At 68.4% G+C, this 54,472-nt stretch carries 57 protein-coding genes (2 of these 57 only partly in view); 18 read left to right on the top strand and 39 right to left on the bottom strand.

What is annotated here, in order from left to right; translation table 11 throughout:
- On the top strand, nt 1–993 hold the 3' portion of the coding sequence (locus ACTIEW_RS07855; RefSeq protein ID WP_439477355.1) for an acyl-CoA dehydrogenase. It extends 792 nt beyond the left edge of the window; 993 of the gene's 1,785 nt are visible here — the last part of the coding sequence; its start codon lies beyond the left edge, outside the window; it ends in the stop codon at nt 991–993.
- Between the two features lie 241 nt (nt 994–1,234).
- Here ACTIEW_RS07855 and lpdA read toward each other — a convergent pair whose 3' ends face one another.
- From lpdA to lipA, 16 genes are all read right to left on the bottom strand, one after another.
- Nucleotides 1,235–2,641: a dihydrolipoyl dehydrogenase gene (gene lpdA / locus ACTIEW_RS07860; RefSeq protein WP_439477356.1), complete on the bottom strand. Its 1,407-nt coding sequence runs from the start codon at nt 2,639–2,641 to the stop codon at nt 1,235–1,237.
- Between the two features lies 1 nt (nt 2,642).
- Nucleotides 2,643–3,122 carry a glutathione peroxidase gene (locus tag ACTIEW_RS07865; RefSeq protein ID WP_439477357.1) on the bottom strand — a complete coding sequence of 160 codons (480 nt, stop codon included), beginning with the start codon at nt 3,120–3,122 and terminating at the stop codon, nt 2,643–2,645.
- Nucleotides 3,123–3,135: 13 nt separating this feature from the next.
- Nucleotides 3,136–4,437 carry a pyruvate dehydrogenase complex dihydrolipoamide acetyltransferase gene (locus tag ACTIEW_RS07870; protein WP_439477358.1) on the bottom strand — a complete coding sequence of 434 codons (1,302 nt, stop codon included), beginning with the start codon at nt 4,435–4,437 and terminating at the stop codon, nt 3,136–3,138.
- Nucleotides 4,434–4,745 carry a DUF5076 domain-containing protein gene (locus ACTIEW_RS07875; protein WP_439477359.1) on the bottom strand — a complete coding sequence of 104 codons (312 nt, stop codon included), beginning with the start codon at nt 4,743–4,745 and terminating at the stop codon, nt 4,434–4,436. The genes ACTIEW_RS07870 and ACTIEW_RS07875 overlap by 4 nt, the downstream gene beginning before the upstream one ends.
- A complete protein-coding gene (locus ACTIEW_RS07880) occupies nt 4,742–6,163 on the bottom strand; it encodes a pyruvate dehydrogenase complex E1 component subunit beta (protein WP_439477360.1) in 1,422 nt (473 codons plus the stop codon). Before ACTIEW_RS07880 ends, ACTIEW_RS07875 begins: the two co-directional genes overlap by 4 nt.
- Nucleotides 6,160–7,185, bottom strand: a complete 1,026-nt coding sequence (pdhA, locus tag ACTIEW_RS07885) for a pyruvate dehydrogenase (acetyl-transferring) E1 component subunit alpha (RefSeq protein ID WP_439477361.1) — start codon at nt 7,183–7,185, stop codon at nt 6,160–6,162. Before pdhA ends, ACTIEW_RS07880 begins: the two co-directional genes overlap by 4 nt.
- A gap of 111 nt (nt 7,186–7,296) precedes the next feature.
- A complete protein-coding gene (locus ACTIEW_RS07890) occupies nt 7,297–7,614 on the bottom strand; it encodes an FtsB family cell division protein (protein WP_439477489.1) in 318 nt (105 codons plus the stop codon).
- 122 nt (nt 7,615–7,736) lie between these two features.
- Entirely contained in the window at nt 7,737–9,017 is a 1,281-nt protein-coding gene (gene eno, locus ACTIEW_RS07895) for a phosphopyruvate hydratase (RefSeq protein ID WP_439477362.1), read from the bottom strand.
- A gap of 415 nt (nt 9,018–9,432) precedes the next feature.
- The gene (locus tag ACTIEW_RS07900; RefSeq protein ID WP_439477363.1) at nt 9,433–10,029 is read right to left on the bottom strand and encodes a hypothetical protein; all 597 of its coding nucleotides are present in this window, start codon (nt 10,027–10,029) and stop codon (nt 9,433–9,435) included.
- A gap of 93 nt (nt 10,030–10,122) precedes the next feature.
- On the bottom strand, nt 10,123–10,305 hold the full coding sequence (gene rpmF / locus ACTIEW_RS07905) for a 50S ribosomal protein L32 (protein WP_123286562.1): 183 nt from the start codon (nt 10,303–10,305) through the stop codon (nt 10,123–10,125).
- 110 nt (nt 10,306–10,415) lie between these two features.
- Nucleotides 10,416–10,943, bottom strand: coding sequence for a GNAT family N-acetyltransferase (locus tag ACTIEW_RS07910; protein WP_439477364.1), 528 nt, complete (start codon nt 10,941–10,943; stop codon nt 10,416–10,418).
- Between the two features lie 3 nt (nt 10,944–10,946).
- Nucleotides 10,947–11,477, bottom strand: coding sequence for a GNAT family N-acetyltransferase (locus tag ACTIEW_RS07915; protein WP_439477365.1), 531 nt, complete (start codon nt 11,475–11,477; stop codon nt 10,947–10,949).
- Entirely contained in the window at nt 11,470–12,582 is a 1,113-nt protein-coding gene (locus ACTIEW_RS07920) for an NAD(P)/FAD-dependent oxidoreductase (RefSeq protein ID WP_439477366.1), read from the bottom strand. The genes ACTIEW_RS07915 and ACTIEW_RS07920 overlap by 8 nt, the downstream gene beginning before the upstream one ends.
- Nucleotides 12,579–13,049 carry a type II toxin-antitoxin system RatA family toxin gene (locus tag ACTIEW_RS07925; protein ID WP_439477490.1) on the bottom strand — a complete coding sequence of 157 codons (471 nt, stop codon included), beginning with the start codon at nt 13,047–13,049 and terminating at the stop codon, nt 12,579–12,581. Before ACTIEW_RS07925 ends, ACTIEW_RS07920 begins: the two co-directional genes overlap by 4 nt.
- Before the next feature lie 2 nt (nt 13,050–13,051).
- Complete coding sequence (locus tag ACTIEW_RS07930; RefSeq protein ID WP_439477367.1) at nt 13,052–13,363, bottom strand: hypothetical protein; 312 nt, start codon at nt 13,361–13,363, stop codon at nt 13,052–13,054.
- Nucleotides 13,360–14,322 carry a lipoyl synthase gene (lipA, locus tag ACTIEW_RS07935; protein WP_439477368.1) on the bottom strand — a complete coding sequence of 321 codons (963 nt, stop codon included), beginning with the start codon at nt 14,320–14,322 and terminating at the stop codon, nt 13,360–13,362. Before lipA ends, ACTIEW_RS07930 begins: the two co-directional genes overlap by 4 nt.
- Before the next feature lie 170 nt (nt 14,323–14,492).
- Here lipA and ACTIEW_RS07940 point away from each other — a divergent pair, with 170 nt between their 5' ends.
- Nucleotides 14,493–16,052 carry an AMP-binding protein gene (locus tag ACTIEW_RS07940; protein WP_439477369.1) on the top strand — a complete coding sequence of 520 codons (1,560 nt, stop codon included), beginning with the start codon at nt 14,493–14,495 and terminating at the stop codon, nt 16,050–16,052.
- A gap of 45 nt (nt 16,053–16,097) precedes the next feature.
- On the top strand, nt 16,098–16,343 hold the full coding sequence (locus tag ACTIEW_RS07945) for a DoxX family protein (RefSeq protein WP_439477491.1): 246 nt from the start codon (nt 16,098–16,100) through the stop codon (nt 16,341–16,343).
- A 1-nt stretch (nt 16,344) separates the two neighbouring features.
- Here ACTIEW_RS07945 and ACTIEW_RS07950 read toward each other — a convergent pair whose 3' ends face one another.
- The 4 genes from ACTIEW_RS07950 to ACTIEW_RS07965 all read right to left on the bottom strand — a co-directional run bounded on the left by ACTIEW_RS07950 (nt 16,345) and on the right by ACTIEW_RS07965 (nt 18,552).
- On the bottom strand, nt 16,345–16,479 hold the full coding sequence (locus ACTIEW_RS07950; protein ID WP_439477370.1) for a hypothetical protein: 135 nt from the start codon (nt 16,477–16,479) through the stop codon (nt 16,345–16,347).
- On the bottom strand, nt 16,479–17,081 hold the full coding sequence (gene wrbA, locus ACTIEW_RS07955; RefSeq protein WP_439477371.1) for an NAD(P)H:quinone oxidoreductase: 603 nt from the start codon (nt 17,079–17,081) through the stop codon (nt 16,479–16,481). The genes ACTIEW_RS07950 and wrbA overlap by 1 nt, the downstream gene beginning before the upstream one ends.
- Nucleotides 17,082–17,176: 95 nt before the next feature.
- Nucleotides 17,177–17,671, bottom strand: a complete 495-nt coding sequence (locus ACTIEW_RS07960; protein WP_439477372.1) for a hypothetical protein — start codon at nt 17,669–17,671, stop codon at nt 17,177–17,179.
- Nucleotides 17,668–18,552, bottom strand: coding sequence for a D-alanyl-D-alanine carboxypeptidase family protein (locus tag ACTIEW_RS07965; protein ID WP_439477373.1), 885 nt, complete (start codon nt 18,550–18,552; stop codon nt 17,668–17,670). The genes ACTIEW_RS07960 and ACTIEW_RS07965 overlap by 4 nt, the downstream gene beginning before the upstream one ends.
- A 218-nt stretch (nt 18,553–18,770) precedes the next feature.
- On the opposite strand from ACTIEW_RS07965, the gene ACTIEW_RS07970 reads away from it, so the two are divergent.
- The 3 genes from ACTIEW_RS07970 to ACTIEW_RS07980 all read left to right on the top strand — a co-directional run bounded on the left by ACTIEW_RS07970 (nt 18,771) and on the right by ACTIEW_RS07980 (nt 21,444).
- Nucleotides 18,771–20,150 (top strand): MFS transporter, encoded by a 1,380-nt coding sequence (locus tag ACTIEW_RS07970; protein ID WP_439477374.1) that lies wholly within the window; start codon nt 18,771–18,773, stop codon nt 20,148–20,150.
- Nucleotides 20,147–20,932 carry a nucleoside triphosphate pyrophosphohydrolase gene (gene mazG, locus ACTIEW_RS07975; RefSeq protein ID WP_439477375.1) on the top strand — a complete coding sequence of 262 codons (786 nt, stop codon included), beginning with the start codon at nt 20,147–20,149 and terminating at the stop codon, nt 20,930–20,932. Before ACTIEW_RS07970 ends, mazG begins: the two co-directional genes overlap by 4 nt.
- A gap of 152 nt (nt 20,933–21,084) precedes the next feature.
- A complete protein-coding gene (locus tag ACTIEW_RS07980; protein WP_439477376.1) occupies nt 21,085–21,444 on the top strand; it encodes an endonuclease domain-containing protein in 360 nt (119 codons plus the stop codon).
- 66 nt (nt 21,445–21,510) lie between these two features.
- Here the strand turns inward: ACTIEW_RS07980 and ACTIEW_RS07985 are convergent, their stop codons facing one another.
- The 7 genes from ACTIEW_RS07985 to dusB form a co-directional block, all read right to left on the bottom strand.
- The gene (locus ACTIEW_RS07985) at nt 21,511–22,512 is read right to left on the bottom strand and encodes a sensor histidine kinase (protein WP_439477377.1); all 1,002 of its coding nucleotides are present in this window, start codon (nt 22,510–22,512) and stop codon (nt 21,511–21,513) included.
- An 84-nt stretch (nt 22,513–22,596) separates the two neighbouring features.
- Complete coding sequence (gene hflX / locus ACTIEW_RS07990; RefSeq protein WP_439477378.1) at nt 22,597–23,919, bottom strand: GTPase HflX; 1,323 nt, start codon at nt 23,917–23,919, stop codon at nt 22,597–22,599.
- 190 nt (nt 23,920–24,109) lie between these two features.
- Entirely contained in the window at nt 24,110–24,355 is a 246-nt protein-coding gene (gene hfq / locus ACTIEW_RS07995) for an RNA chaperone Hfq (RefSeq protein WP_055830158.1), read from the bottom strand.
- Nucleotides 24,356–24,465: 110 nt separating this feature from the next.
- Entirely contained in the window at nt 24,466–25,329 is an 864-nt protein-coding gene (locus tag ACTIEW_RS08000) for a D-amino-acid transaminase (RefSeq protein WP_439477379.1), read from the bottom strand.
- Complete coding sequence (gene ntrX, locus ACTIEW_RS08005; protein ID WP_439477380.1) at nt 25,326–26,741, bottom strand: nitrogen assimilation response regulator NtrX; 1,416 nt, start codon at nt 26,739–26,741, stop codon at nt 25,326–25,328. The genes ACTIEW_RS08000 and ntrX overlap by 4 nt, the downstream gene beginning before the upstream one ends.
- Nucleotides 26,742–26,750: 9 nt before the next feature.
- On the bottom strand, nt 26,751–29,051 hold the full coding sequence (locus ACTIEW_RS08010; protein WP_439477381.1) for an ATP-binding protein: 2,301 nt from the start codon (nt 29,049–29,051) through the stop codon (nt 26,751–26,753).
- Entirely contained in the window at nt 29,048–30,100 is a 1,053-nt protein-coding gene (gene dusB, locus ACTIEW_RS08015; RefSeq protein ID WP_439477382.1) for a tRNA dihydrouridine synthase DusB, read from the bottom strand. Before dusB ends, ACTIEW_RS08010 begins: the two co-directional genes overlap by 4 nt.
- Nucleotides 30,101–30,164: 64 nt before the next feature.
- Between dusB and ACTIEW_RS08020 the strand changes: the two genes are divergently transcribed.
- A complete protein-coding gene (locus tag ACTIEW_RS08020; protein ID WP_439477383.1) occupies nt 30,165–31,319 on the top strand; it encodes a bifunctional 2-C-methyl-D-erythritol 4-phosphate cytidylyltransferase/2-C-methyl-D-erythritol 2,4-cyclodiphosphate synthase in 1,155 nt (384 codons plus the stop codon).
- On the opposite strand, the gene ACTIEW_RS08025 is transcribed toward ACTIEW_RS08020, so the two are convergent.
- Nucleotides 31,306–33,636, bottom strand: coding sequence for a spermidine synthase (locus tag ACTIEW_RS08025; RefSeq protein ID WP_439477384.1), 2,331 nt, complete (start codon nt 33,634–33,636; stop codon nt 31,306–31,308). The two genes, ACTIEW_RS08020 and ACTIEW_RS08025, sit on opposite strands and share 14 nt — an antisense overlap.
- 85 nt (nt 33,637–33,721) lie before the next feature.
- On the opposite strand from ACTIEW_RS08025, the gene ACTIEW_RS08030 reads away from it, so the two are divergent.
- Together ACTIEW_RS08030 and ACTIEW_RS08035 are read left to right on the top strand one after the other, a co-directional pair.
- Nucleotides 33,722–34,213: a CinA family protein gene (locus tag ACTIEW_RS08030; RefSeq protein WP_439477385.1), complete on the top strand. Its 492-nt coding sequence runs from the start codon at nt 33,722–33,724 to the stop codon at nt 34,211–34,213.
- A complete protein-coding gene (locus ACTIEW_RS08035; protein ID WP_439477386.1) occupies nt 34,210–34,440 on the top strand; it encodes a sulfurtransferase TusA family protein in 231 nt (76 codons plus the stop codon). Before ACTIEW_RS08030 ends, ACTIEW_RS08035 begins: the two co-directional genes overlap by 4 nt.
- On the opposite strand, the gene ACTIEW_RS08040 is transcribed toward ACTIEW_RS08035, so the two are convergent.
- Entirely contained in the window at nt 34,403–35,311 is a 909-nt protein-coding gene (locus tag ACTIEW_RS08040) for a YihY/virulence factor BrkB family protein (RefSeq protein ID WP_439477492.1), read from the bottom strand. The genes ACTIEW_RS08035 and ACTIEW_RS08040 overlap by 38 nt on opposite strands.
- A gap of 213 nt (nt 35,312–35,524) precedes the next feature.
- Between ACTIEW_RS08040 and ACTIEW_RS08045 the strand changes: the two genes are divergently transcribed.
- From ACTIEW_RS08045 to ACTIEW_RS08070, 6 genes are all read left to right on the top strand, one after another.
- Nucleotides 35,525–36,838: a diguanylate cyclase domain-containing protein gene (locus ACTIEW_RS08045; RefSeq protein WP_439477387.1), complete on the top strand. Its 1,314-nt coding sequence runs from the start codon at nt 35,525–35,527 to the stop codon at nt 36,836–36,838.
- A 43-nt stretch (nt 36,839–36,881) separates the two neighbouring features.
- Entirely contained in the window at nt 36,882–37,478 is a 597-nt protein-coding gene (locus ACTIEW_RS08050) for an ArsR/SmtB family transcription factor (RefSeq protein ID WP_439477388.1), read from the top strand.
- A gap of 5 nt (nt 37,479–37,483) precedes the next feature.
- Nucleotides 37,484–38,227 (top strand): SRPBCC family protein, encoded by a 744-nt coding sequence (locus tag ACTIEW_RS08055; RefSeq protein ID WP_439477389.1) that lies wholly within the window; start codon nt 37,484–37,486, stop codon nt 38,225–38,227.
- A gap of 17 nt (nt 38,228–38,244) precedes the next feature.
- A complete protein-coding gene (locus ACTIEW_RS08060; protein ID WP_439477390.1) occupies nt 38,245–38,841 on the top strand; it encodes an SOS response-associated peptidase family protein in 597 nt (198 codons plus the stop codon).
- A gap of 125 nt (nt 38,842–38,966) precedes the next feature.
- Nucleotides 38,967–39,374, top strand: a complete 408-nt coding sequence (locus tag ACTIEW_RS08065) for a ribonucleotide reductase subunit alpha (RefSeq protein WP_439477391.1) — start codon at nt 38,967–38,969, stop codon at nt 39,372–39,374.
- A gap of 22 nt (nt 39,375–39,396) precedes the next feature.
- The gene (locus ACTIEW_RS08070; RefSeq protein ID WP_439477392.1) at nt 39,397–40,521 is read left to right on the top strand and encodes an NAD(P)/FAD-dependent oxidoreductase; all 1,125 of its coding nucleotides are present in this window, start codon (nt 39,397–39,399) and stop codon (nt 40,519–40,521) included.
- A gap of 9 nt (nt 40,522–40,530) precedes the next feature.
- Here ACTIEW_RS08070 and ACTIEW_RS08075 read toward each other — a convergent pair whose 3' ends face one another.
- Both ACTIEW_RS08075 and ACTIEW_RS08080 read right to left on the bottom strand, forming a co-directional pair.
- Entirely contained in the window at nt 40,531–41,928 is a 1,398-nt protein-coding gene (locus ACTIEW_RS08075) for an FAD-binding oxidoreductase (RefSeq protein WP_439477393.1), read from the bottom strand.
- A complete protein-coding gene (locus tag ACTIEW_RS08080) occupies nt 41,925–43,481 on the bottom strand; it encodes an acetolactate synthase large subunit (protein WP_439477394.1) in 1,557 nt (518 codons plus the stop codon). The genes ACTIEW_RS08075 and ACTIEW_RS08080 overlap by 4 nt, the downstream gene beginning before the upstream one ends.
- 119 nt (nt 43,482–43,600) lie before the next feature.
- On the opposite strand from ACTIEW_RS08080, the gene ACTIEW_RS08085 reads away from it, so the two are divergent.
- Complete coding sequence (locus ACTIEW_RS08085) at nt 43,601–44,302, top strand: Crp/Fnr family transcriptional regulator (protein WP_439477395.1); 702 nt, start codon at nt 43,601–43,603, stop codon at nt 44,300–44,302.
- Here the strand turns inward: ACTIEW_RS08085 and ACTIEW_RS08090 are convergent.
- A complete protein-coding gene (locus ACTIEW_RS08090) occupies nt 44,299–45,687 on the bottom strand; it encodes an aldehyde dehydrogenase family protein (protein WP_439477396.1) in 1,389 nt (462 codons plus the stop codon). The genes ACTIEW_RS08085 and ACTIEW_RS08090 overlap by 4 nt on opposite strands.
- Nucleotides 45,688–45,901: 214 nt before the next feature.
- On the opposite strand from ACTIEW_RS08090, the gene ACTIEW_RS08095 reads away from it, so the two are divergent.
- Nucleotides 45,902–46,432 carry a 6-pyruvoyl trahydropterin synthase family protein gene (locus tag ACTIEW_RS08095; RefSeq protein ID WP_439477397.1) on the top strand — a complete coding sequence of 177 codons (531 nt, stop codon included), beginning with the start codon at nt 45,902–45,904 and terminating at the stop codon, nt 46,430–46,432.
- A gap of 257 nt (nt 46,433–46,689) precedes the next feature.
- On the opposite strand, the gene ACTIEW_RS08100 is transcribed toward ACTIEW_RS08095, so the two are convergent.
- The 7 genes from ACTIEW_RS08100 to ACTIEW_RS08130 all read right to left on the bottom strand — a co-directional run bounded on the left by ACTIEW_RS08100 (nt 46,690) and on the right by ACTIEW_RS08130 (nt 52,084).
- Nucleotides 46,690–47,487, bottom strand: coding sequence for a YkgJ family cysteine cluster protein (locus ACTIEW_RS08100; protein WP_439477398.1), 798 nt, complete (start codon nt 47,485–47,487; stop codon nt 46,690–46,692).
- A gap of 11 nt (nt 47,488–47,498) precedes the next feature.
- Entirely contained in the window at nt 47,499–48,143 is a 645-nt protein-coding gene (locus tag ACTIEW_RS08105) for a hypothetical protein (protein WP_439477399.1), read from the bottom strand.
- Entirely contained in the window at nt 48,143–48,586 is a 444-nt protein-coding gene (locus ACTIEW_RS08110; RefSeq protein ID WP_439477400.1) for a hypothetical protein, read from the bottom strand. The genes ACTIEW_RS08105 and ACTIEW_RS08110 overlap by 1 nt, the downstream gene beginning before the upstream one ends.
- A 56-nt stretch (nt 48,587–48,642) precedes the next feature.
- Complete coding sequence (locus ACTIEW_RS08115) at nt 48,643–49,188, bottom strand: hypothetical protein (RefSeq protein WP_439477401.1); 546 nt, start codon at nt 49,186–49,188, stop codon at nt 48,643–48,645.
- Nucleotides 49,189–49,227: 39 nt separating this feature from the next.
- The gene (locus tag ACTIEW_RS08120; RefSeq protein WP_439477402.1) at nt 49,228–50,112 is read right to left on the bottom strand and encodes a CsgG/HfaB family protein; all 885 of its coding nucleotides are present in this window, start codon (nt 50,110–50,112) and stop codon (nt 49,228–49,230) included.
- On the bottom strand, nt 50,109–50,843 hold the full coding sequence (locus ACTIEW_RS08125; RefSeq protein ID WP_439477403.1) for a hypothetical protein: 735 nt from the start codon (nt 50,841–50,843) through the stop codon (nt 50,109–50,111). Before ACTIEW_RS08125 ends, ACTIEW_RS08120 begins: the two co-directional genes overlap by 4 nt.
- A gap of 122 nt (nt 50,844–50,965) precedes the next feature.
- On the bottom strand, nt 50,966–52,084 hold the full coding sequence (locus ACTIEW_RS08130; protein WP_439477404.1) for a helix-turn-helix transcriptional regulator: 1,119 nt from the start codon (nt 52,082–52,084) through the stop codon (nt 50,966–50,968).
- 174 nt (nt 52,085–52,258) lie between these two features.
- Here ACTIEW_RS08130 and ACTIEW_RS08135 point away from each other — a divergent pair, with 174 nt between their 5' ends.
- Nucleotides 52,259–54,472: the 5' portion of a TonB-dependent receptor gene (locus ACTIEW_RS08135; protein ID WP_439477405.1), read on the top strand. The gene runs 36 nt beyond the window's last position; only the first 2,214 of its 2,250 coding nucleotides appear in the window; it begins with the start codon at nt 52,259–52,261; its stop codon lies off the right edge, out of view.

The raw sequence follows: 54,472 nt of genomic DNA on the forward strand, positions 1-54,472 counted from the left end.
GTCATGGCCTATGAGGGCGCGGTCGCCGAACTGGTCGGCCAGCCCAATCAGGGCCTAGCCCATATGTTCGTGATGATGAACGCCGCCCGCCTGGCCGTCGGAGTCGAGGGCGTCGGCATCGCCGAGCGGGCGTATCAGCATGCCCTCGCCTATGCGGGCGAGCGGCGGCAGGGCCGGTCGGTCTGGAGCGGCGAGGCCAACGCCCCGATCGTCGACCATCCGGATGTCCGCCGGATGCTGGCGGTGATGAAGGCCAGGATCGCCGCCGCCCGCGCCATCTGCCTGTCGACCGGCGTCGCGGCCGATCTGGCGAAGCACGCGGCGGCGGAAGAAGACCGCCGCCGCTGGAAGGGCCGCGAGGACCTGTTCACCCCCATCGCCAAGGCGTGGTCGACGGATGTCGGCTGCGACGTCGCCTCCATGGGGGTGCAGATCCACGGCGGCATGGGCTTCATCGAGGAGACCGGCGCGGCCCAATACTATCGCGACGCCCGCATCACCCCGATCTATGAAGGCACCAACGGCATCCAGGCCATGGACCTGGTCGGCCGCAAGCTGTCGCAGGACGGCGGCCAGTCGGCGCGCGACCTGATCGCCGACATGAAGGCGACCCTGGCGGTGCTGCCGCGCCTGTATTCCGGCAAGCCAATTGACGCCTTCGCCGAAGGCGTCGCGGCCGTTGAGCAGGCCACCGCCTGGCTGCTGGAGCGCAAGGGCGCGGCGGACGGTGCGGCGGATGTGCTTGCGGCCGCGGACGCCTATCTCAAACTGGTCGGCGATGTGGTGGGCGGCTGGATGCTGGCCCTGGGCGCCGTTTACGCCCGTGACCAGCTGGACGGCGGCCAGGGCGACCCGGCCTGGCTGGAAGGCAAGATCACACTGTACGAGGTCTATGCCGCCAATGTGCTGGGCGGCGCGGCGAGCCGGATGGCCGCCGTGCGTCAGGGTGGGGCCCTGCTGGAGCGGATGAGCGCGGACGTGCTGGCGGGGTAGGACAGCGCGCTTGTCATCCCGGCCGAAGCGAAGCGGAGAGCCGGGACGATGTGCGCAGTCGGTTTGGGCCTCCCGGAAATCGCGACAGCGATTGTCCGGGAGACAGGCAGCCGTCGCACCATGTCCTGACCTGTCTCCCGGATAGCTGCTGACGCAGCTTCCGGGAGCATGAAACGGGCACGCTTAAGCGTCCCGGATCACCGCTTCGCGGCGTCCGGGATGACAAGGCGTCCAGTCCCGATCAGATGTGGATCACCCGTCCCCAGGCGTCCAGCGCCGCCTCGTGCATGGCCTCTGACATGGTCGGGTGCGGATAGACGATGCCGTGGATGTCTTCTTCGGTCGCTTCCATGGCGATGGCGGTGACGAAGCCCTGGATCATCTCGGTGACCTCGGCGCCGATCAGATGGGCGCCGATCAGCGCTCCGGTCTTCGCGTCGAAAATGGTCTTGACGAAGCCGTCGGTGTCGCCCGAGGCGATGGCCTTGCCGTTTACCTTGAACGGGAAGCGACCGATCCTGACATCCAGCTTCGCCTCGCGCGCGCCCTGTTCGGTGATCCCGACCGAGGCGACCTGCGGCTGGGCGTAGGTGCAGCCGGCGATGAGCGAGGTGACGTTCGGCGTCTTGTATCCGGCGATGTATTCGGCGGCATGGATGCCTTCATGGCTGGCCTTGTGCGCCAGCCAGGGCGCGCCGGCGCAGTCGCCGATGGCATAAAGGCCGGGCAGATTGGTCTGGCAGTGGCCGTCGATGGTGATGTGGCCGCGGTCCATGTTGACGCCCAGCGCCTCCAGCCCGATGCCGTCGGTGTTGGCGGTGATGCCGACCGCCGAGATGCAGACCTCGGCGTCGAGGATCTCGGCCTTGCCGGCGGTTTCGATGGCCACCTGGACGCCTTTGCCACCCCTGGACACCTTGGTGACCTTGCAGCCGGTGCGGAATTTCAGGCCGCGCTTCTCGAACGACTTCTGCGCCGCCCTGGACACCTCCTCGTCCTCGACGGGCATGATGCGGTCGACCATCTCGACCACCGTCACCTCGGCCCCGAGGGCGCGGTAGAAGCTGCCGAACTCGATGCCGATGGCGCCCGAGCCGATGACGACGATGGAGGCGGGCATGGCCTTCGGGGCCATGGCCTCGCGATAGGCCCAGATCCGGTCGCCGTCGGCCTCAAGTCCGATCTGCGGAATGGCCTTGGCGCGGGCGCCGACGGCCAGCATGACCGCCTTCGCCTCGACCGTGCGCGAGCCGCCGGCCTTGAGGGCGATGACCACCTTCGGCGCAGCGGCGCCCTTCTCCAGCTTGGCCGAGCCCTCAATGACCTCGATCTTGTTCTTCTTCATCAGAAAGCCGACGCCGGCGTTCAGCTGTTTGGCCACGCCGCGCGAACGGGCGATGATGGCGGCGAAGTCAAAACCAACCTTCTCTGCCGACAGGCCGTAGTCCTTCAGATGCGACAGGCTCTCGTATTTCTCGCCCGACTTGAGCAGGGCCTTGGTCGGGATACAGCCCCAGTTCAGGCAGACGCCGCCCAGGTTCTCGCGTTCGACGATGGCGACCTTCTGGCCCAGCTGGCTGGCGCGGATCGCGGCGACATAGCCGCCGGGGCCCGAACCGATGACGATGAGGTCGAATTCAGCAGCCATGTCAGATCAGCTTTTCGATGTCGGCCGCGATGGCCGAGGGTTCGACCTGCGGGGCGTAGCGGGCGATCACCTGCCCCTCCCGGTTCGTCAGGAATTTGGTGAAATTCCACTTGATGTCGCGGCTGCCGAGGAAGCCCTTTTTCTGGCTGGTCAGCCAGGCGTAGAGCGGGTGGCGGTCGGGGCCGTTGACCTCGACCTTGTCGAACATCGGGAAGTCGACGCCATAGGCGGTGGAGCAGAAGCTGGCGATCTCGGCGGCCTTGCCGGGCTCCTGGGCGCCGAACTGGTTGCACGGGAAACCCAGCACCTGGAACGGTTTGTCCGTATACTGACGATGTAGCGCCTGCAACCCCGTATACTGGCCGGTGAAGCCGCATTTCGAGGCCGTGTTGACGATCAGCAGCGCCTGACCGCGATACTGCTCCAGCGCTGCCTTGGCGCCGTCGATGGCCGTGGCGCTGAAATCGTAGACTGAAGTCACACCACGTCTCCGATCAGGCCAGCATGGTCACGGGATCTTCGATCATCGCCTTGAAGACCTGCAGGAATTTGGCCCCGATGGCGCCGTCCACCACGCGGTGGTCGCAGGTCAACGTGACTGTCATCACCGTGGCGACAGCCAACTGGCCATTGACCACGACGGGCCGCGGCTCACCGGCGCCGACGCTCATGATGGCGCCCTGCGGCTCGTTGATGATCGAGGCGAACGACTGGATGCCGAACATGCCGAGATTGGAGACCGAGAAGGTGCCGCCCTGGAACTCATCAGGCTTCAGCTTGCGGTCGCGGGCGCGTTTGGCGAGGTCCTTGGACTCCGTCGCGATCTGCGACAGGGACTTGGTCTCGGCCGCGCGGATGATCGGGGTGATCAGGCCGCCGTCGATGGCCACAGCCATCGCCACATCGGCGTGGTGGTGCATGGCGATGCCCTCGGGCGAATAGCTGGCGTTGGCCTCGGGCACGGCCTTCAGGGCCATGGCGCTGGCCTTGATGACGAAGTCATTGACCGAGACCTTGACCCCGTCCTTCTCAAGCAGGGCGTTGACCTTGACCCGGGCGGCCAGCAGGCCGTCGATGCGGCAGTCGATGGTCAGGGGGAAATGCGGCACATCGCGGAAGCTGTCGGTCAGGCGCCGCGCGATGGCCTTGCGCATGCCATCCAGCGGGACGAGGTCGTAGCTGCCGTCGGCAATGCCCATCTGGGCCAGTGACTGGACCTTGCGGGGCTCGCCAGAGGCGGCCGGGGCCGATGCGGCGGCGGGTCTGGCCGCGCCGGTCGGGGCGCCTTCGAGGTCGCGTTTGACGATCCGGCCGTGCGGGCCGGTGCCCTTGACCACGGACAGGTCGATATTGCCCTGGGCCGCGAGGCGGCGCGCCAGCGGCGAGGCGAAGACGCGGGCGCCGTCAGCTTTCGCGGCAGGTACGGGAGCCTTGCCCCCCTCCCCCGCTTCGCGGGTACTCCCCCCGGCGGGGGGAGACGGCGCGGGTGATTGTCCCCCCGCCGGGGGGACCGAAGCCTGCGGAGCAGGGTTCGAGGAGGGCTTGGCAGCCGCCCCGCCCTCGTCCTTCAACCGCGCGATCGGCGTATTGACCTTCACGCCTTCGGAGCCTTCGGCCACGAGGATTTCGGTGATCTCGCCCTCGTCGACAGCTTCGACCTCCATGGTCGCCTTGTCGGTCTCGATCTCGGCGATCACGTCGCCCGCCTTGACCGTGTCGCCGACCTTGACGTGCCATTTGGCCAGCACGCCCTCTTCCATGGTGGGCGACAGGGCGGGCATCAGGATGTCGGTCATTGCACGCTCCCGGTCGGTTCCTCGGCCACGGTCGCCACCTCCGGGCCGTTCAGTACGTCGGAAATGCCGGCGAGAATCTTGTTGTAGGCCTGCTTCTCGTCATGGCCGTGCCGGACGTTATAGCCGTGGGCCATATGTTTGGCGGCCAGGGCCAGCACCTGACCGAACTGGCGCGGATCATTGAAGGCCGGCTTGACCGACATGACCGGCTCGCCCTTCGACCACCAGATGCGCAGGATCTCGACCGCCTGGGCGTCGGCGGCGACGCTGTCGGGGGTCTTGAGCTGGAACTCGTCAGGCTGGCTCATGCCATCACCGCCCGGACGGCCTTGACGATCTTGTCCACGCCCGGCAGCGACAGGATTTCGAGATTGGCGGCGTAGGGCAGCGGCACGTCTTCCTGGTGCACCCGCATCGGCGGGGCGTCGAGGTAGTCGAAGGCGTGTTCGATCACCCGGGCCACGACCTCGGCGCCCACCCCCATCGGACCCCAGCCTTCCTCGGCCGAGACCAGACGGCTGGTCTTCTTGACGCTCTCGACGATGGTCTCGTGGTCGAGCGGACGCAGGGTGCGCAGGTCGACGACCTCGCAGGAGACGCCCTCTGCGGCCAGTTGTTCGGCGGCCTGAAGCGCGAAGCCGACCATGCGGCTGTGGGCGGTGATGGTGACGTCAGTCCCCTCGCGGCGGACTTTCGCCTTGCCGATCGGGACCAGCCAGTCCTCGACCCCATCCTTCGAGGATTCTGGCACGTCAAACTCCAGCCCGTACATCATCTCGTGCTCGAGAAAGACGACCGGGTTGGGGTCGCGGATGGCCGACTTCAGCAGGCCCTTGGCGTCGGCGGCGTCATAGGGGGCGATGACCTTCAGGCCGGGGACCTGGGCATACCAGGCCGAATAGTCCTGGCTGTGCTGGGCGCCGACGCGGCTGGCGGCGCCGTTGGGGCCGCGGAAGACGATGCTGGCGCGGATCTGGCCGCCCGACATGTACAGGGTCTTGGCCGCCGAATTGATGATGTGGTCTATCGCCTGCATGGCGAAGTTGAAGGTCATGAACTCGACGATCGGCTTTAAGCCCGCCATGGCCGCCCCGACGCCGAGGCCGGCGAAGCCGTGCTCGGTGATCGGGGTGTCGACGACGCGCTTGTCGCCGAACTCCTGCAGCAGCTCGCGGCTGACCTTGTAGGCGCCCTGGTACTGGGCGACCTCCTCGCCGATCAGGAAGACGGTCTCGTCGCGCCGCATCTCCTCGGCCATGGCGTCGCGCAGGGCGTCGCGGATGGTCGTCTTGACCAGTTTGGCGCCGGCGGGGATTTCGGGGTCTTTCAGTGCGGCGGCGGGCGCCCCTCCACCACCCTTCGGGTGGTCCCCCTCCCCATGCTCCGCACGGGGAGGAGACGCGACGACGGCCGTCTCCTCCCCGTCCGCGCTTGCGGATGGGGAGGGGGACCGCGAAGCGGTGGAGGGGCTCTTGGCCACAGCGCCTTCTTCACCCGCCAGACGGGCAATCGGCGTGTTGACCTTCACGTTCTCCGAGCCCTCGGCGACGAGGATTTCAAGCACCTCGCCCTCGTCGACGGCCTCGACCTCCATGGTCGCCTTGTCGGTCTCGATCTCGGCGATAACGTCCCCGGCCTTGACCGTGTCGCCCGCCTTGATGTGCCATTTGGTCAGCGTGCCCTCTTCCATCGTGGGCGACAGCGCCGGCATGAGAATGTCGGTCACGCTGAGGCCTCCACATAGACGTCGGTGTAGAGCTCGGACGGGTCCGGCTCCGGGCTTTCCTGGGCGAACTGAACGGCTTCGGCGACGATGGTCTTGATCTCGGCGTCGATGGCCTTGAGGTCGTCCTCGGTCGCGCCGGCCTGATCCAGCAGCATCTTCACATGGTCGATCGGGTCGCGGGTCTTCTTGACCTCGTCGACCTCTTCCTTGGCGCGGTATTTGGCCGGATCGGACATCGAGTGACCACGATAGCGGTAGGTCTTCATCTCCAGGATGAAGGGGCCGCCGCCCTCGCGGGCGCGCTTGACCGCCCGGGCCACCGCATCGCGCACGGCCAGCACGTCCATGCCGTCGACCTGTTCGCCGGGGATGCCGAAGCTGGAGCCGCGTTCGCTCAGTTGGGTCGTGGACGAGGAGCGTTCGATGCTCGTGCCCATGGCGTACTGGTTGTTCTCGATGATGTAGATGGCCGGCAGCTTCCATAGCTGGGCCATGTTGAAGCTCTCATAGACCTGGCCCTGGTTGGCCGCGCCATCACCGAAATAGATGAAGGCGACCGAGTCATCGCCACGGTACCGGCCCGCGAAGGCCAGACCGGTGCCCAGCGCCACCTGCGCCCCGACGATGCCGTGACCGCCGTAGAAGCCGGTGGCGGTATCGAACATGTGCATCGACCCGCCCTTGCCCTTGGACGATCCGCCGATGCGGCCGGTCAGCTCGGCCATGACCGCTTTGGGGTCCATGCCGGCGCACAGCATATGGCCGTGGTCGCGGTAGCCGGTGATGATCTTGTCGTGGCCCTGGCGCACGCTCTCCTGCACGCCGACGGCCACGGCCTCCTGGCCGATGTAGAGGTGGCAGAAGCCGCCGATCAGACCCATGCCGTAGAGCTGGCCCGCGCGCTCCTCAAAACGGCGGATCAGCACCATCTCGCGATAGAAGCGCAGCAGGTCCTCTTTGGACGCTGTCGGCGTGTTGGGAATCTTTTTGGACGCAGTCTTCGCGGCGGGGGCTTTCGCCATCCGTCATCTCCCGGCTGGGCCCCGTCGTCAGGACCTCTTGTCGTTACGGAAAGGGGCTTTAGCAGCCTTCGTTCCCGAAAGGCAAAGCCGGTCAGACGCTGTAACGAAAGTTCACGCCGCTGGCGCGGAACCGCCGGTCGCGGCGGGCGCCGAGACCCGGATGACATAGTCGCGCGGGTCGGCGAAGCCGAGCACGGCGCGGGCGCGCTCTTCCAGCAGGTCGCGGGACAGGCTGTCGGTGCGCAGATAGCGGACCCGCACCTCGAGGTCGCGCCGCTGTTCCATGATCCCGGCCAGCTGGGCCGCACGCCGGACCATCAAGGAATCCCGCTCATGCCCGCTCAGCAGGCCGCGCTGACCCGTCAGGGCCTGCACGCCCAGATAGACGACGAGCAACAGCAATATGGCGGAGGGGAAATACGGCTTCATCCGTTCGGGCACTAAGGACGCTCCTTCTGAGCGTGAACTCTTGATTGATGAGTTCTGACCGAAAATGCCTAACGAACCGTAGCTTGGCGGTAAGATTTGGCGCCGCCTCACCTTTTTCCGACCTAGCGGTTCAGCAGCATGCCATCGCCGAAATAGGCGCCCTGATCGCCCAGCATCTCCTCGATGCGGAGCAGCTGGTTGTATTTGGCCGTGCGGTCAGAGCGCGCCAGCGATCCGGTCTTGATCTGTCCGCAGTTGGTGGCCACGGCCAGGTCGGCGATGGTCGAATCCTCGGTCTCGCCCGAACGGTGGCTCATCACGGCGGTGTAACCGGCGCGGTGGGCCATATCCACGGCGTCAAGAGTTTCGGACAGGGTCCCGATCTGATTGACCTTTACCAGAATAGAGTTGGCCAGGCCCTCGCCGATACCGGCGGCCAGACGGGCCGGGTTGGTGACGAACAGGTCGTCGCCGACGATCTGGCAACGGTCGCCCAGACGCTCGGTCAACATCCGCCAGCCGTCGAAATCATCCTCGGCGCAGCCGTCCTCGATGGAGACGATGGGGAAGCGTTCGCACAGGTCGGCGAGGTAGTTGACCATGGCCTCGGCCTCGAGCGTCTTGCCCTCCCCGGCCATGGCGTATTTGCCGTCCTTGAAGAATTCCGTGGCCGCGACGTCGAGGCCGAGGTGGAAATCCTCGCCGGCCAGATAGCCGGCCGCCTGCCCGGCCCGGGTGATGAAGCTGAGCGCCTCCTCGGCCGAGGCGAGGTTGGGGGCGAAGCCGCCCTCGTCGCCGACATTGGTGTTGTGGCCCGCGTCCTTCAGTTGTTTGCGCAGGGCGTGGAAGATTTCCGACCCCATGCGCAGGGCTTCGGAGAAGCTGTCCGCCCCGGTCGGCAGGATCATGAACTCCTGGATGTCGATCGGATTGTCGGCATGGGCCCCGCCGTTGATGATGTTCATCATCGGGGTCGGCAGGATCCGGGCCGAGACGCCGCCCAGATAGCGATGCAGCGGCAGGCCCGAGGAGATGGCGCTGGCCTTGGCGCAGGCCAGGGACACGCCGAGAATGGCGTTGGCGCCCAGACGACCCTTGTTCTCGGTGCCGTCGAGGGCGATCAGGGCCTCGTCGATGCGGCGCTGGTCCTCGGCGTCCATGCCGCTGAGGGCGTCGAAGATCTCGCCGTTGACGTTGTCGACGGCCTTGCCGACGCCCTTGCCGCCCCACAGGTCCTTGTCGCCGTCGCGCAGTTCGACCGCCTCATGCGCGCCGGTGGACGCGCCCGAGGGCACGGCGGCGCGGCCGAAGCTGCCGTCATCGAGGATCACATCAACCTCGACCGTCGGATTGCCACGGCTGTCGAGTATCTGGCGGGCGACGATGTCGGCGATGTCAGTCATGGGAGCGTAAGTCCGGATTCAGGGGCGATGCCGCCCGTTTAGCCCGCACGCCGGCAAACGCCAACCGGCAGGTCGGGCAAGACGCGAATTGCTCCCGACCGAGCTTTCGGGCACCGTCGTTCGCTGACTTGCAGGGGACGGCATACCGCCGCGTCTTCACCCGGGGAATTTCGCCATGATGCGCCTTCTCGTGACATCGGCTCTTGTGCTTTCAGTGGCTGTTCCGGCCGCTGCCGCGCCGCCGCGGCCGGAAACCCGCCAGCAGTGCGTCGCCGCGGTCCTTCGTGAAACCGCCAATCTACGGCCGGTGGTTCGCCACATCGTGCGTGAGCGTCTGCTGCCCCGCTGCATGCGCCTGCCGGACGGTCGCGCAGGGTAACCCCGAGTTCCGGCGCGAGGCCAGACGCCAAGCGCCTCAGAGGCGGCTCTCGACATACTGGATGCTGGGCCCGCCGGCGGCCACGTGCTCAACCAGTCCGCTCGTGCCCACATGGTAGGCGATGCCGCGCGCCGCCGGGTTCTCGACATAGCCTGCCGCGCCGCCGACGCTCCAGGTGGTGATGTATTCGGCCGGGGCCTCGGCGTATTTGTGCGGCGAGACGTGCGCCAGCGGTCCGTAGGCGGCCTTGATCGCTGTGGCCGCGTCGCCGACGCCGAATCCCCGGTCGGTCTTGAGGGTAGAGCCAGTGCGAAGCCAGATGCTGGTCAGCACGCCGTCCTCGACCATGACCATCAAGCCTTGGGGTGCGCGGGCGGGATGGAAGATATCGCAGGACTCGGGGTCTGGCCCACCCACCGCCGCGGGGCTGGAATCGGGGCCGAAAGCCGTCTCCACCTCAGCGCGGGTCATTCCGATGCGCAGAAGTCCGAAGCCCTGGGCGGTCAACACGTCCGCGGCGGGCGGGGTTTCGGCCCGCGGAGCGGGTTCGGGCGCAGGCGCCGGCTTGGTCTCGGGCGCTCCGCAAGCGGCGAGCGCGAGGACGGCGGTGGTCAGCAACAGGCGGCGGATCATGGCGCAACTCCTTGAGGTCGGAGCTGTAACGCACGAAAACGGCGCGCGGTGAACCGCGCGCCGTCATTCCATCTACCACCGGAGTGGATAGGCCTAGTCTTCCTTGGGCGTCAGAACCTGGCGGCCGCGATAGGTGCCGGTCTTCAGGTCGATGTGGTGCGAGCGGCGCAGCTCGCCCGTGTCCTTGTCCTCGACGTGCGGGTTGGAGCCCAGCGAGTCGTGGGCGCGGCGCATGTTGCGACGCGAGGGCGATACTTTGCGCTTCGGAACGGCCATGTCCGTCTCAATCTTCTCAAGGGTGGCGCCGGCGGAGGCGCGAAAACAACAGCGGCGGCCCGAAAGAGCCGCCTGCGAGGGCGGGCTTATGCCTCAACCCGGCCCGGAGTTCAAGCGGGAGCTTGTCCCGCGCCCTTCGCCGACCGTTCCACGCGCGACAGGGCGTAGTAGAGGCTGTCCTTCCACACGCCGCCGACGTTCCATGTGCGCGCCGCAAAGCCCGTGCGGACGAAGCCCAGCCGCTCCAGCAGCCGAATCGAGGCGGCGTTCTCCGGATCGACGTCGGCGGTCAGGGTCTCGAGGTCGCGGGTCCGGAAAACATGGTCGATGGCGGCGCCGACGGCCTCGGCGGCCAGCCCCTGCCCCCAGGCGTCGGGGTGCAGGATGTAGCCGACGTCGGGCAGGTTCCAGAAGCCGGCCTTGCCGATGACCCGGCCGTCCAGTTCGACCACGAAGTCGGGATGGTCAGGGCCATTGGCGATCATGCCGTCCAGCCAGGCCTTCGTCTGCTCCACCGTCTCGTGCGGCGGCGTCGACCACCAGAGGGTGGCGCGGGGGTCGGACAGGACGGCGTGTATCGCCTCCAGATCGTCCGGGCGGGCGGAGCGCAGGATCAGGCGGGGCGTGCGGATTTCCACCGGTCAGGCCAGTTCGTGTTCCATGACGATGAAATACAGGTCGTCCCGTTTGGGCAGGCCGAAGCGCGGGTCGCCATAGGGGAAGGGCAAGGTGGCCCCCGTCGGGCGATAGCCGAGCCGCTCGTACCAGGCGATCAGGGTCTCCCGCTGCGGGAAGACCGAGATGCGCACGCGGCGGGCGCCGAAACGATCGGCCAGGGCTGCATGCGCCGCCTCGACCAGCCGGCGGCCCAGACCGCCGCCCTGCAGCGTCGGGCGGATCGACAGCATGCCGAAATAGCCGGTCCCCTCGCCCCGGTCGGCGATCAGGACGCAACCCACCAGTTCCTCGTCGCGCCATGCGGTCAGCAAGGCCTGCTTCGGGTCGGCGAGGATGTCGGCCAGGTCGTCGGGATCGGTGCGCTGACCGTCCAGCAGATCGGCCTCGGTCGTCCAGCCCGCCCGCGAGGCCTCGCCGCGATAGGCGCTCTCGATCAGGCCGTGCAGGGCCGGAATGTCGGCCGTCACGGCGTCGCGGATGGTGATCTCAGTCATGGGCCAGCATTTCGCCGACCGCCTCGCCGATCGCAAGGGAGCTGGTCAGGCCGGGGCTTTCGATGCCGAACAGGGCGACCAGACCGTCGAGGCCGTGGACGTCGCGGCCATCCAGCCGGAAATCCGGCTGCGGCTCGCCCGGCCCGTGCAGCTTGGGCCGAATGCCGGCGTAGTCGGGGGTCAGGGCGCCGTCGGGCAGGCCGGGCCAGAAGCGGCGGACATAGCCCTCGAACTCGGCGGCCTTGGCGGCGTCGACCGAATAGTCCTCGGTCTCGACATAGACGAGATCGGGCCCGAACACGGCCTGTCCGCCCAGGTCCTTGCGGTAGTGGGTGCCGAGCGCGCCGGGGATCGGGGGCGGATAGATCAGCCGCTCGAACGGCGCCCTGCCGGTCAGGCGGAAATAGACCCCCTTGCCGAAATGGCCCGGCGGGATGCGGTCGGCGGGATAGCCCTCGATCCGGGCCGCCACGGCCTGGGACGCCAGCCCCGGCGCCGTGACCAGCAGACGGGTGGTCAGGGTGGCGCCGCCCTCCCCTCCGGCGGCAACGGTGAACCCACCGCCCGGCAGTGGCGTCGCCCGCTCGAATGGCGTCGAAACGACGACCGAACCGCCGGCCTCACCAATCTCGCCCTCGAGGGCCAGCATATAGCCGTGGCTGTCGAACACCCCGCTCCCGGGCGACAGGATGGCGGCGTGGGCGTTGAGGCCCGGCTCCAGCGCGCGGGCCTGGGCGCCGGTCAGGTGTTCGAGCCCCTCGACGCCGTTGGCGGTCGCCTGGACGAAGATGGCCTCGATCCGCTCGACCTCGGCCTCATCCGTGGCCACGACCAGCTTGCCGCATTTGCGGTGGTCGACCTTGTGGCTGTCGAGGAAGGCGTAGAGCGCCCGCCGCCCCTCGACGCAGAAGCGCGCCTTCAGCGAATCGGTCGGATAGTAGAGGCCGCCGTGGATGACCTCGGAATTGCGCGACGACACGCCCTGGCCGATGTGGGGCTCCTTCTCGAGCACCAGCACGGACAGGCCCCGCTTCGCCAGCGCCCGGCCGCAGGCGAGGCCGACCGCGCCGGCGCCCACCACCGTCGCGTCGAAGTCGAAACTCACGTGCCCCCCTGAGGCGATTGGGGTCCGTAGAGATGGCCCGCCCGCGCCTCGAAACAGATCATCAGCTTGCTGACGGCGCGGTCGAAATTGGCGTGCAGCATGGCGTCGAGAATCCGCGACTTGAAGGCGAAGTCGATCATGAACTCGACCCGGGCCCCGGCAGGGTCAGGGAAGAATTCCCAGCGGTTCTTCAGGTGTCTGAACGGTCCGCGGATCAGGCCGACCTCGACCATGGGACGATTGCGGTCATGCCGGACCCAGGTCGAGAATCGCTCCTTGAGAAAGGAGAAGCCGACGGCGGCCTCAGCGTCGATCAGGCTGACTCCGGGCGCCTCCTCGCGCGGGCTCCAGGTCCGCATGGCCGTCACCCAGGGCACGAACTCGGGATAGGCCCGCACGTCGGCGACCAACTCGGCCAACTGGGTCGGGGTGTAGGGCAGGATTTTTGTGACGCGGTGGACGGCCAGGGTCAGATCCTCGCCATCAGGGAGACGATCACGCCAACACACCAGATCAGAGGTGCGAACTGGAGCATGGCCAGGACCGCGCCTGCCCGCCTCCAGCCGACCAGACTCGCCGCCAGCGCCAGAACGGCCGCCCCCGCGATGATGACCAGATACAGTTTGCCGGTGTTCGTCAGATAGAAGCCGCCGACATTGGCTGATAGCCAGATGACCAGCCCGGCGTTGATCACCGCGGCGGCCAGACCGAGGATCATGAACACGGACGTGGCGCGAACCGAACCGACTGTCGGTTCGGGCTTGGAAGGACCTGAGCTCACCGCCCCGTCTGCGCCAGACGCGCCGCCCTCAGCCGGGCGAAGTCGTCGCCGGCGTGGTGCGAACTGCGGGTCAGGGGCGAGGACGACACCATGAGGAAGCCCTTGGCGCGGGCGATGGCCTCATAGGCCTTGAATTCGTCGGGCGTGACGAAGCGGTCGATGGCGGCGTGTTTACGGGTCGGCTGCAGGTACTGGCCGATGGTGATGAAGTCGACGCCGGCCGAGCGCATGTCGTCCATCACCTGCATGACCTCTTCGCGGGTCTCGCCCAGGCCGACCATGATGCCGGACTTGGTGAACTGGTTGGGGTCGCGCTCCTTGACCATCTGAAGCAGGCGCAGGCTGTGGAAGTAGCGGGCCCCGGGCCGGATCTTCAGATACAGCCGCGGCACGGTCTCGAGGTTGTGGTTGAAGACGTCGGGCGTGGCGTCAATCATCACCTCGGCCGCCCCGTCCTTGCGCAGAAAGTCGGGCGTCAGGATTTCGATGGTGGTGTTCGGCGCCTGCACGCGGATCTGCCGCACCACTTCGGCGAAGTGGGCGGCGCCGCCGTCGGAGACATCGTCACGGTCCACACTGGTGATGACCACATGGTTCAGGCCCATCTCGCGGACGGCCAGACCGACCTTGCCAGGCTCCTCCGGGTCCAGCGGCTGGGGCAGGCCCGTCTTGACGTTGCAGAAGGCGCAGGCCCGCGTGCAGGTGTCGCCCATGATCATCAGGGTGGCGTGCTTCTGGCTCCAGCACTCGCCGATGTTCGGGCAGGCCGCCTCCTCGCAGACGGTGACAAGGCCCTTGTCCTTCACGATGGCCCGGGTCGCATTGTACTGGCCCGAGCCGGGCGCCTTGACGCGCAGCCATTCGGGCTTCTTCAGCACCGCCGTTTCGGGACGGTTCTGCTTCTCCGGGTGACGCAGTTCGGCCGGCGTCTTCGTCAGGGTGTCGATCAGCGTGACCAAGGCGTCGCGGGCTCCGGGCTGTGCGAGACCGCTATGTCGTCCTTCCTCGGGGCGAAGGCAAGGCGGGCCGGAACCTCACGCCAGGCAACGCACCTTTTCAATGCCGCTTGGCCGCCCTAGTCTGATCATCGAAGACACAAGGGTGCGGGACAACCGCATCCGCACGGAGGATGGACTTGCGCGTACCCCTGGATGCCAAGGACGGCGAACAGACCATTTTCGACGGCCTGATCGCGGCTCGCGACAGGTTCGGCGACAAGGAAATCCTCGAGGATCTCGACCGCAAGCCGTTGACCTACACTGGCCTGATCAGGGCCGCCTTCGTACTGGGGCGCAAGATCGCGGCGATGACCGAGCCGGCGGAACGGGTCGGCATACTGCTGCCGTCCAGCGCAGGCGTCGTCGTCACCTACTACGGGCTGCACGCCCACGGCCGGGTGCCGGTGATGCTCAACTTCACCTCGGGCCAGGCCAACATCAAGGCGGCGATCAAGGCCGCCGGGGTGAAGAAGATCCTCTGCGCCAAACGGTTCGTGAACCAGGCCAAGCTCGAAGACCTGCTCGACGATCTGGCCACGGTCGCCGAGATCGTCTGGCTGGACGACGTACGCAAGACCATCGGCCTGCCGGACAAGTTGTACGGCCTGATGGCCGGCATGATGCCGAAACAGTTCCGGGTGAAGACCGACCCGTCATCGCCGGGCGTGGTGCTGTTCACCTCGGGCAGTTTCGGCGCGCCCAAGGGCGTGGTGCTGAGCCAGTGGAACCTGGTCGCCAACTGCCGTCAGGTCGCGCAGCACATCGACCTCAAGCCCGAATGGGTGATGTTCAATCCCCTGCCGACCTTCCACTGCTTCGGCCTGACGGGCGGGGTGCTGCTGCCCATCCTGCACGGGATGAAGGCGTTCCAGTATCCGTCGCCGCTGCACGCCAAGCAGATCGTCGAACTGCTGCCGGACGTGAAGGCCTCGATCCTGTTCGCCACCGACACCTTTCTGAACCAGTACGCCCGCGTCGCCGCGCCCGACGATTTCGCCACCCTGCAGTTCGTCGTGGCCGGAGCGGAGAAGGTGCGTCCCGAGACCCACCACCTGTTTAACACCCGCTTCCACGGTCTGAAGCTGCTGGAGGGCTATGGGGCGACCGAAGCGGCGCCCGTGGTGGCGGTGAACCATCCCGACCGCAACCGGCCCGGCACCGTCGGCCAGATGATGCCCGGCATGGAATGGCGCATCGACCCGGTCGACGGCATCCCGGACGGCGGGCGGCTGTTCCTGCGCGGGCCCAACGTCATGAAGGGCTATCTGTCTGCCGACGATCCCGAAAGCGTCGAGCCGCTGGCGGGGGGCTGGCATGACACGGGGGATATCGTCGATATCGACAAGGACGGCTATGTCTCGATCCTCGGCCGGATCAAGCGGTTCGCCAAGATCGGCGGTGAGATGGTGTCCCTGACCGCGGTCGAGGGTCTGGCCAGCGCGGTCTGGCCCGACGCCCGGCACGCCGTCGTTTCCATTCCGGACGCCCGCAAGGGTGAGAAGCTGGTGCTCGTCACTGATCGCCGGGACGCCGACGTCGCCCGTCTGGCCGAGTGGGCCCGCAGCCACGGCGCGCCCGAACTGGCCGTGCCCAAGAAGATCATGCGCGTGGCCGAGGTGCCCGTGCTGGGCACCGGCAAGACGGACTATGTCCGCATCCAGCAGATGGCGGAGCTGGAGAAGGCGGCCTGAACTTCGCCGTTGAACTGAAATAGAAGCTGTTTCAGTATCGCGGGTCTGTTCGGCCCGCTGGAGCTGGTTCTTGGCCTGCTGCTGGTGCTCGGCCTGTTCTCACGCCCGGCCGCCTTCGTCGCCGCCGGCTTCTGCGCCGTGGATTACTGGGTGATCCATGGAACCCAGAACCTGTTCCCCATGCTCAACGGCGGCGAGCTGATCGCCCTCTACTGCTTCGTCTTCCTGTTCCTGACGGCTGCCGGCCCGCGGCCGTGGAGCGTCGATGCCGCGATACGCCGGAAGGCCTGATCTAGCCGATCCGCACGCCCGTCATCGAGATCGAACCGCCCTCGACGACGTCGTTGAAGAAGCTCACCTCGTCGCCCGGCCCGCCGAGGGTGCTCATCGGCGAACCGTGACCGAAGAAGAGGGCTGGCTGGCGCATTACGCGGCCAGCTTCCCCGCTGTCTCCGCCACATAGCGACCCTGCCAACGGGCGCCCTCCAACTCGTTCTCGCTGGGCATGCGCGAGCCGTCGCCCCCGGTGATGGTGGTGGCGCCATAGGGCGAGCCGCCGGTGATCTCGTCCATCCGCTGCTGGCCGGCCCAGGCGTAGGGCAGGCCGGCGATGATCATGCCGTGGTGGAGCAGGGTCTGGATCAGGCCGATCAGGGTTGTCTCCTGGCCGCCGTGCTGGGTCGCGGTCGAGGTAAAGGCCGAGCCGACCTTGCCGACCAGGCCGCCCTTCATCCACAGGCCGCCGGTCTGGTCGAGGAAGTTGCGCATCTGCGAGGCGGCCGTGCCGTAGCGGGTGCCGGCGCCGACGATGACGGCGTCATAATCGCCCAACTCGTCGATCTTCGCGATCGGGGCGGCCTGATCCAGTTTGTAGCCGCTCTGCTTCGCCAGCTCCTCCGGCACCAGTTCCGGCACACGCCGGATGTCGACCACCGCGCCCTCGACCGACCGCGCGCCCTCGGCGATCGCTTCGGCCATGGCTTCGACGTGTCCGTAGGTCGAATGATAGAGGACGAGGATGCGGGGCATGGAGACTCCTTTGGAGGCGGGCTGTCGCTTTCGCAACAGTATCGGTTCTTGATTTGGTGATGCAGCGACCCGATGCAAGGGCCCCCTCGATAGCGCTATGCGGCTGGCGTGGTTCCGGGGCTGCTGTCTATCGTGCGCCGTCCGACCGGGCAGACCCGGTCGTAGAAGGCGGCATCCGCCGGCGTCCGCTGTCCTCGCGACAGGCGGAAGCGGTGCTCGACCACCATGGCCTGCTGTTCGATATTGAGCCCGCCCCAGTCGCAGTCCATGCCGATGGGGTATTCATAGGACGAGCGCCGGTCGCCGGCGCGCAGCTTGCCGGTCAGCAGATTGACCCCCTGCTGAGCCTGCCATACGTGGGTCAGTTCGTGGACCAGCATGGCCTGAAGCCGCAACGGCGCGCCCGTCAGGTCAGCGGGCAGCGCGCGGCGGGGCCAGACGATCCAGTCGCGCCCGAACCAGCGGCCAGGCACAAAGGCGCGCTTGAACGGCCACGGGGCGAGCAGGAAACGCACGGTGTCCAGACCCAGCGCATCACCGAACGCCTCGGTCGCCAACGCCCGCTCGCCCCCGGTCAGGGGCCGGATCACCCGGGCGGCGGGGGCCCGGCGTAGCCGCTCGCCGGACTGTCCCACTCCCAGTGCCAGGGCTCGAAGGCGTAGGGGACGAAGCCGAACCGCCTGGCGTTCCTGACCAGCCAGCGATAGGTGGCTCCGCGGCTCATATGCAGGCGGCTGGGGGGCGAGGTGTTGTCGACGCCGAGGCCGACGACCTGGCCGACATAGAGGTCGACCGCCGTTCCGGTGCGGTGGGGCGAACAGACGGCGCGCCGGACGCCGTCGCAATTGCCCGACGCTGCACACCGCGCCGCATCGGCCTCGGGGTCGCGGAAGCCGGAGAATATCTGCAGCAGCTCCGGATCATTGGCGATCTCGGGCACCTCGGCCCGGGCGGCGGCCACCAGCCGGCGATAGGCGTCCAGCACATCACGGCGCAGCAGGCGGGTCAGGCGGTCGGCGTGCTCCTCCTCGGCCACCAGATAGCCGAGCTGGTACAGGGGCGGCGGATCCGGACACGGCTCGTCGCGGACCCGGGCCATGATGAAGGGCCGCCGCTCCTGCCAAAGGCCGCGAAATGTCTGGAAGGTCGGTGGGTCGAAGATGCCGGTCGAGGGTAGCTGATGCGCGGTCTGGAAGTCGGCCAGGCGGCGGGCGAACACCGGGGAATTGGCGGCGCACCCCGTGCCCAGCTCCTGCTGCATCAGCGGGACATAGGTCTCCCAGCCCCATTCGGCCGACCCGAACGGCGCCCATTCCAGCGAGTGGAGCGAGATGCCGTTGGCCAGGGCGGGGCCGCCCCAGTCCTCGATCTGGCGGTCGCAGAACTCGGCCTGCGCCGACGCCCGGTCCGGGGCGGCCAGCACGGCGACGGCCAGCAGGGTGAGACTCAGCAGGGCCGTTCGGATCGCCATCCCCGGAGCAAGCCTGACGCAACGGCGGAGAGCAAGGGCGTCCGCGCGGGAGGCGAAATAGACCCTCGACAATCCAGGCGATACATCCTCGACATCGGGGGGACGACAAGGTCGATATCCGGGACAGCGAAGACATCCCGCCCTGACCATGTCCGACGACCGGAAAACTGGCATGGTGAAGCCACGGCCGACTCAGGGCCAGACCGCCGGACGCACCCATGACCGACGCCGCATCGACCGCGCTCACGACGCCCCGCCGTTCCAACGCCATCCTCGCCGCCTTCTCCGGTCCCTGCCTGCCGCTGGCGGCCTTCGGCGTCGCCCTGCCGGTGACCCTGCCGGAGTTCTACGCCACCTATGTGGGGCTGGAGCTGGGGGTGGTCGCCGCCGTCTTCATGGCCGTCCGGCTGATCGACATCGTCTTCGACCCCTTCATCGGCTGGGGTATGGACAAGACCAGGACCCGGTGGGGTCGCTACCGGCCGTGGATGGCGATCTCGACGCCGATCCTGATGCTGTCCGCCCTGATGATGTTCGTGCTGGTTCAGCCGGGGGCAGGCGCCGCCTATCTCTTCGGCTGGCTGCTGGTCCTCTACCTCGGCTTCTCGATCGGGACCCTGGGCCAGTTGGGCTGGGCCTCGGTCCTGGCGCCGCAGTACGACCAGCGCAGCCGGGTCTATGGCTGGTGGCAGGTGTTCAACATCATCGGGGTGATCCTGATCCTCGTCCTGCCGACCGTGGTGGTGAAGACCGGCCTCGGCGACTACGCCGCCGGCGTACGCATCATGGGCTGGGCCATCATGATCGCCCTGCCCGTCACCATCGGCCTGGCCATGTTCGTGGTGCCCGAACCGGTCAACGCCGGCGCGGCCCCGCGCGGCGGACCCAAGGCCTACCTCGGCCTGTTCGGCAAGAAGACGGTGCGCAAGCTGCTGTTCGCCGACCTGCTGCTGGGCGTGGCGCCGGGCATCACCGGCTCGCTGCTGTTCTTCTTCTTCGGCCAGATCAAGGGCTACGACCACACCGAAGCGTCGCTGTTCATGCTGTTCTATTTCATGGCGGGACTCGTCGGGGCGCCGTTCTGGGCCTGGCTGGCGACCAAGATCGGCAAGGACAAGGCGCTGGCCACGGCCAGCCTGATCTTCGCCGTCTTCTATATCGGCGCGACGCTGGTTCCCGGCGGCAATTTCGCCCTGACGGCGGCGGCCATGTTCATCGCCGGCCTGCCTTATGCCGCCGGCCTGTTCCTCCTGCGGGCCATGATGGCCGACGCCGGCGACGAGATCCGGCTGGACACGGGCGTGGACCGCACCGGCCTGATGTTCTCCATCCTCTCGGCCACGACCAAGATCGGCCACGTCGTGGCCCTGATCCCCTATCTGATCCTGCAATGGGTCGGCTTCCGCGCCATTCCGGGGATTGAGGGCAACAGCGAGAACTCCCTCCTGACGCTGCAGATCCTCTTCATCCTCGTGCCCGGCGTGCTGCTGGCCGCCGCGGCCCTGGTGCTCAAGGGCTATCCGCTGACGCCCGCGCGGCATGACGAGATCCGCAGGGCGCTGGAAGAACGCGACGGCGCGGCGACGGAAGCCGCATGAGGCCCATCGACCGCCTGATCGGCATTATGGCCCGGTTGCGCGACCCGGTCGGCGGCTGTCCGTGGGACGTGGAGCAGACCTTCGCCACCATCGCCCCCTATACGCTGGAGGAGGCCTATGAGGTCGCCGACGCCATCGAGCGCGGCGACATGGACGAGCTGAAGTCGGAGCTCGGCGACCTGCTGTTCCAGACCGTCTTTCACGCCCGCATGGCCGAGGAACAGGGGCTGTTCGCCTTCGACGACGTGGCGAACGCCATCGCCGACAAGCTGGAGCGGCGGCATCCGCACGTCTTTGGCGACGAAGCCGCCAGGCCCGACGGCGTGGCGCAGAAGGCGCGCTGGGAAGACATCAAGGCCGCCGAACGCGTGGCCAGGGCCCAGCACGGCGTGCTCGATGACGTGCCCGTCGGCCTGCCCGCCCTCGCCCGCGCCGCCAAGCTGACGAAACGGGCGGCCCGCGTGGGCTTCGACTGGCCCTCGACCGACGAGGTGTTCGACAAGCTGCATGAGGAGGTCGCGGAACTCCGCGTCGAGATCGCCGCCGGGGACCTCGACAAGGCCCGCGACGAGGTCGGCGACCTGCTGTTCGTGGTCGCCAATCTGGCGCGGAAACTGGGGGTCGAACCCGAGGACGCCCTGCGCGGGGCGAACGCCAAATTCGTCCGGCGGTTCGGGTTTATCGAGGCGGAACTGGCGAAGGACGGGCGGCGGCCGGAGCAGAGCGATCTGGCGGAAATGGACGGGCTGTGGGACGCGGCGAAGGCGGCGGAGCGGGCCTAGGCGTTCCTTCCCTCCGGATAGGAGAGATATCGGATTTCTCTTTAAGATTGTATCTTATTCACTACCTGAAGGTCTGCTGGTAGCGTGCCTCCGTCTCCTCCCCGTGGCGAAGCCATGGGGAGGGGGACCATGCGAAGCATGGTGGAGGGGTGATGCCAGCACTGCTGACAGTCGAAAGAGCCCGCGCGCTGCGCCGACGCCTGTCACCACCGGAGGCGCGGCTATGGGTCCGGCTACGAAGGCGCCAGCTTCGCGGTCTGAAATTCCGGCGGCAGCATCCGATCGGTCCTTACATTCTGGACTTCTACTGCGCCGAAGCGAGACTGGCCGTCGAAGTCGATGGACAATGCCATGATCATCCAGACCGGATCGCGCATAATCGACGACGGACCGCCTGGCTGCGGGAACAAAACATCCGGGTGGTCCGGCTGGCAGCGGAGAGCGTGAGGGTGCATCTCGACGACGTGCTCGATTTCATCGCGCGAACGGCGGGCGAACGGCGCGGCGGCTGATACCCCTCCACCATGCTTCGCATGGTCCCCCTCCCCATTCGCTGCGCGAACCGGGAGGAGACAACGCTACTGCGCGATCTTTTCCTTGTTGATCCGCAACCGGACCACCAGCCCCTGCTCCGCCCAGTCCCGCTCGATGGCGCCGTCCAGCTGGCGGGCCATGGCGCGGGCCACCATCTGGCTGCCGTAGCCGCCTGGTCCCTCGGGTGGGTGCACCGGTGGCCCGCCCTGTTCCGTCCAGGCGATCACAAGCTCGGTGTCGTGCGCCGAACAGGACACGTCGAGGGTCCCGGTTTCGGCCGAGAGGGCGCCGTATTTGAGCGAATTGGTCGCCAGTTCATGGACAATCAGGGCCAGGGCGTTGGCCGCCTGTTCGCCCACGCCCATGCGCGGCACCGACACCCGGATGCGGCCGCTGAAGGCGCCGAGGTCGTCATAGGGCGCGAGCAGAACGGACAGGAGGTCGCCCAGCAGCGCCGCCTTGCCTTCCTCGCCGGGCAGCGGACGAACGAGATCGTGCGCGCGGCCCAAGGCCGTCAGGCGCTGCGTCAGTTCGCGGGCCATGTCGCCGGGCGTCCCCACGGACCGGGAAGTGATAGCGGTCAGGCCCGAGGCGATGGCCAGGAGGTTCTTGACCCGGTGGCTCATCTCGCCCGCAAGCAGTTCGTGGCCTTCCTCGGCCTGTTTGCGACCGGTCACATCGATGAAGATGCCGAACATCTTGCGACTGACCATGCCCAGGTCGTCGCCCTGACCCCGCGCGGATATCCAGCGGACATCGCCTTTCACCAGGATGCGGAAGTCGATCTCATAGGGGCCCACAACCGCGCGGGTGGCGGCGAAGGCGGCCCGCACCCGGTCCCGGTCCGCCGGGTGGATGTGGCACGAGAGATCCTCAAAGGTGACGCTGGGCAGAACGGGCATGCCCCACAGGCCGAACGCCGCATCGTCCATGGCGAAGGTGTCGTCGTCGACATTCCAGGACCACAGCGCGACGCCAGCGGCCTCAAGACCCCGTTGCAGGTTGCCGGCGTCCCAGGTGGGACTCCCAACTTTCGCCTTCGACATCAATCGCGCCCACACCTGTCGCACCCGAGAAGCCGCGTGGCGATCCCTGAGTCCATTGTCCTAACACATGACGTGGATCGACGTTCAACCGGCTGCGGAAAACTGGCGTTCGAACCGTCCCAGCGCCGCCGGGTGCAGGCGCACTGTCAGATGCGTCCGGCCCTGATCGTCCGTCTCCCGGCCGGTGACGCGCCCATTTTCGTACAGCCAGGCCAGAGCCTCGCCCTGTGACGGGGCCAGCACCAGCGCCGTCTCCGGGTCGTCGTCGATGAGGCCGGCGATGGTCTCGCGCAGGGGTTCGATCCCCTGCCCGGTCCAGGCCGAGACCGCGACCGCCTTGCCGTCGCGGGACAGGCGTTCGGCCTGACCCAAGACGGCCTCGCGCACGTCCTCGGCCAACAGGTCGGTCTTGTTCCAGACCTCCAGCACGCGACGGGTCTTGCCCTCCGGCGTCGGGATCTGTTTCAGCACCGCCTCGACGTCTTTCGACTGGGCCTCAGAATCGGCCGAGGCGATGTCGCGGACGTGCAGGATCAGGTCAGCCTCGCCCACCTCCTCCAGCGTCGCCCGGAAGCTCTCGACCAGTTCGTGCGGCAGGTCGGAGATGAAGCCGACGGTGTCGGCGACAATGGCCGGCCTACCCTGCGGCAGGCGGATGGTGCGCTGGGTGGTGTCGAGGGTGGCGAACAGCAGGTCCTTGGCCACCACGTCCGAGCCGGTCAGCCGGTTGAACAGCGTGGACTTGCCGGCGTTGGTGTAGCCGACCAGGGCGATGGTCGGGAACGGGACCTTCTGGCGCTGTTTGCGGTGCAGGCCGCGCGTGCGGCGCACCTCGTCCAGCTCGACCTTCAGCTTGACGATCCGGTCGGCGATCAGGCGGCGGTCGAGTTCGATCTGGGTCTCGCCGGGGCCGCCGGTCGAGCCGGTGCCGCCGCGTTGCCGCTCCAGGTGGGTCCAGGTCCGCACCAGCCGCGACTTCTCATAGTCGAGCCGCGCCAGTTCGACCTGCAGCCGGCCCTCCTTGGTCCGGGCGCGGCGGCCGAAGATCTCGAGGATCAGGCCGGTGCGGTCGATGACCTTGCAGTCCCAGGCCTTCTCCAGATTGCGCTGCTGCACCGGCGACAGGTCGTCGTCGACCACCACCGCTTCAGCCTCGGCGGCGCGCACCAGCGCGGCCAGCTCCTCGACCTTGCCCGAGCCGAACAGGGTGGCGGGCGTAACTTTCCGTATGCGGACAATCTCTTCGCCCCGCACGTCGAGGTCCAGCGCCCGGGCCAGGCCGACAGCCTCTTCCAGACGCTCGATGGACTGGCGCGAGCTCTCGCTGGCGCCGGAATCGGATCGCTCAGGGTGGATGACGACGGCCCGGATCAGCGGGACGGCGTGGTCGATATGTTTGGTCGTCAAGGTTTGTGGTGCTGCTTTCTACGCGCCCACACCCCAGCCGCCGTCATCCTCGGGCTTGTCCCGAGGACCCATGGCGACCCTGGCGCAGGCAATGGTCGTTCGCACCGACATCGGCACGACGTTCAACAGTCCGGAAATCGGAACGATGGGTCCTCGGGACAAGCCCGAGGATGACGGAAAGATCGATGGATCAGTCCTCATCCGCTTCCGGCTCGTACAGCTGCACGGGCGCGGACGGCATGATGGTCGAGATGGCGTGCTTGTAGACCAGCTGCGACTGGCCATCACGGCGCAGCAGCACACAGAAGTTGTCGAACCAGGTCACGATGCCCTGCAGCTTGACCCCGTTGACCAGGAAGATGGTCAGCGGCGTCTTGGTCTTGCGGACGCTGTTGAGGAAGGTGTCCTGAAGGTTCTTGGACTTGTCTTGCGACATGGCAGGTTCAGCCTGTTCTTGCTTGTTCTCCGGCCGGAAGGAGGCGGCGCGGGGCTGGATCGGATGTCCGGCCCCTCACCTTAGCCACCGCCCGCATGGGGCCGCAACGCCTAGATCGCGTCCCGGATCGCCTGATCGAGGTACAGCTCCCGCAACCGTGTCGCGATCGGGCCGGGCTTGCCGTTGCCGATCTTCACCCCGTCGATGGAGGTCGCCGGCATCACAAAGCCGCTGGCCGAGGTGTAGAAGGCCTCGCGCGCGCGCTTGGCCTCGTCAACGCTGAAGGCCCGCTCTTCCAGCTCAAGCCCCTCGTCGGCGATGAGAGCCATGACCGCCGCGCGGGTGATGCCCTGCAGGATATTGGCCTGCGTATCCCGGGTCCGCAGCTTGCCGTCCTCGTCCACGATCCAGGCGTTGGTGGACGAGCCTTCGGTGACCAGCCCCATTTCGTCGACCATCCAGGCCTCGGCGGCGCCGCGTTCCCTGGCGGCCTGTTTGGCCAGGACATTGGGCAGAAGCCCGACCGTCTTGATATCGCAGCGGCCCCAGCGGATGTCCGGATGGGTGACGACCGCGACGCCCTTCTTCGCCGCCGCATTGCCTTTCGACAGCGGCAAGGACCGGGCGGTGATCACCACGCTTGGCGGCGTGCCCTCGGGCGGAAACGGATGGTCGCGGCGGGCCGTGCCGCGGGTCACCTGGATATAGACCAGCCCCTCGCGCACGCGGTTGCGACGCACCGTCTCATTCAGCACCCGGCTCAAGGCCTCGCGCGTCATCGGGATATCGATGCGCAGCTCGTTCAGGCTGCGGTGCAGCCGGGTCATGTGGCCGTTGAAATCAGCCAGCCGGCCGTCGAACACAGACCAGACCTCATAGACGCCGTCGGCGAACTGGAAGCCGCGATCCTCGACATGGATCACGGCCTGGCTGTGCGGCTGATACTGGCCGTTGACATAGGCGACGCGACTCATGCCTCGACAGGCTCCTCGATGTCATCCTCGCCGCCGCGTGACGGCGACACCCCCAGCGACTTCAGTTTCCGGTGCAGGGCCGACCGCTCCATGCCGATGAAGGCCGCCGTGCGCGAAATATTGCCGCCGAAGCGCATGATCTGGGCGGCCAGGTATTCGCGCTCGAACACCTCGCGGGCCTCGCGCAGCGGCAGGGCGATGATGCGCTCGCCGCCCAGGGTGCCGGTCGAGTTGGCGTTGGTCGCCTCCTGCGGCAGCATGTCGGCGCTGATCGGCTCGTCGGGGTCGCCGGTGGCCAGGATCAGCAGCCGTTCGACGTTGTTGCGCAGCTGACGGACATTGCCCGGCCAGGGATGGACCTGGAGCACGGCGATGGCGTCGTCGCCCAGCCGCCGCCTGGTCAGGCCCTGCGAAGCCGACAGGGTGTCGATGAAATAGTCGATCAGCTCCTGGATGTCCTCGCGCCGCTCGGACAGGGCCGGCACCCGGATCGGCACGACGTTCAGGCGGTGGAACAGGTCCTCGCGGAACCGGCCCTCGGCGATCTCGACCTTCAGGTCGCGCGAGGTCGAGGTGACCACGCGGATGTCGACCTGCACGTCCTGTTCGCCGCCGACGCGGCGGAAGCGCTGTTCGACCAGCACCCGCAGGACCCGGCTCTGGCTCTCGCGCGGCATGTCGCCGACATCGTCGAGGTACAGGGTGCCGTTATGGGCGCGCTCGAAGACGCCGATCTTGCGCGGGCGGCCGTCGTGGCCTTCCTCGCCGAACAGCTCGATGTCCAGCCGTTCGGGCGTCATGCCGGCGGCGGCGATGGCGACGAACTCGCCCTTGGAACGGGCGCTGGCCTCGTGGATCTGATGCGCGACCAATTCCTTGCCCGATCCCGGCGGTCCGGAGATCAGGACGCGGCTGTTGGCAGGCGCCACCTTGGCGATGGTGCTGCGCAGGGCCTGGGCGGCGGCGGATCGACCGATGAAGCCGCTGGGCGCCGCGACCTGGGCCCGCAGCCGCTTGTTCTCGCGCTTCAGCGACGACGCTTCAAGCGCTCGCTGAACAACGACCACCAACCGATCTGACTTGAAAGGCTTTTCTATGAAGTCATAAGCCCCACGCTGGAGCGCCGTGACCGCGGTTTCGATATTGCCGTGGCCCGAGATCATCACCACCGGCAGATCGGGGTCCAGCTCCTTGATGACGTCCAGCAGCTCCAGACCGTCCAGCCCGCCGCCCTGCATCCAGATATCGAGCAGGGCCAGCGACGGCCGCCGGGCCCGGATCGCGGCCAGCGCCTCGTCGGAGTTGGAGGCGACCCGCACGCCGTGGCCCTCGTCCTCAAGCAGGCCGGAGACCAGCTCGCGGATGTCGGCCTCGTCGTCGACGACCAGAATATCGGCTCCCGTGGGTCGCATGACGCCTCGCTATTCTGCGGCCGGGACCGTGCGGGACCGGGACGCTTTCGCGTCCTTGGTCCCGGCGGCGCCGGTCGGTTTCGGTTGGGATTTCAGGGGGAAGATCAGGCAGACGCGCGCGCCGGCCAGGGTCTCTGCGTCGGCCAGTTTCAGCTCGCCGCCGTGTTCCTCGCAGATGCGTTTGACGATGGCCAGGCCGAGGCCTGTGCCCTTCTCGCGCGTGGTCACATAGGGTTCCGTCAGCCGGTCGCGGTCCTTGGCGGGCAGACCCATGCCGTCATCCTCAATGATGAATATCGCAGCCTCATCCTCGACCAGCAACCGCGCCGAAATCCCCGGCCGGTCGGCGTCGCCGTCGCGCGGCGCGATGGCGCGCCGGGCGGCCACGGCCTCGCCCGCGTTCTTGAGGATGTTGGTCAGGGCCTGGCCGACCATGGGCCGGTCGGCGTGCAGGACGATGCTCGGAAGAGGTTCGACCAGTTCGACGCTGATATCGCCCGCCGCCACCCGCTGGGCGAAGACGGCCTCGCGCAGCAGTTCGGCGGGATCGACGGCCGTGAAGCGGGGTGCGGGCATGCGGGCGAAGGACGAGAATTCATCGACCATCCGGCCGATGTCGCCGACCTGACGGATGATGGTCTCGGTGCAACGATCGAACACCTCGACATCGTCGCCGACCTGGCTGCGATAGCGCCGCCGCAAGCGTTCAGCCGACAGCTGGATAGGGGTCAGGGGGTTCTTGATCTCGTGAGCGATGCGCCGGGCCACGTCGCGCCAGGCGGCGTTGCGCTGGGCCGTGACCAGCCGGGTGATGTCGTCGAAGGTCAGCACCATCTCGCCGCCGACGCCGCCCTCGATACGTACACGCAGGCGCCGGGTCTCGCCCTCGAGGCTGACGTCGATCTCTTCCTCGATATGAGCCTCGGCGCGGGCGGCCAGTTCGCTGAGTTCTGGCGAGACCTCGCCCAGCGGACGGCCAATGATGGCCGGGTCGCGGATGGCCAGAAGCTCGACCGCGCTGTCATTGATGACAGAGACGCGGCGCTGACGGTCGAGGCCGATGACGCCCGCCGAGACGCCCGACAGCACCGTTTCAATGAAGCGGCTGCGGCCCGTGGCCTCTTCGCTGGCGGCCCTCAGAGCCGTCTGCTGCGCCTCAAGGTCACTGGTCATGCGGTTGAAGGCGGCGGACAGGGTCTTGATCTCGCCGGGGCCGTCCTCGCCATTGACCCGGGCGGTCAGGTCGCCCGAAGCCACGCGGTCCGCCGCCTCGACCAGACGGCCGATCGGCGCCGAGATGGCGCTGGCCGCTGACATGCCCAGCCAGACGGCGCCGACCAACACGAGGAGCGCTGTCTCGAGATAGCTGAGCGCGAACGCCGCCTGGATACGCGCGCGACTCTTCTTGGCCTCCCGATAGGCGACGATGGACTCTTCGGCAGAGGCCAACTGATCGATCAGCCCCGGTCTCAGAGGCCGGACCACGTAAAGGTAGGCATCCCCATAGGCGGGAAAGAAAGCCAGCCCCCTGATCGCGTCGGGGTTCTGTGAGACCTGTTGTACAGAGGGCTCCTCCCTCGCCGCGGCCTCTTCCAGCGCCGCAGTAGATGGCGCCAGATACGGGGGCGCGTCCGGTCCCTCGCCACTGGCCAAAACCGTTCCGTCCTCGCCGAGGATGTAGATTGCCGGATAGCCGAACAGCTCGCCGACCTGGGTCAGGGCGTCCGAAAACTGGATACGGTTGGCGAACAGCGGCCTTACGCCTTCCAGCTGCTCGGCGATGACGGCCAGGTCGCCGTCAATCTCGCTGGATACATCCGCCGTGTAGGCGCGGCCGATATCGGCGCCGTTGTCGACGGCGGTCTGCACATTGTCGCTGAACCACTGGTCCACGCCCCGGTTGACCAGCACGCCGAACACCAGCGCGATGAGCACCGCCGGGATAAGCGCCACCATCGAAAAAAGCGTCACGAAGCGCAGGTGTAAACGCGCGCCCGCGTCGGTGCGGCGACGGAACAACATCAGGGCCCGGCGACCGACCACGAAGGCCAGTCCGCCGATCAACAGCAGATTGACGCCGAGGATGATCAGCACCGCCTGACTGGCGGTCGCCCGTGCGCCCTCGCCGCTGGCTCCCGGCGCCACGGCCACCAGCCAGATGGCGGCGGCCGTGACGAGGAAGGCGACGGCGTAGGCGATCAGGAAGGTGTTGCGACGGCGATCCTCCGACCAGCCGGAGAACCAGCGCACCGCGCCGCGTCGATCGGCGGGCGGAGCAGGCTCTGTGTCGGCGGCGTGCGTATCCGTCATGCCACAGCAGTCTCCACCAGCTGTGGCGGAATATCAACACTTGGGTTGCCAGAATGCGTCACTTCCAGCCAGAGCTCTGTCAGGGCCCGCTCGACTCCCTCAGGGGTCTCCAGCCGGCATAGCCGTCCCTTGGCGGCCCTCCGGTCCAGCGGATCGGCGGGCCAGGGGGCCTGTTCAATGTACCAGCCGAGGTGTTTGCGGAACATCTTCAGCCCCAGCGGCAGGCCGTAGAAGGCGACCGAGGCGCGCAGGTGTTCAATGACGATGCCCAGCCGCTCCTCGCGATCCGGCTCCAGCAGCACGGTGCCGTCGGCCAGGGCCCGCTCCATATGCGCCGCCAGCCACGGACGGCCATAGACGCCGCGGCCCAGCATCAGGGCGTCGGCGCCTGACTGGCCCAAGGCTTCGCGGGCATCGTCGGCGGTCAGGATGTCGCCGTTGACGATGACCGGAATGCCCACCGCCGCCTTGACCTCGCCCACGGCGTTCCAGTCGGCGACCCCGGTGTAGAACTGCTGCCGCGTGCGCCCGTGCACCGTCACGGCGCGGACCCCGATCTCCTCGGCCCGTTTGGCCAGCATGGGGGCGTTGCGGTGCGCATCGTCCCAGCCGAGCCGCATCTTGACCGTCACCGGACGGCTGGTGGCCTCGACCGCCGCCTGCATCAGCCGGCAGGCCAGATCAGGCGTGCGCATCAGGGCCGAGCCGCAGGCCGAGCCCGTGACCTCCTTGGCCGGACAGCCGAAATTCAGGTCGATGATGTCCGCGCCGGCCTGTTCAGCCATGCGCGCGCCCTCGGCCATGGCGGTCGGGTCGCGTCCGACCAGCTGGATGACCGTCAGCGGCAGGCCCTCGCCCACGGCCGCACGCCGCACGACATCGGGCCGCGCGCGCGCCAGCTCGGCGGCGGCCACCATCTCGGTCGCCACATAGGCCGCGCCCAGCCGTGAGGCGAGCCGCCGGAACGGCAGGTCGGTGATCCCGGTCATGGGCGCGGTCAGCACCCGGCCGGGCACCCACATCTCGCCGATCTGTATCCCTGCGCTCATCAGTTCCTTAGCGCCGCTTGACGGGCCCCTCGTCAAGCGCAACCGCGGCGATTAGAAGGCCGGGATGACCACCGCCCTCCCCGCCTTCGCCGCCATCGTGGTCGCAGCCGGCTCCGGCTCCCGCGCCGGAGGGGCCAAGCAATGGCGGCGGCTGGGCGGCAAGCCCGTGGTGCGCTGGTCGGTCGAGGCCCTGCTGAAAGCCGGCGCCGAGGATCTCGTGGTCGTCGCAGCGCCGGGTTCGGAGGCTGAGGCCGAGTCCGCCCTCGCGGGTCTGACCGGCTGGCGTCTCGCGGCCGGCGGCGCGACGCGGGCGGACTCCGTCCTGAACGGGCTTGCGGCGCTCGGCGAGCCCGATGACCGACCGGTGCTGATCCACGACGCAGCGCGGCCCCTGCTGAACGTCGGCGTCATCCGACGGACGATTGAAGCCCTGGCCGAAGCGGACGGCGCACTGCCCGCGCTGCCGGTCGCCGACAGCCTGCGTCGCGCGACGGGCGGTGTGGTCTCCGGCGCAGTCGACCGTGACTCGCTCTGGCGGGCGCAGACGCCTCAGGCCTTCCGCTACAGGACTATCGTCGACGCCTATGCCGTGTGGCCGTCCGGAGAAATCGCCGCTGACGAGGCCGCTGTGGTCGAACGCGCCGGCGGCACGGTTCTGATCGTCGAGGGCGATACCCGGCTGATGAAACTGACCTACCCCGAGGATTTCACCATGGCGGAAGCGCTCATCCCCCGACAGACCCGCGTCGGCCAGGGTTTTGACGCCCACCGCTGGGGGCCGGGAACCTCGGTCTGGCTGTGCGGCGTCGAGATCCCGCACGACCAGACCCTGATCGGACATTCCGATGCCGACGCCGGCCTGCACGCCCTCACCGACGCCATCCTGGGCGCCATGGGCGACGGGGACATCGGCGACCATTTCCCGCCCACCGACCCGCAATGGAAGGGCGCCTCGTCTGACTTGTTCCTCAGTCACGCCGTTGAGCGGCTGGCCGCGCGCGGCGGGCGGCTGGTCAATGTCGACGTGACCCTGATCTGCGAGCGGCCCAAGGTGAAGCCGCACCGTCAGGCCATGCGCGAACGGCTCGCGGACCTGCTGTCCCTTCCGCTCGACGCGGTCAGCGTCAAGGCCACGACGACCGAGGCCATGGGCTTCACCGGTCGCGGCGAAGGCCTGGCCGCCCAGGCCATCGCGACGATCGAACTTACTGGCTCCTGAGCGCCTGCAGCTCGGGCGTGTCGAACATGCTGCGCTGTAGCGATCCGAACAGATTGACGTAGTCGTCCGTCCACGGCCGCACCGTGGTCCGGGCCGGGGTGTTCCACCGGTCGTCGGCCATGAAATCCGTCAGGCCTTCCGGCGTCGGCGACAGGATCAGGGCCTCGGTCGAGGCCTCAGCCATCTCCGGCGTATCGTCCCGCTCATAATAGAGCTGGTGCAGGCTCGGCCTGCCCAGCGCCTGGGCGGCGGCGACGGCCGGCAGGGTGATGTCGAGGTTGCGGTTCGACAGGTGCAGCACCACGATCCCATTGGGCTTCAGCAGCGTCAGATAGCCCTCGATGGCCTCGACCGTCAGTAGATGGGTCGGCACGGCGTCCGACGAGAAGGCGTCGATGATCAGCAGGTCGTAGGATCCCGGGGTTTCCTTCGCCAGCGTCAGGCGGGCGTCGCCCAGCACGGTGTTGATCGGGCCCGAAGCACAGTGGGAGATGTAGCTGAACCACTGCGGATCGCGCGACAGGCGGTCCACCATCGGGTCGATCTCGAAGAAGGTCATCGTGTCTTCGGTGCGCTTGTAGGTGGCCATGGCGCCCGAACCCTGACCGACGACGCCGACCTTCGCCGGGCCGCGCCGACCGACCATGGTCGCCGCCTGACCGATCGGAGTGGCGGCGGCGTAATACAGGGTCGGGACGCAGTCGAAACGGCCGTCGCGCGCCTGGGCGCCGTGCAGGGTCGTGCCGTGCATCAGCACATGGACGTCGCCGCCGAGCCGCTGATCGGGGGAGTTGGCGACCCGCATCACGCCGAAGAAGCTGCGCTCCGAATAGCTCCAGTCATAGCCGCGCGCGATCCACTGGGCGGAAAGGGTGATCATCAGCAGGATGGCGGTGAAGAGCAGCGCCCGGTCCCGGATCAGGAAGGCGCAGATGGCCGCGGGCATCAGCATGACCATGGTCAGTTGGTCCATGCCCAGCGGGAAATTGGCATAGAACCAGCCGCGTGCGCCGTCATTGGCGTCGAGCCCGATCGCCAGCAGCACGGGCGATACGGCGACCGCGCCGGCGGCGGCGAGGGTTCCGATGTGGGTCCCGGTCAGCCGCCTCTTGCCCCATGGCCGGGCCAGGCCAACGAGCACCAGAACGAGCGGATACTCCCACACCATGTTGAAGATCACCGGCGCCAACAGGGCCGTGAAGGCGCCGCCGACGACGCCGCCCAGCGACATCAACAGATAGAACTCCGTGAGCCGGTCCGGCGGCGGCCGCCTCGACGCCAGCAGCTGGTGGCACATCAGGGCGGCGAAGAAGAAGGCGATCAGGTGAAGGCCGAACGCCAGCGACCAGTTGGCCGAACGGAAGGCCACGATCAGAACCACAATCGCGCCGGTGGCTCCCTGGATGATCAGGGTGACGTTCAGCGGAATCCACGGGCGGTTCTGGAAGGCGATGACGAAGGTCAGCAGATAGAGCGCCAACGGCAGCACCCAGAGGAAGGGGGCCGAGGCCACATCGGTCGACATGTGGGAGGTCACCCCCAGCATCAGGCTGGACGGCGCCGCCGCCAGCAGCACGAGGATGCCCTTCTCGCGCCATGACATAGGCGCGCTGGCCTCAAGCTGCGCGGGCTCTGACGTCTGATCCAGCCGCCGGCGCCAGACCGTGAAGGCCAGGGCCACGACCAGCAGCACGAAGACGACATAGCCGCCGCTCCAGCCGAACCAGCCGCGCTGTCCCGACAGGGTCGCCAGCGGCTCGATCAGGATCGGATAGGACAGCAGGGCCAGGAAGCTGCCGAGGTTGGAAGCGGCGTACAGGACATAGGGATTCTTGCCGTCGGCATGGCCGATGCGGACGCGGGCGTACCAGGCCTGCAACAGCGGCGCCGTCGCCGACAGCACCGCGAACGGCGCGCCCACCGACAGGGTCAGGGTGGCCAGCAGCCACATGATCGGGGCCGCGGGATCGGGATCGCCCAGAAGGCCGTTGACGCTGAGCGGCAGGAACAGGGCGGCGACCAGCAGCAGGCCCAGATGGACGCCCACCTGGGTCTTGATCGATCCGACCTTCTGCAACAGGTGGGCATAGCCGTAGCCGGCCAGCAGCGCGGTCTGGAAGAAGACCATGGCGGTGTTCCACACCGCCGGGGATCCGCCCAGCATGGGCAGCACCAGTTTGGTCACCATCGGCTGGACCACGAACACCAGCGCCGCCGAGGTGAAGATGGCGACCGCGAAAAGGATGGGCGTGAGCCGGTCAGGCGCGCCAGACCCGATGCCCGTTCCGACGCTCGAGTCACCGGTGGTGTCGCTCATGCCCGCCCCGTATGCTGGCGCCGTCCCCGGGCGCATCCCGCCACCCTAGACCGACTCGCGCCGCCTTCGGAAAGCCCCTCGATTCATGTTCCCCGACGACATCCAGACCCTTGCCCGGCAGGTGATCGAAGCAGCCGTCGCGCGGGGTCTGACCATCGCCACGGCCGAGAGCTGCACCGGCGGTCTGGTGGCCGGGGCCCTGACCGCGATCGCGGGTTCGTCGGCGGTCGTGGAGCGCGGCTTCGTCACCTACAGCAACGCCGCCAAGACCGAACTGCTGGGCGTGCCCGCCGATCTGATTGAGACCGTCGGCGCCGTGTCCGAGCCGGTCGCCCGGGCCATGGCGGATGGGGCCCTCGTGCACTCGCGGGCGGGAGTTTCGGTCTCGGTCACCGGGATTGCAGGCCCGGGCGGCGGCTCGGCGGACAAGCCCGTGGGTCTGGTGCATTTCGCCGCCAACGGCCCCTCCGGCATGGTCCATGTCGAGCGCCGGTTCGGCGACATCGGGCGCGACGAAGTCAGACTGGCCAGCGTGCGCGTGGCGCTTGGCCTGCTCCTGGACCGGATCGGCGCATGATCGTCGACGCCCGCGGCCACCGCTGTCCGACTCCCGGCCTGAAACTTCAGAAGGCGTTGCGGGGGGCCGCGCCCGGCGCGCGCTTGACCCTGTTGGCCACCGATCCGATGGCGCGGATCGACGTGCCGCATCTGATGGCCCGACTGGGCGGAGACGTCGTCTCGATCGACGAGGCCGACGGCGTCCTGACTATCGTGGTCGCGACGCCCGTCGTTCCGACAGGCTGACCACCGACTCCGGCAGGGGTTCGTCAGGTTCGATCTCGGGGGCGCCCATCGATCGGGCGGCGATCTCCATCTCGGTGGCGAAGGCCCCGCCGTAGAAGATGGCGTTGACGTTCCACGACAGCCAGATCAGCAGCACCACCACCGCGCCGACCGAGCCGTAGGTCGCCCCCAGCGGCGCGATCTGCTCGACGTAGATGGCGCACAGCCACGAGGAAATGGTCGACATCACCGTGGCCACCAATCCGCCCGCGATCGACGGCGCCCACGCCACCGGCGCGCGGTGGGACATGGCGTAGCGGTAGAGCATGGTCAGGCCGATCGCGAGACCGAGCGCCGGCCAGAGCCCGTCCAGCGGCAGGCCGCCGCCGGTCGACGCCGCCCCTCCCGGACCGGCGTGCTCCAGCAGGCGTGAGGTCACCACCGCCCCGGAGACGACGGTGAACAGCAGGAAGGCCGCCAGGGCGACGAAGAAGGCCAGCAGGTTGAACTTGAAGAAGCCGTGCGGCTCCTTCTCGTCGTGGATCAGGTTCAGTCCGGCCAGCAAGGCCTTGAACCCCCGGTGCGCAGCGTAGCCGCCGATGACCACGGCGAAGAAGCTCTGGGCCGAAACGGTCCGGGCGGAGGCGTTGGCCAGTCGCTCGATCTCGGCCCGGAAGATGGCGCGCGCGGCGGTCGGCATGACATCGGCGAGAGCCGCCGCCTGTTCGCTGACCTGGGCGATGGACAGCACCGCCTTGTAGAAACCGATCAGGATGGCGATGGCCGGGAAGACCGCCAGCAGGGCGAAGAAGGACACGCCGCCGGTGTAGAGCATCACGTCGCGGCCCCAGCTGCGCGTGAACGCCTTGACCGACAGGCGGCCCCACAGCATGGGGGTGGCCCAGCGCGCCGCTGCTTCGATGTCCGATTTCGCCTGCAATCCGGTCCCCACACCCTGCAAGCTCGCACTACTACCCCAATTCGGCCTACGGGAAACCCGCCGTGGAAAGCGACGGTCAACCCGTTGCTTAGGGCCGCCTGCCCTCGCTATGGTCCGCGGCCATGAGACCGCGCCCCGGGCTGGGGGCGGCTGGAGATTTCGCCCTTGGGTTCCGATCCGCGCATACTGGTCGTCGCTCCTGACGACGGCCTGATTGGCCCGCTGTGTCAGGGCCTGGACGCGCTCGGCTGGCGCACCGTGACCGCCCGTTCGCTGGCCAGCGCTATCCAGGTGCTGATCGACTGGCCGCTCGAGACAGTGATTCTCGACGCCCGCCTGCCGGACGCGGCCGAGGGGATCAGCGCCCTGCGCCAGACCGTGACCCCGCGTCGCCTGCCGATTCTCGCCATCGGGCCGGAGGCCGCGGCCTGGGAGCCGGGTCTCGCCGACATCGTCATGTCCAGTACGCCCCACGCGGCCCAGGCGGCCTTGCGACTGGAAAACCTGGTCCGTTCGGCCATCGCCGAGGAGGAGGTGTCGCTGCGCGAGGCGACCTTCGCCGCCCGGGGCCAGCCGCTGCCGATCTCCGACCTCGACGTCACCCCGTTGCGCGTGCTCGCCGCGGGCAAGCCCGACCGGCATTTCCTGGCCCTGTCGAACGCCCTGACCGCACGTGGTTGCGAGGTGGTGGCGGCGCCGACGCCCTACACCGCCTTCGATTATCTGCATGAGCGGCCGTTCGACGCCGCCGTCCTGTGGGGCGCCGAGGATCATACCCCGGCCCTGTCCATCGCCTCGGGCATGAAGCGGAACACCCGGCTGTATCACATACCGGCGGTGCTCTATCTGCGCGGCGCGGGCGAGATCAATCTGTCCGAACTGTACAACCGCGGCTTCGCCGACGTGGCCGCCGCCGACACGCCTGAGGATGAGACGGCCGAACGGATCACCGCCCTTGCCCGCGCCCATCGCCGCCACGTCGCCATTCGCAAGGCGCTGGAGAGCGCCCGCGGCTCGGGCCTGACCGATCCCACAACCGGCCTGTTCACTCCCGAACTGTTCGCAAGCCATCTGGCGCGCGTGGCCGAGGGCGCCCGTCTGCGTCGCCGCCCGCTGTCGGTCGCCGTTCTGCGCGTATCCGAGACCGAAGCCGTCGTCGAAGCCCGCAAGGGCGGCTGGCTGGAGCGCGCCTTGCCCCAGATCGGGGCCATGGTCTCGCGCCTGATCCGCACCGAGGACACCGCCGCCCGCCTGTCGCCCGACGTCTTCGCCCTGGCCCTGCCCGCGACCCAGGGGCCAGCCGGACGGATCGCCGCCGACCGGATCGCCGCCGTCATCGGCTGCACCGCCTTCGACGCCGGCCCCGACCGCTCACCCTTCGTGGTCGAGTTCGAGGTGGGCGTGGCGGAGGTGGCCGCCGGGGAATCGCCCGCGACCGTGCTGGAACGGGCCTCCAAGGATGTCCGCGTTTCTGCCTGACGACCATTTGACAAACTATTTTGTCTAATGCAGGCTGAGGGGCATGACGCCCCGACCGTCCGCCCTGCTCGATGATCTGGACACCGCCCTGCTGGCGCTGGCGCCCATTCGCCGCCGCATCCTGACAGCCCTGACCGAGCCGGCCTCAGCCGCGGGTCTGGCGGAACAGCTGGGTCTGCCGCGACAGAACATCGGCTACCACCTCAATGCACTCGAGGCCGCGGGTCTCGTCCAACTGGCCGGGGAGCGCCGCAAGCGCGGCTTCACCGAGCGACTGTTCGTCGCGGCGCGGAACCATGTCTTCGACCCCGCGATGATGCAGACCCCGCCCGATCCCGACGCCGTTGAGGCCCAGGACCGTCATGCCGCCGACCATCTGATCACAACCGCCTCGACCATGGTTCGCGACGTCGCCCGTATGCGCCAGGACGCGGCCGCCGAGGGCTCGCGCCTGCTGACGCTGACGGTAGAAGCTGACGTCGCCTTCGCCACACCCGCCGATTTCGACGCCTTCACGGAGGAGGTCAGCGCCGCTGTCGCCGCCCTCGCCCGCAAATACGCCGCGCCATCCGGTCGGCGCTACCGACTCACGGCCGTCGCCCATCCCGCCGTCACCAAATCCGCCCCAGCCAGGAACTGACCGTCATGACCGAAGCTGCCGACCAGCCCAGGGAGGACCACGTCCTCGTTGAAGTCACTGTCCCCGCCCCTGCCGACGCGGTCTGGGCGGCGCTGCGCGACCCGCAGAAGATCCACCAATGGTTCGGCTGGGAGACCGACGGCCTGAAGGACGAGATCGACTTCATCTTCGTCACCCACGCCAGCGCCGACGATGAGAAGCGGGTGGTCACTTTCGTCGGCGTCAACGACCGCTATGAGGTCGAGGCCCGCGGCGATGAGAGCATCGTCCGGGTGGTTCGCTCCGCGCCCGCGGGCGACTGGTCCGACGTCTTCGACGGCATGATCGAGGGCTGGATATCCTTCACCTGGCAGCTGGCCTTCGCCTTCGCCCGCCATGAGGGCCAGACGCGCCGCACGATCTTCTTCTCAGGCCCGCCCCGCGAGGACCGGCTGGCCCGGTCGTTGCTCGGCCTCGACGCCGCTCCCGCGCCGGGCGAGCGCTGGTCCATGCCGCTGGGGCCGGATGCCGAGGCGTCCGGCGAGGTCTGGTTCCTCGCCCGCCACCAGACGGGCGTCACGGTCGACGCCTGGGGCGACGGCCTGCTGGTCGTGCTGGACCAGCCGCCGAACGAGAAGCGTCCGCGCGGCACGACCATGCTGACCCTGACCACCTACGGACTCAGCGAGGCGGCCCTCGCCGATCTGCAGGGCCGCTGGCAGGGCTGGTGGGATCAGCGGTTCGAAACGGTCGCGCCGGGCTGCGACTGACGGAGACGGTCAGGCCCATGTGCAACACCTACCGGTTCCAGCCCCTTGCCGAGCAGCCGTTCGAGGAACTCCGCGAGGTCGGCATCCAGCTGGTGTTCCCTGACGGCAAGCCGAACTTCGAGCCTCGCGAAGACATCCGCATCGGCAATACGGCGCCGGTGGCCACACGGACAGCCGATGGCGTGGCCGTGAGGATGACGAAATGGGCCTGGACGTCGCCGCAGGGGCGGCCGGTGTTCAACTACCGCTCGGACGACCGCTCGTTCGCCAACAGCCTGCGGTGCGCCATTCCTGCGGACGGCTTCTATGAGTTCACCGACCCCCTGCCCGGCCAGAAGCGCAAGACCAAATGGCTGTTTACGATGGTCGATGCGCCGGCGTTCTGGGTCGCCGGCGTGATCCGCAACGGCGCCTTCGCCATGCTGACGACCACGCCGGGGCCGGATATCGCGCCCTACCATGACCGGCAAATCGTCTTGCTTGAGCCCGGCCGCGCAATGGAGTGGCTGGATCTGACCACACCTGAGACGGACCTGCTCCAGCCCCTGCCCGCGGGCCGTCTCGCTGTTGAACAGGTCTTTCCGACCCCGGAGGCGGGGCTGCTGTTCCGGTGAGGATAGTGGGGCTCGCCGGTCGGATCGAAAGCCGCCCTGCATGTCAGCGCCGAGAAGACCGACTGGGCCGATGGAATTGCGCGGGCGCAAGACAGGGCCGCGCCCTATGCCCTACCCTGCACCAAATGACCGACAACTCGCACTTCCGGCAGCTTTTGGCCGCCGCCGCCGCCCAGTCCGAACCGCAACGTCTGCTGTTCGTCTTCGCCATTGCCGAATTGCCCGACAGTGCCACGCCCGAACAGCGGGAGCGATTCCAGTCAGGCCGTGGAGGCGCGCTCGCGCCGCTGATGTGCGTCGACAAGGCCCCGCGGGACATCCCCGACTTCCAGGCCCTGGTCTCGGAGTCCGAGCGAGCGGGTCCGCCGTGGAGCGTGGTGTTCGCCGCCAGCCTGTCCGGACAGGCCGGGCGTCCGCCTGACAAGGCCCGGATCGACCTCGCCCTGGAGACCATGACCGCGGCCGTGCGCGACGGCCGGATTGACGGGTTCGCCGCCTACGGACCTCAGGGCGAGTTCCTGGAAATCGGCTGACGCGGCCAATTCAGGAGGCGTCATGCGCCATTACGACTACCTCGTGATCGGTTCGGGAATCGCCGGCGCCTCCATCGCCTGCGAACTGGCTGACCCGGCCAGCGTGCTCGTCGTGGAACGGGAGGCAAGCCACGGCTATCACACCACCGGGCGCTCGGCGGCGATGTTCATCGAATCCTACGGCAACGCCTGGATTCGGCGATTGACCGGGGCCAGCCGCGCCTTCTTCGACGCCCCGCCCGACGGCTTCTGCGACCATCCACTGCTCAGACGCCGCGGCTGTCTCAACATCGCCACGCGCGATCAGCTCCCCGCCCTCGACGCCCTGGTCGCCGACATCGTCGCCGAGGGAAGCGGGATGCGTGAGATCAGCGGCGAGGCGGCGCGGGCCATGGTCCCGATCCTGCGCCCGGATGTGATCGCAGCGGTGTTCGAGCCCGATTCCAGCGATATCGACACCCATGGCCTGCACGCCAGCTATCTCTGCATGGCCCGGTCCAGAGGGGTCGATCTGCGGCTGAACGCCGGCGTCGAACGGATTGAACACCGTGGGACAGGGTGGCGGATCGCGCTGGCCGGCGGAGATGCGATCGAAGCCCGGGTGATCGTCAACGCTGCCGGCGCGTGGTCCGATGCGATCGCCGAACTGGCCGGCGTCCGACGCGTGGGGCTGGAGCCCCGGCGGCGGACGGTGATCCTGATCGACCCGCCGGCCGGACTGGCCATCGAAACATGGCCCACGGTGATCGACGTCGACGAGCAGTTCTACTTCAAGCCGGAGTCGGGCCGCCTGCTCGCCTCCCCCGCCGACGAGACGCCGTCCGCTCCCGTGGACGCCGCGCCCGAGGAACTCGATATCGCGATCTGCGTCGATCGCATCGAGGCGGCGACCACCCTCTCCATAAGCCATGTGCGGCGGTCATGGGCCGGGCTGCGGACCTTCGCCCCCGACCGGACGCCCGTCATTGGATACGATCCGGATATGGCCGACTTCTTCTGGTTCGCCGGTCAAGGCGGCTATGGCATGCAGACCGCGCCCGCCGCGGCCCGACTGGGGGCCGCCCTGGCGCTGAAGCGCGAGATTCCGTCCGACCTCGGAGAACGCGGTCTCGGACCCGCGCCCTTCTCTCCCTCAAGGTGGCGGTGAGCCGACCGGTCAGGCGGCGGCGAAAATCTTGCCCGGGTTCATCAAACCGTCCGGGTCCAACGCCTGCTTCACCGCCCGCATCAGACCCACCGCGCCACCGAGTTCGTCGATGAGCGCGCCCTGTTTACCCAGACCGACGCCGTGCTCGCCCGTGCAGGTGCCGTCCATGGCCAGAGCACGCTGAACCAGCCGCGCATCGAAGGCGGCGGCGGCGGCCATCTCGGCGGGGTCGTCCAGGTTCAACAGCAGGATGGCGTGAAAATTACCGTCGCCGACGTGGCCGAGCATCGTGCCGGGAAAGGGTGCGCTATCGAGGTCCGCCCGGGTTTCCGTGACGCATTGCGCCAAGCGGCTGATCGGCACGCAGACATCCGTTGACCAGGGTACGGCTCCGGGCCGCAGCGACAGAGCGGCGAACCCCGCCTGATGGCGCGCCTTCCACAAGCGGTCGCGCGCCTCCGGCTCGGTTTCCCAACGGAAGTCGGACCCCCCATTCGCCGCCGCCAGCTCACCAAGGGCCTCAGCCTGGCTCCTGACGGCTTCCGGCCCGCCATGGAACTCAAGAAACAGGCTGTCTGCGACCGCATAGTCGAGGCCGAAGGCCCGGTTGACCGCTCCCATCTGGATCGCGTCCAGATATTCTGCGCGGGCGGGCGTCAGCCCCGACTGCAACGCCTCGATCACGGTGGTCACGGCGGCTCCCGCCGAAGGAAAGGCGCAGACCGCGGCCGCTACGGCCTCCGGGACCGGATGCAGACGCAGGGTGACCTCGGTCGTCACGCCCAGCGTACCCTCCGAGCCGACGAACAGATGTGTGAGGTCGTAGCCGGCCGAGGACTTGCGCGCCCGACCGGCCGTGCGGAGGATCTCCCCCGCGGCGGTCACTACCGTCAGGGCGATGACATTCTCGCGCATGCCGCCGTAGCGGACCGTGGTGGTTCCCGAGGCTCGCGTCGCCGCCATGCCGCCCAGGGTCGCGTCCGCCCCCGGATCGACCGGGAAGAACAGCCCGGTGTCGCGCAAATGGGCGTTCAGCGCCATGCGGGTCACGCCCGCCTCCACGGTGCAGTCGAAATCCTCGGCGCTCACCCGAAGCACCCGGTTCATGCGCGACAGATCGAGGGTCACGCCACCGGCGACGGCGCCCACATGGCACTCCAGCGAGGTGCCCGCGCCGAAGGGAACCACCGGCGTACGGTAGTCGGCGCAGGCGCGCACGACGGCGGCGACCTCCTCCGTCGTCCCGGGAAAGGCCACGGCCTGGGGCGGCAGGTTGGGATGGCGCGTACCGCCGCCGCCGTGATGGCCGCACACCGCAGCGTTGACGGTGAAATGCTCGCCCAGCAAGTCGCCCAAGCGGCGGATCAGCGCTTCGGGCAGCGGCGCGTGGGGAGCGGATTGGGTCATCGGAACATCGCCTCGATCAGGTGGGGACCCGGCGTCGCATTGGCCCGGTTGAGCGCCGCAGCGAGTTCGCCGGCCGTGCGCACCCGGGTGGCGGGCACGCCGAAGCCCGCCGCGAGCGCCGTGAAGTCGATCGCGGGCCGGGTCAGGTCGAACAAGGCCCGGGCGGCGGGGCCGCCGGACGGAGCCCCGGCCCGCGCCAGCTCCAGCTCGAGGATGGCGTAGGAGCCGTTGTTGAGAATAACATTGGTGACGTCGAGGCTTTCGCGGGCCTGGGTCCACAGCGCCTGGATCGTGAAAAGGGCGCTGCCGTCGGCCTGCAGGGCGATCACCCGGCGGCCAGGACAGGCGAGCGCCGCCCCGGTCGCCAGCGGCAAACCCTGCCCGATGGCGCCGCCGGTCAGCGACAGCCAGTCGTGCGGCGCCGCGCCGGCGGCGGAGTCATAGGCGTAGAAGCCGAGCGAGATCGACTCGTCGCAGACGATGGCCTGGTCGGGCAGGGTCGCCGTGACCACCCGGGCCAGCAGATCGGCGTCCAAGGCTCGCTCATGATCGGCGTCGGCGAATCCCGGAGCGACGACCGCCTGCCCCGGGGCCAGCTCGCCCGCCGGGCCCGCCACGGCCTCGGCCAGAGCGATCAGCGCAGACGTCGGGTCCTCGCCCGGCTCGACCAGGGTCAGGAAGCGGGCGTCGTCCGCCGTCGGCCGGGTCGGGCGTCCCGGCAGGGCGAAGAAGGCCACCGGCGCGGGCGTTCCCGCCAGAACCACCGTGCTGATCGCGCCCAGGACCCCGGCGCTCATTTCGATCAGATAAGGAATGCGAGGCAGGGCTGACCGGCCCCGGCCGCGCTCGATCCGTGCCGGGAAGGTCTCGGTCAGGACCAGCGCGCCAGTGGCGGCGCCGATCCGCGACGCCGCGGCGCAGGCCTCGGCCCCCAGCCGACGGCCGCCGAGAAGAAGGGCGCAGCCGGGGTTTCTCAGGGCGGCTGCGATCTCGTCGATGCGCCGATCCCATGTCGGCGGAGGCGACGTCTGCGGCTCGGGCGCGGCCGGGGCCGCCGTCTCGTCGGACCAGGCGACGTCGGCCGGGATGATCAGCGCCGCCGGCCCGGACCGGATCGCCGCCGCCACTGCCCGGGCGGCCAGATCGATCGCCTGGGCGGGCGTCTCCGCCGTCTCGAGCCAGCGGCTGACCGGCCGCGCCAGGGCCTCGATGTTGCTTTGCAGCGGGGCGTCGTTCTTGCGGTGGTAGGTGGCGTGATCTCCGATCAGGCTGACGATCGGGGTGCGGGCGCGAAAGGCGTTGTGCAGATTGGCGGCGCCGTTGCTCAGCCCGGGTCCCAGATGCAGCAGGGTCAGGGCCGGTGCGCCGCGCATGCGGCCGTAGCCGTCGGCGGCGCCGGTGACCACGCCCTCGAACAGGCCGAGCACAGGGCGGATCCGCGGCACGCGGTCGAGCGCGGCGACCAGGTGCATTTCCGAAGTTCCCGGATTGGCGAAACAGACATCGACGCCCCGGTCGGCGAAGGTCTCCAGCATCCGTACGGCGGTTTCCATGACGCGCTCCGCTCCCGCCGGCCGCAGACTCGACCGGCAAGCTGTTTCCAGGCGAGGCTAGGCGCGTCCTCGAGCAAAGATTGTCGCGTTCCTGACATTCCAGAGGTACAGAGAGTCGCATGGAGATCGCCGCCGCCAGCCGCATTCTCGGGTCTGACGCCTGGCTGGGGGCCTTGCCGTCGGACACTCGCGCGGCGCTGCTGGGGGCCGCCCGGGTCCGGGCCGTCGACAACGGCGCCGCCGTCTATCGCGCGGGCGATCCGGGCGATGGTCTCCATGCGGTGCTCGAGGGGGAAATCCGGCTGATCGGACATTCCGAGGCCGGGCGCCGTCTCGTCTACCTGATCCTGCGGCCCGGCGACTGGTTCGGCGAGATGTCGGTGCTGGACGGCAAGCCCCGCTTTCACGATGCGATCGCCTTCGGCCCCTCCGTCGTCCTGCATGTCGATTCGATCCGGATCGATCTCATCGCGGCCGCGCATCCACGTTTCGACCGTGCGATCGGGGCGCTGACCTGCCAGCATCAGCGCGCCGCCCTGGCCTTCGTGGAGCAGACCCTGACCGCCTCGACCGAGGCCCGTCTGGCCTTCATCCTGACCGAGATGGCGGGTCGCCACGGACGCCCGGTCGGAACCGGCGTCGAGATCGATCTGCGGCTGAGTCAGGAGGATCTCGCGGCCCTGGTCGGGGTCTCGCGCCAGAGCCTGGCCGCGCTGCTGGGACGGCTGCGCCGGGAGCGGGTGATTGAAACCCGCTACGCCCGCCTCGTCGTTCTCGATCTCGAAACGCTCCAGCAGAAATGCGGGCGGTCGCGGTCCTAGAAGAACGACCGCAACCGACGCAGCTTGCCTTCGGAATGGGGCGGGAACCGCAGGCCGCTGTCGAACCGGACCGGGCGGCGCAGCACCGCCTTGGCGTGCGAGAAGGCATCGAACCCGGCGCGGCCGTGATAGGCGCCCATGCCGCTCGCGCCCACCCCGCCGAACGGCAGGTCAGGAACGGTCTGCTGCAGGATCACGTCATTGCCGCAGAAGGCCCCGGCGCTGATGTCCCGCTCGGCCCGGTCGATGGCGCCGCGGTCGCGACCGAAGGCGTAGGCGGCTAGCGGCTTGTCCCGCGCCCGGACGAAGGCCAACGCCTCATCCCAGCTATCATAGGGGATCAACGGCAGGACCGGGCCGAAGATCTCTTCCTGCATGACCGGCGCATCGACCGGAACGTCGACCAGCACCGTCGGCTCGATGAACAGGCGCACCGGATCGGTGCGACCGCCGATCACGACCCGCCCGTCGCTGAGATAGGCTGAAAGCCGTTCGAAATGACGCCGGTTCAGGATCCGTCCATAGTCGGGACTGGTCGCCGCGTCGCCGCCATGGAATCGCGCCAGCGCCCCGCGATAGGCCTCGAGGAAGGCGTCTGTCCGGTCGCGCGGGACGAGCACATAGTCCGGCGCGGTGCAGGTCTGGCCAGCATTCAGCGACTTGCCCCAGGCGATGCGGCGGGCGGCTTCGGCGAAGTCGGCGCTGTCGTGCACCAGCGCCGGGCTCTTGCCGCCCAATTCCAGGATCACGGGCGTCAGGTGTCGGGCGGCCGCGGCCATCACCAGCCGCCCCACCCGCGCCCCGCCGGTGTAGAGGATGAGGTCGAACCGCTGCTCCAGAAGACGCGCCGCCCCGTCCGCGTCCCCCTGGACGACCTGGACGGCCTCCGGGTCGAGATAGCGGGGCAGGAGCTCCGCCAGCAGATCGGCCGTGGCCGGCGCCTGCTCGGAGGGTTTTACGACCACGGCGCACCCGGCGCCGAGCGCGCCGATCAGCGGCGACAGGGTCAGGAGGAAGGGGTAGTTCCAGGCCCCCATGATCAGGGCCAGGCCGCGCGGCTCCGGCACGACCCGGGCCGCGCCCGGGAACAGCGATAACGGCGTACCCACCCTCCGGGGCCGGGCCCAGCGATGAAAGGCCCGGGCCGTCTCCCGGGCCTCGGCCCGGACCAGCCACGCCTCGGCGGTGAGGGCCTCGGCGCGCGGTTTGCCCAGGTCCCGGGCGAGCGCCCTGACGATGTCCTCTTCATGCCCGTCGACCAGGCGGATCAGCCCGGCGAGCTGCGCGGAACGCCAGACGGGATCACGCGTCCGGCCCTCGTCAAAGGCCGCCCGGGCTCTAGCGACGGCGCGGTCATAGCTCCGGTCAGAAGACGACGCATCCATGGCGAACCTCGTGAAGACTTCCCGTTACGGCAGGGCAGCTGGCTCCGGCGCGACAGTCCCGGTCGCACACCGCGGCGGGCAACGCCATGCGGCGCATCATCGCCGGCCGCGGCATGATCAGCCCCGGCCGGAACGCGCGGTGCCCCAACCGCCGAATTGCCTCAGGAACGGAAACCCATCTATTGACGACGGCGCCCCGCTGCGGAAACCCTTCATGGCCCACCTATCCACCAAGACTTACGGCGCCGATCGAGGTCTGTCGTGCGCCTTCAGACAATGGGCCGCCGACAGCCACTGCCACCTTCTCCACGGCTATTCGCTGGGCTTTCGCTTCACCTTCGCCGCCGAACAGCTCGACCATCGCGGCTGGGTCGTAGACTTCGGCAAGGGCGGCTTCGGCCGTATCCGGGAATGGCTTCACGCGACTTTCGACCATACGCTTCTGGTCAGCGACGACGACCCTGATCGGGACGCCTTCCTGCATCTGGAGACTCTCGGCCTGGCCCAGGCGAGACTGGTCCCCGGAACCAGCTGCGAACGCCTGTCGCAGCATGTTCTCGAACACGCCGAAGGCTTGATACGGGAAGCCACCGGCGGGCGCTGCTGGGTCCAAAGCGTCGAATGTTTCGAGCATGGAGCCAACAGCGCCATCTATGAAAACCCGACCGCCCTGCTCTCAAAGATCGACCTGGAAGTCTACGCACGCCTGTTGGCGGACTCGTCGATCGACAAGGGCGCGCGCTGAAATCTCCCAAGCCGCACAGCCAGGCGATAGGGCGGCTCGAAGCGGACTCCCGACGCAGACGGGAGGGCGATGCTTAAACAGGATCGCCGGAGAAAAAGCGAAACGCCACCCCCCGTTGGGGGCCGGAACTCTTGCTGCGGTTGGGCGTCAACGCCCCCGCCCTATCGTCCTTGACAGGGAGTTCGCGGTTCTCCGCTGATCAAGCGGCCGGATCCGCCTCGCCCCCGCCACCCGTCGCGACCGTGCGTCGTCCAGTCTCACAGGCCGGCGATCACGTCCTTCAGGATGTCGGCCGCCGGGCGGTCGCGGGGCGACAGCGGGGCTTGGGCATCCTGAACCAGCGCCAGCACGAGCGGTAGCCAGCCGTCGCGAAGGTCGACGTTCAGGAGGGCCAGCGACGGCCGGGCCTCGAGGGTCACCTTCTCGATGCCCGGAGACAGGGCGGCGCACAGATCCGGCGGCGAGGTGACCAGATATTCCCGGCACACCAGCGGACGGTCGGCGTGGATCGAACACGCCTCGTCCTCAAGGAAGGGACAGGCGACGCCGGCCTCGAAATACTCCCGCGCGATCAACTGGCGATCGCCGCTGCTCCGCTCCAGGCGCTGCATGAGACCCAGCGGCTCCAGAACGTCGAGGGCCGCGTCGAAGCGGCGGCGCACCTGTTCGCGTCGGGCCTCGGGCATGGCCTCGACCAGCCGGGCCAAAGCGCGCGCCTCGGCGGGGGCGACCGGCACCAGCTGGCGACAGCAGGCGCCGCAGCCGGCGCGGCAGGAAATCTCCCGTCCCTCGGCCTCGGCCCGCTCCGTCGCCCGCGTCGCGAACAGGCTGCTGAGGCCGTGGACGATGGGCAGCACGTCTTCGACCGCGACGAGGCCGGCGGGCACGGACATCTCGACTGGGATCCGCTCTCCTCGCATCTCCAGAAGGACCCGGCCGGTCGCGGTTGCCCCCCCGCCGGACGGGGCCGCCGACAGGCGCACGACCGCATCATCGTCCGGATCGACCCTTTGCGGCGGCGTCCCGCGGCGTACGTCGGCGCGCCTGGGGCTCATCTTTTCAACCACTATCGCCGGTTGGGTCTGGCCCCGCCGGTCCCCGGTTCGGCCGGCAGGGCGCACTGCTGGACACCATCCCGCGTGACGACCTCGCCCCGCTGGGCGATGCAGGCGCGAGCCGTATATTCGATGTCGATCTTCAAAAAGTTCAACGCGACACCCTGTTTGTGGATGTCGAGGTCTCCCGTCGCCGGCAGGCGGCACTGCTGAACCCCCTCATGCCTGACGACCGCGCCGCGCCGGGACGCACAGGCCCGAGCTGTGAAGTCGGCACCGATCTTCAGGAACATGTCGACGGCTCTCGTCTGACCGGCTGGGCCCGATGACTCCGGCGGGGTCGCCCGACATGCGCTGAGCGGGGCGTTAGGGATGTGTTTGCCATTGGCGCAGGCCGTGATCTGGGCGTCCTGGTCAATGTGATCCCGGTTCGGGGTCGCTCCGGGCGCCGTGGCGACGGCTCCTGGCGACGGACGCGAGCTTTCCTGCGCCTGGACCGATACGACGACGACGCCGAGGTCGAACATGGCCGCGCCGGCCAGGATGAGGGCTGTTTTCCGCATGATGTCATTACCTTTGTCTGTTCTGGAGCGGGCTGGATGGTTGGCGTCGCCAAGCCGCAGCCGGGCGCCGAGCAGGAGGCGGCCGATGGTCATCAACGATCCTCCCGCGGTCGGGGTATGAGCGGAGTCCAGCTACGTGGCGCTGCGGGTGGGCCGGCCTCGGTCAGGGCGACACGAACGCGACCGCCGCCGCGCGGGACCACCATCGTCAGCCGGCGTCCCGCAGCATCGACCGCATAGACCCGACCCCGACCCGGCATGATCGGCGCCGAGATCATCGCCGGCGCGTCGTTGACGGGCGTGACCGTCACGATCGTCGGGACCAACGGGTTGATCAGGAAGACCGAATAGCGGCCGGGTCCGACGGCGAACTCGGCCCGACCGAGGTCATCCGTCGCCCTTGGCGCGACCAGGCCTCCGGGATCATGGTCGAGGCCGACCGACGTGCCCGGCACAGGGTCGCCTGGGCCCACGAAGGCCCCGAGTAAAAGGCCGACGACGGCGATGGCGGTGAAGCGGGCGGTACGGACGGTCATGGTCGGTCTCCCAGGGTCGGGTCGGATCATCGGCGCTGTCCGGCGACGGGGCCGGCCTATCGCGTGATCGAGAAGTCATGCATGGTCACATTGGGCTCGTCTCGGCGGGTCGTCGCCGGCAGGCGACACTGCCGGACGCCCTGATGCATGACGACTTCGCCCCGCCGCGCTGTGCACGCCTCGGCCGTATTCACCCGGTCGATCCGCCCCCATGACCAAGACTCGATGTCGATGTGTCCGCCGGATGAGTTAACGGTTGCCCGCGTTTCTCCATTTTCCGAACCCGATTCGCCGCCGGGTGTCGGCGGCGCGGTTGTGCGACGGCCGGGCGAAACGAAGGTGAACCGGCCGCCGCCTGTCCCGCCGATGCCGTTCACCGGGGTCGAGGTTTCGGCGGCGATGACTCCGCCTGATGAGTTAACGATTGCCCGCGTTTGTCCGTTTTCCGAACCGGATTCGCCGCCGGACGTCGGCGGCGCGGTCGTGCGAGGGCCGGCCGCAACGGTTGGGCCGCCGCGTGGTTGCGGGGGCGTCTGGGCCAGGGCCGCTCCGGCCAGCAACACCGCGCCGATCAGGGCGAAGGTTCCAACAGAGGTCTTCATCGCAATTCTCCTTCGGGTTGGGTTCGGGAGCGAGGGTCGTCAGTCCGCCTTCAGTACGTCGCCGCGCATCGGCGGCTCGCCCTCGATGACGGAGGCAATCGACAGTCGGTCGCGCACGGTCTCGACCTGGACCCGGCCGATGCGGGCCATTTCGACGTCCAGAACCTGGCCCGTGCCGGGATCGGTCAGGGTGCGGCCGGGCCGCCAGACGCTGAGTGTCAGGCCCGGCTGGACGTTGCGGTCGGCTCCGGCGTTGAGATAGATGCCGGCTGCGGCCGCATCGACGACCAGGGCCGTCCATTCCACGCGGCGCATGCCCGCCGCGATCTGGTCCACGGCCCGGACGATGGCGTCCTGGCCCGCCTGTCCGATCGGGGTGGCGCGGAAGATTTCGCCCCCCAGATGCCCGCCGCCCCAGTTGTCCACCAGTCCGGCCTCGGACGTGCGCGACGAGGCGCGTCCCTGGGCGTTGGAGGTCGAGACCACCTGGCCGCTGGCGACGTCGACCAGGCGCAGGGCGATCTCCATCACCGCGGTCTGGCTGCGGGTGCTGGCCCGACCGCCCAGCAGCCCGCCCAGAGGTCCGCCGCTGATGCTCATACCGCCGCCGCCGGCCGCCGCCTCGTATTTGGTCACGGTCCCGCGCACGATGGCGCTGGCCTCCATCCCCCCGCCGCCCTCGACCACCAGGAAACGGCCGTCCTCGACCAGGGCCTGGGTCAGCATGGCGGTCATGCCCTCGGCGGTGACCGAGCCGCCGACCGCCTCGGTGGCCTGGAACAGGTCGACCGCGATGGTCTTGCGCAGGCCGTCATAGGCCGGGCGGTTCTGGGGCCGCGCCTCGACGCGAGCGGCAGCGCCGGCGACCAGGACCAGGGCGGCGCCGGACAGCATCAGTCTTCGGTTCAGGGTGATCATGTTCATCGTACCAGCCGGACCGTGCCGGTGACCGTTACCGTCGGGGCGGCGGGGCGCGCCGGCACCCCCCGCGCGCCGGGCGGCGGGATGCGCGGATCGACCCGACGGTCGGCGTCGCCCGTGCCGTTATTCGTTCCAATGGGTCTCCCCTCTCGCTGGAGACGCGCGCTGTCGCCCGTGGATCCGGGTTCGGCGGGATCCTGGCCATTGAAGTCGCGGTCAGGCCTCCCGTCACTGTCCAGATCGCCGGGACCCGGGCCCGTCTGACGGATCGACACCTCGACGACGTAGGGGAAACACAGGTCGCGCGCCATCGGTGGCGGGCCGCCTCGTGGGCTCTGACCCAGCCCGGCGCCGACGCTGGGAAAGGTCCGTTGCTGTTCGGTGGGCGCGGCCCGGGCCGCCGGCAGCAGCAGCCCGATCAGCACGCCGATGATGCTGTCGCTCTCTGCGGAACCGCCCGAGCGATCGATCGCCGACCTCAGGCCTGGTCCGTTCAGGCAAATGTTGTAGTCGCCCGCGGGCAGGTCGAAGCGAAAATTGCCCTGGCCGTCGGTGCGGGTGGTGGCGACGGCGCGACCACCGCGCATCGAGGTGATGATGATGTCCGTAAAGATGTAGCCGCCCGTGCTCCGCGTCGTCTGGGCGTCGACGTCGAGCGCCGTCAGCCCCAGTCCTGTCAGACCTGCCAGACCCGCCAGACCCGCCAGCGCGATCAGTCCCAGTCTCGACGTCATCACGACAGTCCCGGCATCCGCTCGAAAACTCGCGGTTTCCCACGCTTTTCACGGAGGGGTTAAGCTGTCGATGCGGCTCGGCTAGTCCGATCGGACCAGTCTCGCGCCCGGTCCAGCCCCACTCAGAGCAGGCGACCGAGCATCTGGATCATCTCGGCCTGGCTGGTCGTGTTGCTCTTCAGAAAGATGCTGTGGAGGTGATTGCGGGCGGTGTTCAGGGCCATGCCGGCCTGGGCCGACGCCTGACCCAGGCCTGGGCAGCGGATCAGTTCGACGACCAGATCCGCCTCGCGCTCACTCAGCCCGAACACCGCGGCAAGGGTCTCGTGGGAAGGCAGGGCGACTGTCGCAAGATCCTGGATGTGGATGACGCCGGCGATTCTGTGACCGGACAGGAACCGCTCCTGCGGCGGGACCGGAATAACGCTCAAGACATAGGGATGGCGCCCCGACCGGCGGTGGACCGGCATCTGGCCGCCACGTCGCGTGGCCAACGACCCCGCCGGGTCAAGGGACGACTGTATCAGCCCGCCCAGCCGCAGGGTTTCGGGTCCGCGGTCGGTGACGAAGCCCTCGACACCCCAGGCCAGGCCGTCGCCGGCGGCCAGGATGACGCGCGCGGCGTCGTTCATGAAGGAAGGAGCGCCGGCGCGGTCCAGCAGGATGACGCCGTCCGCCTTGCGCGCCAGGGCTTCCAGCAGGATGGATTGCGTCGTCGCCTTCAGTTCGATCACCTGCCCCAGGGCGAGGGCCTGTTCCACATGCGGAGCCAGCCGACGAAAGGCGGCGATGTCCGCTTCGCAGGCGTGACCCTGTTCGGCGGTGCGCATCACCCCCACCGTCGCTGTGACCTGTCCCGGCAGGTCCGTCATGACGCCCAGTTGAAACCGCGTGCCCAACATGGCGTCCGACTCGCGGCACAGGGGATTGTTGTGCATCTCCTCGACGTCGAACAGCGCATGGTCGAAATAGACTCTGCCTTTCGGCGCGTTGAAGAAACAGGGCATTCGCGGATCGTTGCGCAGGACTTCGCTGGCGTAGGCTGCGGCGGCGTACTCGGCTGAAGCGCCGTGGCTTTCGACGGCGAAGGTCTCATCGCCGGCGTCGCGAAGGCTGAGAACAGCCGTCTGGCCGCCGAACGCCGCCGTCAGACGCTCCAGGGTCGCCGTCCACGGCGTGTCGCCCATCGCCGAGGCGTAGAAATGGGAGACCAGTCCGTCGTCCTCCCCGGCCCTCAGCATCGCGCAAGACCCCTGATGGTGAACATTGATCACCCAACGCTAGTCCAAACGGACCCCCCATGCTAGCGATCCTTGAGGAAAGCGTGACAGTTCAATGATCGGCCAGGCGACCACGCGTTTGACGGCTCCGTCACAGACGCTCCCTCCAACGCGCAACGGGCGTCAGGCTCACCCATGCTGATCGGCGCAGTCGCCCTCGCTATCGGTCTGGCGGCGCAGGACCCCGGGCCCGACGGAGCGGACCGGATCGACGACGTCATCGTCACCGCGCGCTGGCGCAACGAGCATCTTCAGGACGCGCCCGTCTCCGCGACCGTCCTGACCGGAGCCGACATTCGGGCGCGCAACCTGACCGACCTGTCCCAGATCGACGCCTTCGTCCCCAATCTGGTGTTCGATCCCGGCACGGGCGACACGGGCGGCAGCACCAACGCCCAGATATTCATCCGCGGCGTCGGCCAGGCCGATTTCCTGTTCACTGCCGAACCCGGCGTCGGCGTCTATGTCGATGGCGTCTATGTGGCGCGTTCCATCGGCTCGATGATGGGGCTGGTGGACCTCGAACGGATCGAGGTTCTGAGAGGCCCTCAAGGCACGGCCTTCGGCAAGAACAGCGTGGGCGGCTCCATCGGCCTGACGACCCGGCGTCCGGGCGAAACCTTCGGCGGACGCGCGACGGCGACCCTGGGCGGGCTGGACCGGCGCGACTTCTCCCTGGTGGTCGACGCGCCGCTTATGGCCGACCGGTTGCTGGGAAAGGTGGTCGCCTTTTCGGATCGGCGCGACGGCTTCGTGACCCGGCCGGACGGAGGAACCCTGGGGGCGATCGAGTCCGCCGGCCTCGGTCTGCGCCTGGACTGGCGGCCCGACCCGGGTTTCGAGCTGCGCCTGTCGGCCGACTACGCCCGCCGTCGCGACACCGTCGCGCCGGCCGGCCTCGTGGCGGTCGATCCGGCCGCCCCCCTTGTGGCATTGTGGAACGCCCTCGTCGGGGCGCCCCGGGGCGAGACCTATGACGGCCGCTTCGTTCCGACCGACCCGGACGTCACCTTCGGAACGGGAGCGAACACCAGCGATCTGGATCAGAGTGGTCTGGCGGCGACGGCGGAATGGCGCGGCTCCGTCGGAACGCTGCGGTCGATCACCGCCTGGCGCCGCCACGACGCGGTGTTCGACTCCGACCCTGACCATTCGCCCCTGACCTATTTCGAGCAGGGCGTGTCCGACCGGATGAGTCAGTTCAGCCAGGAAATCCAGTGGGTCGGGTCCGCGCTGGAGGGCCGCCTCTCCTATGTCGTCGGGGGACTTTATTTCTCCGAACGGGGCGACGACGCCTATCGGCTGCGGGTCGCGCCCGGCCTGTTCGCCGCGCTGGAAGCCTTTCCCGTCGGCCTGATCCCGGGCTTGGGCGGCGCCGGAAATCCCGTTCATGTCAGTCTTGACCTCGATGGCGAGATCGTGGGCGAGATCGACAGCCAAAGTCAGGCCGTGTTCGCCAATGTGGACATTCAGCTGACGGACCGGCTGTCCGTGTCCGCCGGCCTGCGACAGACCTGGGACAGCAAGGACTACCATGCCCGCTTCGACAGGTTCTCATCGGGAACGACCGCCTATGATGTGACGACCGGCGGCGACTGGCGGGCGATGACGCCCAGCGCGGTGGCGCGTTACCGCTGGAGTCCGCGGGTCATGACCTATCTGTCGGTGGCGCGCGGCTACAAGTCGGGCGGGTTCAATGGCCGCTCCCAGTCGGCCTTCGAAGCCCGGACGCCGTTCGATCCCGAATACGTCCTGTCTTACGAGGCCGGGATCAAGGCCAGCGCCTTCGACCGGCGGCTGGCCATCAACCTCGCCCTGTTCCGCGGCGACTACACCGACCTGCAACTGTTCCGGCTCAGCGCGGACGGCGGCGCCCCGGTGGTGCTCGTCGACAATGCCGGTTCGGCCCGCATCGACGGGTTCGAGCTTGAGGTGAGCGCACGGCCCACCCCCGACCTGCGGCTGGACCTCGGCGTGGGCCGCCTCGACGGACGCTATGAACAGCTTGAGCCGTCCGTGACCGGTGTCACCCTGGCCCATGACCTGCCCAAGACGCCGGAATGGTCCGTCAACCTGAGCATCGAGCAGGGCGTGGACCTCGCGCTCGGTCGGTTGACGGCGCGCGCGGACTACGCCTATCGCGCTCGCGTCCAGAACACGCCTGACAACGCGCCACTGACAGCTCAGGCGGGCTTTGGCCTGATCAACGCCGGGCTGACCTTCGAGCCCCCACGCCAAGGCTGGTCGATCACCCTGTTCGGGACCAATCTGACCGACGTCCGCTATATCACCAACGCGCTGGACGGGCGCGCTAGCATCGGCCTGGCCGACGTCGCCTTCGGGCGGCCG

The sequence above is a fragment of the Brevundimonas sp. genome, from assembly GCF_051860745.1.
Taxonomy (GTDB): Bacteria; Pseudomonadota; Alphaproteobacteria; order Caulobacterales; family Caulobacteraceae; genus Brevundimonas.

What these genes read in the sequence shown, in the direction of transcription:
- ACTIEW_RS07915 (WP_439477365.1), bottom strand. Translation starts at nt 11,477, where the DNA reads ATGACTGAGATCACCATCCGCGACGCCGTGACGGCCGACATTCCGGCC.
- lpdA (WP_439477356.1), bottom strand. Translation starts at nt 2,641, where the DNA reads ATGGCTGCTGAATTCGACCTCATCGTCATCGGTTCGGGCCCCGGCGGC.
- ACTIEW_RS08035 (WP_439477386.1), top strand. Translation starts at nt 34,210, where the DNA reads ATGATCGTCGACGCCCGCGGCCACCGCTGTCCGACTCCCGGCCTGAAA.
- ACTIEW_RS08090 (WP_439477396.1), bottom strand. Translation starts at nt 45,687, where the DNA reads ATGGATGCGTCGTCTTCTGACCGGAGCTATGACCGCGCCGTCGCTAGA.
- pdhA (WP_439477361.1), bottom strand. Translation starts at nt 7,185, where the DNA reads ATGGCGAAAGCCCCCGCCGCGAAGACTGCGTCCAAAAAGATTCCCAAC.
- ACTIEW_RS08020 (WP_439477383.1), top strand. Translation starts at nt 30,165, where the DNA reads ATGACCACCGCCCTCCCCGCCTTCGCCGCCATCGTGGTCGCAGCCGGC.
- ACTIEW_RS07875 (WP_439477359.1), bottom strand. Translation starts at nt 4,745, where the DNA reads ATGAGCCAGCCTGACGAGTTCCAGCTCAAGACCCCCGACAGCGTCGCC.
- ACTIEW_RS07985 (WP_439477377.1), bottom strand. Translation starts at nt 22,512, where the DNA reads ATGTCGAAGGCGAAAGTTGGGAGTCCCACCTGGGACGCCGGCAACCTG.
- ACTIEW_RS07870 (WP_439477358.1), bottom strand. Translation starts at nt 4,437, where the DNA reads ATGACCGACATCCTGATGCCCGCCCTGTCGCCCACCATGGAAGAGGGC.
- ACTIEW_RS08105 (WP_439477399.1), bottom strand. Translation starts at nt 48,143, where the DNA reads ATGACCATCGGCCGCCTCCTGCTCGGCGCCCGGCTGCGGCTTGGCGAC.
- ACTIEW_RS08000 (WP_439477379.1), bottom strand. Translation starts at nt 25,329, where the DNA reads ATGAGTCGCGTCGCCTATGTCAACGGCCAGTATCAGCCGCACAGCCAG.
- ACTIEW_RS08125 (WP_439477403.1), bottom strand. Translation starts at nt 50,843, where the DNA reads ATGACGTCGAGACTGGGACTGATCGCGCTGGCGGGTCTGGCGGGTCTG.
- eno (WP_439477362.1), bottom strand. Translation starts at nt 9,017, where the DNA reads ATGACTGACATCGCCGACATCGTCGCCCGCCAGATACTCGACAGCCGT.
- ACTIEW_RS08130 (WP_439477404.1), bottom strand. Translation starts at nt 52,084, where the DNA reads ATGCTGAGGGCCGGGGAGGACGACGGACTGGTCTCCCATTTCTACGCC.
- ACTIEW_RS08095 (WP_439477397.1), top strand. Translation starts at nt 45,902, where the DNA reads ATGGCCCACCTATCCACCAAGACTTACGGCGCCGATCGAGGTCTGTCG.
- ACTIEW_RS07940 (WP_439477369.1), top strand. Translation starts at nt 14,493, where the DNA reads ATGGACTTGCGCGTACCCCTGGATGCCAAGGACGGCGAACAGACCATT.
- ACTIEW_RS08080 (WP_439477394.1), bottom strand. Translation starts at nt 43,481, where the DNA reads ATGGAAACCGCCGTACGGATGCTGGAGACCTTCGCCGACCGGGGCGTC.
- ACTIEW_RS08115 (WP_439477401.1), bottom strand. Translation starts at nt 49,188, where the DNA reads ATGAAGACCTCTGTTGGAACCTTCGCCCTGATCGGCGCGGTGTTGCTG.
- ACTIEW_RS07980 (WP_439477376.1), top strand. Translation starts at nt 21,085, where the DNA reads ATGCCAGCACTGCTGACAGTCGAAAGAGCCCGCGCGCTGCGCCGACGC.
- mazG (WP_439477375.1), top strand. Translation starts at nt 20,147, where the DNA reads ATGAGGCCCATCGACCGCCTGATCGGCATTATGGCCCGGTTGCGCGAC.
- ACTIEW_RS08100 (WP_439477398.1), bottom strand. Translation starts at nt 47,487, where the DNA reads ATGAGCCCCAGGCGCGCCGACGTACGCCGCGGGACGCCGCCGCAAAGG.
- ACTIEW_RS08050 (WP_439477388.1), top strand. Translation starts at nt 36,882, where the DNA reads ATGACGCCCCGACCGTCCGCCCTGCTCGATGATCTGGACACCGCCCTG.
- ACTIEW_RS08055 (WP_439477389.1), top strand. Translation starts at nt 37,484, where the DNA reads ATGACCGAAGCTGCCGACCAGCCCAGGGAGGACCACGTCCTCGTTGAA.
- ACTIEW_RS07950 (WP_439477370.1), bottom strand. Translation starts at nt 16,479, where the DNA reads ATGCGCCAGCCAGCCCTCTTCTTCGGTCACGGTTCGCCGATGAGCACC.
- ACTIEW_RS07965 (WP_439477373.1), bottom strand. Translation starts at nt 18,552, where the DNA reads ATGGCGATCCGAACGGCCCTGCTGAGTCTCACCCTGCTGGCCGTCGCC.
- ACTIEW_RS08110 (WP_439477400.1), bottom strand. Translation starts at nt 48,586, where the DNA reads ATGACCGTCCGTACCGCCCGCTTCACCGCCATCGCCGTCGTCGGCCTT.
- wrbA (WP_439477371.1), bottom strand. Translation starts at nt 17,081, where the DNA reads ATGCCCCGCATCCTCGTCCTCTATCATTCGACCTACGGACACGTCGAA.
- ACTIEW_RS08025 (WP_439477384.1), bottom strand. Translation starts at nt 33,636, where the DNA reads ATGAGCGACACCACCGGTGACTCGAGCGTCGGAACGGGCATCGGGTCT.
- ACTIEW_RS08010 (WP_439477381.1), bottom strand. Translation starts at nt 29,051, where the DNA reads ATGACGGATACGCACGCCGCCGACACAGAGCCTGCTCCGCCCGCCGAT.
- ACTIEW_RS08030 (WP_439477385.1), top strand. Translation starts at nt 33,722, where the DNA reads ATGTTCCCCGACGACATCCAGACCCTTGCCCGGCAGGTGATCGAAGCA.
- ACTIEW_RS07900 (WP_439477363.1), bottom strand. Translation starts at nt 10,029, where the DNA reads ATGATCCGCCGCCTGTTGCTGACCACCGCCGTCCTCGCGCTCGCCGCT.
- ACTIEW_RS08070 (WP_439477392.1), top strand. Translation starts at nt 39,397, where the DNA reads ATGCGCCATTACGACTACCTCGTGATCGGTTCGGGAATCGCCGGCGCC.
- ntrX (WP_439477380.1), bottom strand. Translation starts at nt 26,741, where the DNA reads ATGCGACCCACGGGAGCCGATATTCTGGTCGTCGACGACGAGGCCGAC.
- ACTIEW_RS08060 (WP_439477390.1), top strand. Translation starts at nt 38,245, where the DNA reads ATGTGCAACACCTACCGGTTCCAGCCCCTTGCCGAGCAGCCGTTCGAG.
- ACTIEW_RS07890 (WP_439477489.1), bottom strand. Translation starts at nt 7,614, where the DNA reads ATGAAGCCGTATTTCCCCTCCGCCATATTGCTGTTGCTCGTCGTCTAT.
- hfq (WP_055830158.1), bottom strand. Translation starts at nt 24,355, where the DNA reads ATGTCGCAAGACAAGTCCAAGAACCTTCAGGACACCTTCCTCAACAGC.
- ACTIEW_RS08075 (WP_439477393.1), bottom strand. Translation starts at nt 41,928, where the DNA reads ATGACCCAATCCGCTCCCCACGCGCCGCTGCCCGAAGCGCTGATCCGC.
- dusB (WP_439477382.1), bottom strand. Translation starts at nt 30,100, where the DNA reads ATGAGCGCAGGGATACAGATCGGCGAGATGTGGGTGCCCGGCCGGGTG.
- ACTIEW_RS08065 (WP_439477391.1), top strand. Translation starts at nt 38,967, where the DNA reads ATGACCGACAACTCGCACTTCCGGCAGCTTTTGGCCGCCGCCGCCGCC.
- ACTIEW_RS08120 (WP_439477402.1), bottom strand. Translation starts at nt 50,112, where the DNA reads ATGAACATGATCACCCTGAACCGAAGACTGATGCTGTCCGGCGCCGCC.
- ACTIEW_RS08085 (WP_439477395.1), top strand. Translation starts at nt 43,601, where the DNA reads ATGGAGATCGCCGCCGCCAGCCGCATTCTCGGGTCTGACGCCTGGCTG.
- rpmF (WP_123286562.1), bottom strand. Translation starts at nt 10,305, where the DNA reads ATGGCCGTTCCGAAGCGCAAAGTATCGCCCTCGCGTCGCAACATGCGC.
- ACTIEW_RS07970 (WP_439477374.1), top strand. Translation starts at nt 18,771, where the DNA reads ATGACCGACGCCGCATCGACCGCGCTCACGACGCCCCGCCGTTCCAAC.
- ACTIEW_RS08040 (WP_439477492.1), bottom strand. Translation starts at nt 35,311, where the DNA reads ATGCTGTGGGGCCGCCTGTCGGTCAAGGCGTTCACGCGCAGCTGGGGC.